The sequence below is a fragment of the Arthrobacter sp. RCC_34 genome (assembly GCF_041360795.1).
GTDB lineage: Bacteria > Actinomycetota > Actinomycetes > Actinomycetales > Micrococcaceae > Arthrobacter_E.
In genome coordinates, this window is sequence record NZ_JBFUPW010000002.1 from 1 (window position 1) to 56,937 (window position 56,937).

A 56,937-nucleotide genomic window follows, 5' to 3' on the forward strand; every position below is an offset into this window, starting at 1 on the left:
GCGGCGAATCAGTGATTACCAAAAAAACATTGGTATCAAAAAAACATGACACACTATTGAGTTCTCAAACAACAGACATCCAACCGTCTATCCCGGACACGAAGGTTCCAGGACGATGAGGAAGGTTGTTTGCCGCCTTCGGGCGGTTCCGGATCCTTCAGGACCCTTTCCGTCTCCGTCGCGGCGACTGGATCAACTATACGCACCTTCCGGCGTCTGCGCAAATTCAGCACCCTGGGGTGCCTTCGTGCCCGGAAGTTCCGCGGAATTCCGGGGATTTCACGGGTTCTCCGGCCCCGGATCGGGCCATCGTCCGCGGCAGCGAATTCTGTGAAGCCCGCCACATCAGCGCCACGTCAGCGCTCCAGAACGCTCCGGGTGACCCGGGAGGGACTGGACTCGGCCGTCCTCCCGGCAGATGCTGGAGTGGTCAGTGCCGGGATATGCCCGGCTCCTCCCGCGCACCAGGAGTACGCATGCTCATCGCTCTCGCCCAGATCCACAGCGGCCCCGATCTCACCGGCAACCTCGCGTCGGTACGTGAGTTCACCGCCCGGGCGGCCGAGGCCGGAGCGCGCCTGATCGTGTTCCCGGAAGCCACGATGCGGGCCTTCGGCAATCCGCTCCGGGACATCGCCGAACCGCTGGACGGCCCCTGGGCCCGCGAGGTGGAAGGAATCGCCCGCGAGTACGGCATCACCGTCGTCGCCGGCATGTTCACTCCGGGATGCGGGGCCGACGGCGATGACCGTGCCAAGGTCCGCAACACCCTGCTGGTGACGGGTCCTGAAGTCTCCGCCTCCTACACCAAGATCCATCTCTATGACGCGTTCGGCTTCGCGGAGTCGGACACCGTGGAGCCGGGCGATGTGCCCGTCACGTTCGAGCTCGACGGCGTGACGTTCGGCCTGACCACCTGTTACGACGTCCGGTTCCCTGCTTTGTTCACCGCCAACGCCCTGTCCGGCGCCACCGTGCAGATCGTCTGCGCCTCGTGGGGACCCGGACCAGGGAAGGTCGAACAATGGGAACTCCTCACCCGGGCCCGCGCGCTCGACTCCACGAGCTACCTGCTGGCCTGCGGTCAGGCCGATCCCGCGTCGGTCGGCGTGGAGAATCCGAAAGGTCATCCCACCGGCGTGGGGCACTCCGGCGTCGTGAATCCGTTCGGACAGGATGTGGCGCGCGCCGATGGCGCCGTGCAGCTGCTCTTCGCCGAACTCGACCCTGACATGGTCCGCCGGGCCAGGGAAGCCCTTCCGGTCCTCGCCAATCGTGTGGAGTTCTGAGCCCCACCGGAACCGACGACGGCCCGCCACTCCCCCGGCCCACCGTGAAGGTGAGCCGCCCGGGGAGGGCGGGCCGTCGTCGTACGCCCCGGAAAAGGCGGAAGGTCAGGCGACCGTGACGCTCGCGAGGTTCTTCTTGCCGCGGCGCAGCAGCAGGTACTTGCCGTGCAGCAGATCCTCGGCGGGCACCACGAAGTCGACATCCGTCACCTTGACGTTGTTGACGTAGGCGCCACCCTCGGTGATGGTGCGGCGGGCATCGGACTTGGACTTCACCAGCTCGGTCGCGAGCAGGAGATCCACCACGGCCAGGCCGTCGGCCGGCACGGTCGCGGAGGCCAGCTCCGACGACACCGCCAGAAGCGTCGCTTCATCCAGCACCGACAGATCGCCGTTGCCGAACACCGCCGCGGACGCCGCGATGACCTTCTCGGTCGCCTCGACGCCATGCACCAGGCCGGTGACCTCCCACGCCAGACGGCGCTGCGCCTCACGGGCGAACGGACGCTCGGCCACGGACACGGCCAGCTCCTCGATCTCCGCACGGCTCAGGAAGGTGAAGACCTTCAGGCGGTCCACCACGTCGGCATCGGCGGTGTTCAGCCAGAACTGGTAGAAGGTGTACGGCGAGCACATGTCACCGTCCAGCCAGATGGCGTTGCCTTCGCTCTTGCCGAACTTGGTGCCGTCCGAGTTGGTGATCAGCGGTGTGCCCAGCGCATGCACGCTGCGGCCCTCCACCTTGCGGATCAGCTCGGTGCCGCTGGTCAGGTTGCCCCACTGGTCGCTGCCGCCGGTCTGCAGGACGCAGCCGTAGGCGCGGTTCAGTTCGAGGTAGTCCATGCCCTGGAGGATCTGGTAGCTGAACTCGGTGTAGCTGATGCCCTCGTCGGAGTTCAGACGGCTCGCGACGATGTCCTTCTTGATCATCGTGCCCACGCGGAAGTGCTTGCCCACCTCGCGCAGGAAGTCGATCGCGGACAGCGGCGCGGTCCAGTCCAGATTGTTCACCAGGCGCGCGGTGTTCTCCCCTTCGAACGAGAGGAAGCGCGAGACCTGCGCCTGGAGCTTCTCCACCCACTCGGCCACGGTCTCCCGGGTGTTGAGCACCCGCTCGGCCGTCTGGCGCGGATCACCGATCAGCCCGGTGGAACCGCCCACCAGCGCCAGCGGCTTGTGGCCGGCCAGCTGGAGACGGCGCATCACCAGGAGCTGCACCAGGTTGCCGAGGTGCAGGGACGGCGCCGTGGGGTCGAAGCCGCAATAGTAGGTCACAGGCTCGCCGGCAAGGAGTTTCTCCAGTTCCGCCTCATCCGTGGACACGTGGATCAGGCCACGCCACTTCAGCTCCTGCCAGACGTTGGCAAAGGCGGAATCGTTCTTCTGCTTAGCGAGGGCGGGGCCCTCGATGGTTTCGCTCAGCTGTGACACCCCTCCAAATTAGCATTCCCCACGGGCTCAGACCTTCTCGATGCCCTCCGGGATGGGCCCGGAGGCGATCAGGCGGAGGCGCTGGGTGGGACGGGTCATGGCGACGTACAGATCACCCACGCGTCCGTCCGCCTCGTCCAGGAGTTCCTGGGGCTCGAGGATGACGACACCGTCGAATTCGAGGCCCTTCGCCTCCTGCGGACTGATCACCACGATGTCCTGGTCGTAGCTTCCCGATCCCGTGCCGACGCGGCCGCCGTACTCGGCGCGCAGGGCCGCCTCGGCCGCGGCGCGGTGGCGGGGGCCGCTGATGACGGCGAGCAGGCCGCCGTCGAGCATCTCGAGCTCTTCGGGGACGGCGCGCACCAGGTGGGGCACGACGTCGGACGCGGACACCCGGTCGATCTGCGGCGCCCAGCGGCCCTCCCGGACCGCCTTGGGGGCGGAGACGATCTGACCGGCGGCGTTCGCCATCCGGACCGCGGCCTCGGCGATCTGCGACGGGGTGCGGTAGTTGACCGTGAGTTCCTCCTGGCGCCAGTGATCACCGAACTCGGGGGTCAGCGCCGAGGCCCAGGACAGCGCACCCGCGGCGGAGCTGGTCTGAGCGATGTCACCCACGATCGTGAACGACTTGAGCGGGCAGCGGCGGGCCAGAAGGCGCCACTGCATGTGCGAGAGCTCCTGCGCCTCGTCCACCACCACGTGGCCGTAGGCCCAGTTGCGGTCTCCGCGCGCACGGTCCGCGGCACTCAGCCGGTGATGCTGCTCGGCGTTCCGCTCCGCGAGTTCCTCCGCGGTGAAGAGCGGGTCGATGCCCATGTGCTCCATGTTCCGCAGAGTCGCCTTGGCGTTCTCCACGTCCCGCTGACGCTCCTGCTCCGCGAGGGCGGCGTTGCGGCCGGCGTGGACGTCGTAGTCGCCCAGGAGTTCGGCCGCCTCGTCCAGGAGCGGCACATCCGCCTCCGTCCAGGGCGCGTCCGCCGGGCGGAGCAGGAGCTCACGCTCCGCCTCGGTGAACCCCGGAGTGCAGGCCTTCAGGATGTCCGGGCGGGAGAAGAGCTCGGACAGGAGTTTCTCCGGCGTCATCGGCATCCAGGCGAGGTTCAGCGCCACCCGGACGTCGGCGGAGGACCGGACGTCCTCCGCCAGGTACGAACGGTCTGCGCTGTTGCCCGGGTTGGCGGCCAGGACCTTCTCGGTGAGCTGCTCCGTGAGCTCGCGCAGCAGGATCTTGACGAACGTCCCGCGCGCCTCATTATGCGGCTTGCCGGACTGGCGGGCCTTCTCCCGGGCACGGGAGACCTGCTTGGGGCTCAGGGTCAGGCGGTAGCCCTCGACCTCGAGCGTCCGCGGCGAGCGGAAGGTGCGCTGGCGCTGCGCCACAGCGTTGGCCACGACGATCGCCATGGCGAGGCGTCCCTTGAGGGCTGCCACCCGCGGATCGGCTTCCGGGACGGCGTCGATGCCCGGCATGAGCTTGCCGAGACTGGCCATGACCACGCCGGTCTCACCCAGGGACGGCAGCACGCGCTCGATGTACTTCATGAAGGACGTGCTGGGGCCGACCAGCAGCACACCCGCGGACTTCAGCCGCTCACGGTGCGTGTACAGCAGGTACGCGGCGCGGTGCAGGGCCACGGCAGTCTTGCCCGTGCCGGGACCGCCCTGGACCACGAGTGCCCCGGACATGGAGCTGCGGATGATGCGGTCCTGCTCGGCCTGAATGGTGCTGACGATGTCGGACATCTGTCCGGTGCGCTTCGAGTTCAGGGCCGCGAGCAGGGCGCCTTCCCCCTGGTGGCCGGTCTGCTCACCCAGCATGCCCGGGTCCAGGACGTCGTCCTCCATGGCCTTGAGGTCGCGGCCGGACAGGATCAGGTGACGACGGCGGCGCACACCCTGCCGGTCGAACGCCGTGGCCTGGTAGAAATGACCCGCCTCGGGGGCGCGCCAGTCGACCATGAGCCGCTGCAGGTCCTCCGTGGACAGGCCGATGCGGCCGATGTACTGGGCCTCGCCGTCGTCCAGGTCCAGGCGCCCGAACACGAGCCGGTCCTCGACCGCGTCCAGCTGCGCCAGCCGGTCCTCATACAGCGCGGCGAACGCGTCCCGCTCGGACACGTTCTGCATGCTCCCCACGGGTCCGCCCCGGCGCACACGGGCGAGCTGCCCGCGCTTCTCTTCCCGGAGTTCATCCAGCCGGTGGTACAGGCCGTGGACATAGTCCCGTTCACGCGCCAGCTCAGCCTCGAGCATCAAGCAACTCCTCTTCGCCAAGGTTCCCCGCCATTGTCGATAACGGACCGTCCATTCTACAGCCATTCGGGTGAACGGAAGGGAACGTCCCGGCGGACCGGCGGAGGCGGCTGTCCGAGAGCACCGGGCGGGACCCGGCCTGCCCGTCGGAGCGCGCTGCGGGCACGCCCGCGGCTGCTCCATCAGAGCATCCGGAGTCAGACCTTCTGAAGGGCGTGCACGAGGTCCAGATCGATGCCGGCCGCGGCCAGGCGATCACGGCCCGGGAGGCCGTCGAGCTCCATGACGACGCCGATCCCCGTGACCTCCACGCCGGCGCGGGAGAAGAGTTCATGCGCGGCGGCGAGCGTGCCGCCGGTGGCGAGGACGTCGTCGAGCAGGAGGACGCGGGTGCCCGGCGCGAGGTCATCCCGGTGGATCTCCAGCGTGGCCGTGCCGTACTCGAGCACGTACTCCTGCGCGAAGGTCTCCCGCGGAAGCTTGCCGGCCTTGCGCACGGCCACCACGCCCTTGCCGGAGGCGTATGCCGCCGCGGCGGCGAGCAGGAAGCCGCGGGCCTCCACGCCTGCCACGACGTCGAAACGGCCCGCGTACGGCTCCACCAGAGCGTCCACCACGGTGCGGAAGCCCTCGCCGTCGGCGAAGACCGGGGTCAGGTCACGGAAGACGATGCCGGGTTCCGGATAATCCGGGATGACGGCGCAGAGCCGGTCGAGAAGGGCGATGGCGGATTCATGGGCTGTTTCAGGCACGCCCTCCAGGGTAATACGGGCAGGGCGCCTGACATGTCCACAGGAACCCTCACGCCCGCCCCTCCGACCGGGTTCTCAGGCGCCGGCCGGGACCACCTGGACCGCACGGAACACCATGTTTCCCCCGATCACCGTGCCGAGGACCGGATTCGCCGCCTGTTCTTCGGGGGTCAGGCTCACCGGGTTGGCGCCGAGGAGGGTGAAGTCGGCCACACGGCCCGGCTCCACCCTCCCGGCGGAGTCCCCTCGTCCGCCGGCAAGCGCGGCGACCGAGGTCATACCCCGGTATGCATGACGGACATCGACGGCCTGGTGCTCCTGCACCGGCCTGACGTCCGGGTCTTCGACCGGACGCCGGAGCTGGGCGTCGGCGAGCCCGACGCGGGGATCACCCGGCCCGATCGGCCAATCCGAGCCGAGCGCGACGGCGGCGCCGGCCGCCAGCAGATCCCGGGTGCGCCAGCCGTGGGCGGCGCGTTCACGACCGATCCGCCGGGACCAGTTGTCGCTGCCGTCCGCGGCGGTCATCCTCGCGCCGTGGCTCGGCTGCAGGCTCGCCACCACCCCCAGTTCCCCGAACCTCGGCAGCAGAGCATCAGGGATCGACTCGACGTGTTCGATCCGGTGCGGACCGCCCGCAGCCGTCCCCGCAGCCTGAATGGCATCCAGGGCGTGCCGCACCGCACGGTCGCCGATCGCGTGCGTGGCCGTGGGGATGCCCTGGGCGGTGAAGAACTCGACGGCGGCCGCATAGGCGTCAGGATCGCGCCAGAGGGCATCCTGATTCTCTCCGTGGCTGTCCGCGTGCTCGAACCACGCGGTCCCGTTGTCCGCAGTGCCGTCCAGCATGAATTTCACGCCCTCCACACTCCAGCGGCGGCCATGACGCCCGATGAGCGCCGCCGTCTCCGCCCACACCTCCGGGGTGGAATCCGCCGGGACCAGCGGTGAGCAGCGCACGCGCACCGGCAGTTCCCCGTGTTCCTCGATCCAGCGGTAGACCTCCTCCCCCGGTGCTGCGAAGTCCAGGGCATGGACGCCCGTCAGACCCCAGGAGGCGAACGCCTCCAGCTGCGCCAGCACGTATCCGGCGGACTCCTCGAGAGGCGCCTCCGGGTAGTGCGCGAAGACGAGATCCATGGCCTGCAGTTCGAGGACGTACCCACTCGGGGCGCCGTCCGCGGCCAGTTCCACGGATGATTTGTCATCGAACACCTCGGCGCCGGTCAGGCCCGCGATCGCCACCGCCGCCGGGCTGATCACCAGGCTGTGAGCATCGGCCGTCATGAGGGACACCGGGACGCCAGGGAAGCTCTCCCCCAGGAACCGCCCTTCCGGCACGGCGGGGAAGACATTGACATCCAAGCCGTAGCCCGTGACCCACGCTCCGTCCGGGCTCTCCCGGACCCGGTCCGCGAGCAGTTCCAGGACCTCCGCCAAGGTCACTGCAGGGGCCAGGTCCACTCCCTGTCCCTGTTCGATGGCGCCCCAGACCGGATGAGTATGAGGATCCACCAGCCCGGGGATCAGGGTGGCTCCCGGGAGATCGTGGACCTCGGTCCCCTCTCCGATCCACGCGGCCGGATCGGCGCCGACGGCGACCACGCAGCCGTCCCGCACCGCGACGAAGGCGCCCAGCGGGTCCGCCGCGCTGACAGGCGGGCGGTTGGTGGCGCCGTCGTCGAAGTTCTCGACCTCCGCCACCCGGTACACGGCGTCCGCAGGCTGCGGAGCGTGGCCGGTCATGCGGGGTTCCCACGGAAGAGGCCGGCGCGCGGCGAGCGGCCCACCAGCCAGTACACGAAGGCGGCCACCGTCATTCCGGCCGGAATGGACAGGCTGAGCCCTCCGACGGCGTCCGCCCCGGGGCCGGTCCAGAAGGTGGTTCCGACGAAGAGCGCCGCCGCCAGTCCGCCCAGCACCATGGCTGAGATCCCGGCCCAGTTGAATCCGGCGTCGTACCAGAAGGGGCCACCGCGGTCCTGATCCAGAAGCTGCTTTCCGTCGTAGTGGTTGCGGCGCATGACGATGTCCATCACGAACACCGCCATGGCCGGCCCGGTGAGAACGGTGACGAGTTCCAGCATGGTGCTGACACTCGTGAGGAAGTCGAATACCAGAATCGAGTACAGGGTCATCGCCGTGCCCAGGACGCCGATCACGAGCACCGCCCACACGCGGCTGATCCGCAGGCCGATGGATTGAAGGGTGAGGCCGGCACTGTAAGCGGTCAGTCCGTTGTTGCTGACGGTGTTCAGGACCACTGCCACCACGAAGACCGGCACGAACCAGCCCGGCATGATCCCTTCCAGCGCTTTCTCCGGGTCGCTCATGTCCAGGGAGGTCGCCGCGACGGCGCCCACCGCGGTGAACACGACGCTGGGCAGGAAAGCGCCCAGGAAAGTCCAGCCGGCGACGGCGGAAGCACGGGTCCTGCTGGGCAGGTACCGGGCCAGGTCGGGGCTGTTGCTGTACGAGAGCGGAGCGGACGCCACAATGGCGAAGCCTCCCGCGAGAGCGGCCCACAGGGACGCACCTTCCAGCGCCTCGGGCGGCTGGTAGGACCAGTCCGCACGCCCCAGGATGAAGGCGCTGACCACGATGAAAACCAAGGTGAGCAGGATGCTGAGCGGCCCGTAGAGACGCAGAATGGCGCCGTGTCCATAGACCGCCAGCGCGATGGTGGCGGCGGCGATGACGACGATCACCGTGGAACTGACGAGCGGTGAGACTTCCAGACCGAACCGACCCGCAAGACCGATGCCGGCCACGGAGGCTGCGGACCAGTTCAGGGCCAGGTAGGCGGCGGCGATGAGCCAGCCTGTGACCACCAGGACCACCTTGTTCCCCCGGATCCCGTACATGGCCCGCGAGATCACGGAGCCGGTGGTGCCCGCCGATGGCCCGCTGATCGAGATGAAGGCCGTGAACGCCCAGAAGAGGTTGCCCACCACGATCACCCAGAGGGCCTGCTCGAGGCTGAGTCCCATGAGGACGAGGGCGGCGCCGACCACGAGACTCAGGTAACTGACGTTCGGGGCGGCCCAGACGGAGAAGAGGCTGCGGGCCTTGCCGTGCCGTTCCCCTTCCGGAATGTGGTCTATGCCGTGGGCTTCGAGCCGGACGGCGGTCTCCGGGCCCGGGGCGCCGGTGCCCCAGGGTGCGGAGGCAGGGGCTTCTTCGCCGCTGCGCGTGGCGCCGTCCGCCTCGGAAGTGCTGTGCATGACAGCCATGGGAAATCCTTCGTGATCACAGTCTCCAGTTAGCATGAGTGCTATTGGTCACTTGTCCAATAATTGTGATCCATCTAATAGTGTGGAGGTCATGGTGTCAAGAGCCCCCACCCCGCGGATCCGGAAGAACCCCGCGGAACGACGCGATGAGATCCTCGACGCGGCGGCCCGGATCGCCCTGGCCGAAGGACTTGAAATCGTCACGGTCCGGCGCGTGGCGGAGGACCTCCAGGTGCGCCCCGGACTCATCAGCCACTACTTCCCGTCTGCGGAGGAGATGGTGAGCGAGGCCTTCGCCCGCGCCGCTCACGCCGAGCTGGAGACCCTTCTTCCGGCGGAGCCGACCACGGGCACACCGCTGGAACGCCTCCGGGATTTCTTCCTCCGCTCGGCCGGGGACGATTACCTGGCCCTCAGCCGCCTCTGGCTCAACGCCCGCCACACCAGCCGCTTCCGGCCGTCCTTGCAGGACGCCGTCCAGCAGCAGGAGGCGATCACGCGGGACCGGCTCATGGCGATCATCATCGAGGGGAGGGACCAGGATCTCTTCTCGTGCCCGGATCCCCTCGGCGCGACGCTCGAGATCCTGGTGGTGGTCGACGGTCTGGGTTCCTATGCCAATGACACGAGCGATTACTGGCACGCCAGCCTGGCCGATCTCAGCGCGAGGACGGCGGAACGGGTCCTGGGACTGTCCCCCGGCACGCTCGCCGGCTGACCCGGGGAGTGACCGTGCGGGCCGGCTCGTCAGAGGCAGTGCCGCCGAGGCGCCCGGCCGTGCGGCCGTGCGGCCGGGCGACGGTGCGGCCGTGCGACGGTCAGCGCGGCTTCGCCGGGCGGTACACGGAGACGCTCGGCTCGCCGTCGAACCAGAACCGCCACGGATACTCGAGGCTGCCGCCCGCTCCGGAGACGCCCACCCTCGGCCCCGAGAGCACGGTCCGGGCATCCGCGCTCAGGCCCGCGAGCGCGTTCCGCGGCACCTGGAGGTCCAGGGGCGGCGCGAGCAGGTCCGCGCCCGTGTCCGCCGTCGTGAGGGCCAGGCAGGTGGCCAGCCGGGCCGGGCCGCGGGCGAGTTCGCTCTCCTTGCGGGCGGCGGGCCTGCGGCTCCAGGCGAGGGCGGCGCCTTCGACGACGACGCCCGCCCGCAGGAGGATTCCCGAGGCCCGGCCTTCCGGACCGCACACCAGGTTGGCGCAGTAGTGCATCCCGTAGGTGAAGTAGCAGTAGAGGTGCGCGGGCGGGCCGAACATGGCGGCGTTCCGCGCCGTCTTGCCGCGGAAGCTGTGCGCTCCTGGATCGGGGAACTCGGAGTCCCGCTCACCGCGGTACGCCTCCAGCTCGGTCAGCTGGATCGCGACCGTGCCTTCCGGCGTGGTGTGGCTGATCACCGAGCCGAGCAGCCGGGGCGCCAGCTCCACGGGATCCCCGCTCAGCAGTTCGCGGACCTCTGCGGGGCTCAGGAAGTCCTCTTCACGTGTCACGTCAGCCGCCTCGATCATGGTTCTGACGCTAACACCGGGCCCAGACATGGCCCGCACACCGCCCTTCCACTGTCGTGTCCGAAAACCGCCAGTGAGCGTGTCTGAAAACTGCCAGAATGAAGCCATGGACTTCTGGCAGCGCTACAAGGCGATCGACACGAGGGACGCCCGTTTCGACGGGCAGTTCTACACGGCCGTCAAGAGCACGGGCATCTACTGCCGCCCCTCCTGCCCGGCCCGCACCCCCAAACCGGAGAACGTGGAGTTCTTCGAAACCTCGGCGGCCGCGCACGAATCCGGCTACCGCGCCTGCAAGCGCTGCCTCCCCGAAGCGGTCCCCGGCACCCCCGCCTGGAACATCCGCTCGGACGTCGCGGCGCGTGCCATGCGCCTGATCAATGACGGTCTGGTGGACGACGGCGGCGTCCCCGCCCTCGCCGGACGGCTCGGCTATTCGACGCGGCAGCTCGGCCGCATCCTGAGCCAGGAACTAGGCGCCGGCCCTCTGGCCCTGGCCCGCGCGGCCCGCGCCCAGACGGCCCGGCAGCTCCTCGTCTCGACCGGGATGAGCCTGGCTGATGTGGCGTTCGCCGCCGGTTTCAACAGCGTCCGGCAGTTCAACGAGACCATCTCCGCCGTGTTCGACAAGACGCCGGGCCAGCTCCGGGCCACCGCGAACGGACGCCGCGACCCGGTGGACGCGCCGGCCGGCACCCTGACCCTGCGCCTGCCGTACCGGGAACCGTTCGACCCCGGCGTGTTCCGTTTCCTGGAGGCCCGCGCGATCCCCGGGGTGGAAATCGCTGACGGGACGTCCTACGAGCGGACCCTCGCCCTGCCGCACGGCGTCGCGCATTTCCGGGTGTCGGCCACCGGCCAGGGATATCTGGAATTGCAGATCCATTCGGTGAACCTGAAGGATCTCCACCGGCTCATCACCCGGGTCCGGAGGCTCTTCGACCTCGACGCAGACCCACAAGCCATCGACGCGGCCCTCGCGGCGGACCCTCGCCTGGCGGCGTCGGTGGCGGAGGTCCCAGGGCTCAGGCTGCCGGGTGCCCTCGACCCGCAGGAGATGCTCGTGCGGGCCATGGTGGGTCAGCAGATCACCGTGTCCGCGGCCCGGACGGCCTTGGCGGGGCTCTCCGTCTGCGGGGAGCGGTTCGACGCTTCCGAGCCCGGGCCCGCCACGGCTGAGGCGCCCCCGCACCCGGAGGCACGGATCACGCGGCTGTTCCCGACGGCGTCGTCGCTGGCGGAGCATGTTCCGGAGCTGCTGCGCGGACCCGCCCGCCGGACGGCATCGCTGCAGGCGGCGGCCGCGGCCATGGCGTCCGGGGACCTGGATTTCGGCTTCGGCGACACCCCGGAGACGCTCGCGGCGGCGCTGCTGCCACAGGCGGGGATCGGGCCCTGGACCGTCGGGTACCTCTCCATGAGGATCCTCGGAGCCCCGGACGTCTTCCTGGCGGGCGACGCCGCGGTCCGCAACGGGATCCGCGCACTCGGCGGCGACGCCGGAGACCCCACGTTCACCGCCGCCTCCCCCTGGCGTTCATACGCCACCCTGCACCTTTGGCGCCTGGCAGCCCTGCCGCGCACCGCCACCACGTCAACGCCCGCGAACCCCGAGAGGAAAGCACCGCACCATGGCTGACTACACCACCCTCACCACGCCCGACGGCCCCTTCACCGTCATCGCCCTGGACGGCGCGGTCCTCGCTTCGGGCTGGACCGCCGACCTCGACGAGCTGCTCCCCCAGGTCCACGCGAGCATCCGGCCCGCAGAGCTGCACCAGGTGAAAACCCTCGGCACGCTGACGGAAGCGGTCACGGCGTACTACGACGGCGAGCTGACCGCGCCGATGTCGGTGCCCGTGCACCAGAAGTCCGGTCCGTTCCGCGAACACGCCTGGGACGTGCTGCGGGAGGTCGCGGCGGGCAGCCCCCTGACCTATGCCGGCTACGCCCTGGCCGCGGGGAACCCCAAAGCCGTGCGGGCTGCGGCCAGCGCCTGCGCGTTCAATGCGGCGGCGCTGTTCGTCCCGTGCCACCGGATCGTCCGCACCGACGGTTCGCTGGGCGGCTTCCGCTGGGGTCTTCCGGTCAAGGAGAGCCTGCTGGCCCGCGAGGCTGCGGCATCCTGACGAATGCGGGGTCGGATGCTGTCCCCCGGTCACTCCGGATGGGACATCATCCGACCCCGTGACGCTCTTTCGTGGCCGGGCCGCTACTTCGTGGGCGCGACGCCGGACGGCCAGGGCAGCAGCTCCGGCAGATCCACGTCGTCCGCGGCGGCCGAGGCGCGCAGCGACGACAGGCTCGGTTCCCGTCCCGCCAGCCACGCGGCGATGTCGGTGAGCATGCCGCTCACCACCACGCCGTCGCCCCCGTGGCCGAGCGTCCGGGGCGGCAGGCCGAGGGGCTGGAGCACGAGACGCCGGCCGTCCGGGACCCGGGCCGCGAGGAAGTCCAGCAGGTGCAGACAGAAGGCCTTGGACCAGGTCTCCGGACCGTAGTCCAGACCGAGGTCGGTGCCGTGGATGGTGAGCTCGCGCCAGAGCGCGAAGGCGCCGTCCCGCACCACGCCGTCCCGGTAGCTGATGGGGACGTCCCACTCCTCCGGTTCCAGGCTGCCGAGGGCGTCCAGTGCGCGGGTCGTCGCGGCCTGGACGTCTTCGCGGTGCTCCTCCGCCGTGTGACCCGCGGCGAGTTCGATGCGCGCCGTGCGGCCCTCGTAGCCGCCGTCGTACAGGTCGATCCGCTCGCCGCGCTTCGCGTGCTCGATCTGCCGCGCCATCGCCTCGCTGATGCCCATGACGTGGGCCAGGACGTGACCCCGGGTCCACCCGGGGAGGACCGACGGCGCCTTCACGGCCTCATCGTCCAGGGAGGCCGCCAGCTTGTTCACCAGGTCAGCGGCGGACCGGAGATCGTGGAGCAGGGTGTCATCGGCGGAGGCGTGTTCCGAAGACCCGGAAGTGATCTGGCTCATGCCGCCATCCTAGGCCAGGGACGACGGTTTCAGTGAGTGGCCATGAACCGGAATCCGTGCCGGACGCGCGAGAGGCCGGGTTCCGCAGGAGTGCGGAACCCGGCCTCTCGGGGCACGGCGATGACGGCTCAGGCCACGAACGACCGCGCCTCACTCAGCTCGGCTTCAAGCGCCTCAAGCTGACGTGCGACGGCGGACGGCGCGGTGCCGCCCTGAGCGCTGCGGCTGGCGAGCGAACCCTCGGTCGAGAGCACACTGCGGACCTCGGGAGTCAGCTGCGGGGAAATGGCCGCATACTCCTCATCCGTCAGGTCCCACAGCTCCACGCCGCGGCTCTCGGCCTGCTTGACGGCCGCGCCGGAGAGCTCGTGGGCCTCGCGGAACGGCACGCCCTGCCGGACCAGCCACTCGGCCACATCGGTGGCGAGCGCGAAGCCCTGCGGCGCGAGCGACTTCATGCGCTCGGTGTTGAAACCGAGCGTCGCGATCATGCCGGAGACCGCCGGGAGCAGCAGTTCCAGGGTGTCGGCCGCGTCGAAGACGGGCTCCTTGTCCTCCTGCAGATCCCGGTTGTACGCGAGGGGCAGGCCCTTGAGCGTGGCGAGCAGCCCGGTCAGATCGCCGATGAGGCGGCCGGCCTTGCCGCGCGCCAGCTCGGCGACGTCCGGGTTCTTCTTCTGCGGCATGATGGACGAGCCCGTGGAGTAGGCGTCATCCAGCGTGACGAAGGAGAACTCCTTGGTGGCCCAGAGGATGACCTCCTCCGAGATGCGGGAGATATCCACGCCGATCATGGCCGCGACCCAGGCGAACTCCGCGAAGACGTCACGGGATGCCGTGCCGTCGATCGAGTTGTGCACCGCCGAGAAGAAGCCGAGGTCGGCCGCGACGGCCTCCGGGTCCAGGCCCAGCGAGGAACCCGCCAGGGCGCCGGAGCCGTACGGCGAGACGCCCGCACGCTTGTCCCAGTCCTGGAGCCGCTGCACATCGCGCAGCAGGGCCCAGGCGTGGGCCAGGAGGTGGTGGCTGAGCAGGACCGGCTGCGCGTGCTGCAGGTGCGTGCGGCCAGGCATGGCGACCTCGGGGTGAGCCTTGGACTGCGCCACGAGGGCGTCCACTACGTCCAGCACGCGCGCGGCGATGATCCGGGCGTGATCCCGCAGGAACATGCGGCCCAGGGTGGCGATCTGGTCGTTGCGGGACCGGCCGGCGCGGAGCTTGCCGCCCAGGTGGGTGCCGGCACGCTCGAGCAGGCCGCGCTCCAGGGAGCCGTGCACGTCCTCGTCGCTCTCGGCGGCCACGTAGGCGCCGCTCGCGACGTCCTCATCCAGCTGCGTGAGGGCAGCCAGCATGCCTTCCAGCTCGGCGTCGTCGAGCAGGCCCGCCTTGTGGAGCACGCGGGCGTGCGCCTTGGAGCCGGCGATGTCGTACCGCGCCAGACGCCAGTCGAAGTGCGTGGACTTGCTCAGCGCGGCGAGCGCGTCCGCCGGGGCGCCGGCGAAGCGCGCACCCCAGAGGGCGCCCTCGTTCGTGCCGTGGGTCTCGGAGCTCATGCTCAGGCTCCCGCGACCCGCTGGTCGCGGGTGGAGGCGACCTTGGAGGACATGCCCCAGAGCTCGATGAAGCCCTTGGCCTGGGACTGGTCGAAGGTGTCACCGGTGTCGTAGGTGGCGAGCGAGAAGTCGTACAGGCCGGTGTCCGAACGGCGGCCGTTCACGATGGCCTGGCCGCCGTGCAGGGTCATGCGGATGTCGCCGGAGACGTACTTCTGGGTGTCCTCGATGAAGGCGTCCAGGGAGCGCTTGAGCGGGGAGAACCACTGGCCGTCGTAGACCAGCTCGGACCAGCGCTGGCCGACCGTGGCCTTGAAGCGGGCCTGCTCGCGCTCGATGGTGACGTCCTCGAGGTGCTTGTGGGCCGTGATGAGGGCCATGGCGCCGGGGGCCTCGTAGATCTCGCGGGACTTGATGCCGACGAGGCGGTCCTCGACGACGTCGATGCGGCCCACGCCCTGGGCGCCGGCGCGGCGGTTGAGCTCCTGGATGGCCTGCAGCGGAGTGACGGCCACGCCGTCGATCGCGACCGGGACGCCCTGGTGGAACGTCACGACGACCTCGTCCGGCGCCGGCGGGAACTCCGGGGTGGCGGTGTAGTCGTAGATGTCCTTGGTGGGGGCGTTCCAGATGTCCTCGAGGTAGCCGGTCTCCACGGCGCGGCCCCAGACGTTCTGGTCGATCGAGTACGGGTTCTTCTTGGTGGTCTCGATCGGCAGGCCCTTCTCCTCGGCGAAGGCGATGGCCTTGTCGCGGGTGAGGGCGAGGTCGCGGACCGGGGCGATGCACTTCAGGTCCGGGCCCAGGGTCTGGATGCCGACCTCGAAGCGGACCTGGTCGTTGCCCTTGCCGGTGCAGCCGTGGGCGACCGTGGTGGCGCCGAATTCACGGGCGGCCTTGACCAGGTGCTTGACGATCACGGGACGGGAGATCGCGGACACCAGCGGGTAGTGGCCCTGGTAGAGGGCGTTCGCCTTCAGGGTGGGCATGGCGTACTCGTTGGCGAACTCATCACGGGCGTCGGCGACGTAGGCCTCCACGGCGCCGCAGCCGAGGGCGCGCTGACGGATGGTCTCGAGGGACTCGCCGCCCTGTCCGACGTCGACCGCCACGGCGATCACTTCGGCGCCGGTGGCTTCGCCGATCCAGCCGATGGCCACAGACGTGTCAAGGCCGCCGGAGTAGGCCAGGACGATGCGCTCAGTCACGTGAGTATCTCCTTCAGGAAGTGGTGTATGTAAAACTATACATGACTATGAGTAAGTATTCATAGCCTGCTGGATCAATTCGGGTTGCTGTCCGCCATGGCCAGGAAGCGGGCGGCGAGAGCCTCCCCGCCCTGGGGGTCCCGGGCGACCAGGAGCACGGTGTCATCCCCCGCGATGGTGCCCAGCACGGACGGCATCACGGAGTGGTCGATGGCCAGGGCCAGGAAGTTCGCGGCGCCAGGCGGGGTCCGCAGCACCACGAGGTTTGCGGACGCCTCCGCCGTGACCAGCAGTTCACCGCAGAGCTTCTCCAGCCGGGCGTCCAGGATCTCCTGCGCCACGGCGCTCGTCGGCCCCCGGTCGCCACCCTCGCCGGGCACGGCGTAGACCAGACCGCCGTCGCTCCCCCTGACCCGGACCGCGCCGATCTCCACGAGATCCCGGGACAGTGTCGCCTGAGTGACCTGCACGCCGTCGTCGGCCAGGAGAGCGGCCAGCTCAGCCTGCGAGCGCACGCTCTCACCCCGCAGGATCGCGCTGATGCGCGCCTGACGGGCGGTCTTGGTGGCGGGGCTCGTGGCCCCGGGCTGCGAGGACGTCATCAGTCCAGACCCGGCACCACGGTCAGGCCGGAACGGTGCATGAGCCACGCCATCACGGCCTTCTGGGCGTGCAGACGGTTCTCGGCCTCGTCCCACACGACGGACTGCGGGCCGTCGATCACGTTTGCGGCGATCTCGTAGCCGCGGTACGCGGGCAGGCAGTGCAGCACGATGGCATCCGGTGCGGCCTGCGCCATGGCCTCCTCGGTGACGGAGTAGTCGCGGAAGAGCGTCATCCGGGACTCCTTCTCGGCTTCCTGCCCCATGGACACCCACGTGTCCGTGGCGACGACGTCCGCTCCGGCCAGGGCCTCGGCCGCGTCGCTCGTGACGAGGACGCTGCCGCCGGTCTGGGCGGCGCGCTCCTCACCCGCGGCGACGATCTCCGGCGCCGGCAGGTACCCCTCCGGGCCCGCGATGCGCACGTGCATGCCCGCGTTGACGGCGGCCAGGAGGTAGGAGTTCGCCATGTTGTTGGCGGCGTCGCCCAGGTAGGTCAGGGTGAGACCGGCCAGCGTGCCCTTGTGCTCCCGGATGGTGAGCAGATCGGCCAGCAGCTGGCACGGGTGGTAGTCGTCGCAGAGGGCGTTGATCACGGGCACTCGGGAGTTCTCCGCCATCTCCACCAGGCCCTGGTGCGCGCCGGTCCGCCACACGATCGTGGAGACCATGCGCTCGAGCACGCGGGCGGTGTCGGCCACCGACTCCTTGTGGCCGATCTGCGCCTCCCCGGGATTGATGATGAGGGGGCTGCCGCCGAGCTCGGACACCCCGGCGCTGAACGACACGCGGGTCCGGGTGGAGGTCTTGTCGAAGATGACCGCGACCGTCTTGCGGGCCCGGCCCTCGCCCGCGTACACGGCCAGGGAGTCCGGTTCGGCCTTGAGCCGCACCGCGAGGTCCAGGACCTCGTTCAGCTCGGCGGGGCTGAGGTCGGTGTCTTTGAGGAAGTGACGTACGGAAGTCATGGGTACCTACTCTGCCGCCGAGGCGGCCTTGGCCGTGGACAGGATGCCGGGGAACGCGCCGAGGAAGGCGTCCGCCTGGGCATCGCTCAGGATGAGGGGCGGCGCCAGGCGCAGCGTGTGCGGGCCCGGCGCGTTGAGGATGAAACCGGCGTCGAGCGCCGCGGTGACGAAGGCGGGCGCGACGTCGGCGTCCAGGTCGATCCCGATCAGCAGACCGCGCTGGCGGACCTCCGTCACGCCGGGAACCGCGGCCAGGCCGCGCGCCAGGCGCTCACCCGTGGCGCGGACCTGGGCCAGGATGCCCTGCTGCTCGATCACGTGCAGGGTGGCCAGGGCCGCGGCCGTGGCCACCGGGTTGCCGCCGAACGTGGTGCCGTGCTGGCCCGGGTTCAGCAGTGCGGAGACCTTCTCGCCGAACGTGACGAGCGCGCCGATGGGGAAACCGCCGCCGAGGCCCTTCGCCAGGGTCATGGCGTCCGGCAGCACGCCCCTCTCCTGGAACGCGAACCACTGGCCCGTGCGCCCCACCCCGGTCTGGACCTCGTCCAGGATGAGGAGGGCGCCGTGCTCGGTGCAGAGTTCGCGGGCGAGCCGCAGGTACTCGGGATCGAGAGGACGCACGCCGGCCTCACCTTGGATGGGCTCCAGCACCACGGCGGCGGTCTGGCCGTCGACGGCGTCGCGGAGAGCCTGCTGATCGTTGAACGGAAGGTGCACGACGCCGCCGGGCAGCGGCTCGAACGGTTCGCGGTACGCCTGCTTGGCGGTGAGGGCGAGCGCGCCCATGGTGCGGCCGTGGAACGCGCCCTCGAGCGCGATGATCTTCCGGCGCGGACCCTCGGAGCCGTCCGCGTTGCGACGCGCCAGCTTGAACGCCGCCTCATTGGCCTCGGTGCCTGAGTTCGAGAAGAACACCTTGGAGCCCGCCGGGGCGCCCGCGAGGTCCAGGAGCTTCTCCGCGAGCGCGATCTGCGCCGGCGAGGCGAAGAAGTTGGAGACGTGGCCGAGGGTGGCCAGCTGGCTCGAGATCACCGAGGTGACGAACGGGTGGGCGTGGCCCAGCGCGTTCACCGCGATCCCGCCCAGCAGATCCAGGTACTCCTTGCCGTCGGCGTCCCAGACCACGGCGCCCGCGCCGCGGACGAGCACGCGCTGCGGCGTGCCGAAGACGTTGAGCAGGGCTCCGGAGTAGCGCGAGAGCCACTCGGCGCCGCTCGCCGTGCGGGCGTCCAGGAGGCCTTCCTCCTGCGCGGGGGTGATGTCAGTGTGCTTCGCCATGCGCGTCACAGCCCTTCCGTGGTGAGGTCGGCGTCCGCGTCGCGGACCACCTGCGTGCCGATGCCCGCCGTCGTGAAGACCTCGAGCAGCATGGAGTGCGGGAGGCGGCCGTCCACGATGTGGGACTGCGGCACTCCCCCGTCCACCGCCTTGAGGCAGGCCTCCATCTTGGGGATCATGCCGGACTGCAGGCTCGGCAGCATGACCCGCAGCTGATCGGCGGTCAGGGTGGAGATGAGCGAGTCCTTGTCCGGCCAGTTCGCGTACAAGCCCTCGACGTCGGTCAGGATCACGAGCTTGCTGGCGCCCAGCGCTTCGGCCAGGGCGGCCGCGGCGGTGTCCGCGTTGACGTTCAGCACGTCCCCGGTCGGGGAACCGTCCGCCCCGATCTCGGGGGCGACCGTGGAGATGACCGGGATCCGGCCGGCTTCCAGGAGGTCGTGGATGGCGCGGGGGTTCACGCCCACCACCTCACCCACGAGGCCCAGGTCCACGGCCTCGCCGTCCACCTCGGTGCCCGTGCGGATCGCCTGCAGCAGCCCGCCGTCCTCACCCGAGAGGCCCACGGCATACGGGCCGTGGTTGTTGATGAGGCCCACCAGCTCACGGCCCACCTGGCCCGTGAGGACCATGCGCACGACGTCCATGGCCTCAGGCGTGGTGACGCGCAGTCCGCCCTTGAACTGGCTCTCGATGCCCAGCCGGGCCAGCATGGAGTTGATCTGCGGACCGCCGCCGTGCACGACGACGGGTCGGACGCCCACGTGGTGCAGGAAGACGATGTCCTCTGCGAAAGCCCGTCGCAGCTCCTCGTTGATCATGGCGTTGCCGCCGTACTTGATCACCATGGTGTTCCCGGCGAAGCGCTGGATCCAGGGCAGGGCTTCGATGAGGGTCTCGGCCTTGGACTGAGCCTGGCTGAGATCCCTCGTCATGCTGGAGGTCATGTCTCTCCTAAGGCGTGGGTGGTGCGCTACTCAGCTGGAGTAGGCGCTGTTTTCATGCACGTAGTCGTGAGTGAGGTCGTTGGTCCAGATGGTGGCCTCGTCCTCGCCGGCGTTCAGGTCGATCTCCACGAGCACCTCGCGGTCCTCCAGGCTGACCAGGGAACGGTCCTCGCCGATCCCGCCGTTGCGGCAGATCTGCACCCCGTTGATGGCCACATTCAGCCGGTCCGGGTCGAAGACGGCGTCCGTGGTGCCCACGGCCGAGAGCACGCGGCCCCAGTTCGGGTCCTTGCCGAAGATCGCGGTCTTGAAGAGGTTCGATCGCGCGACGGCGCGGCTCACCGTCTCGGCGTCGAGCTCGCTGGCGGCGTTGAAGGTGCGGATGGCGATGTCATGCGCGGCGCCCTCGGCGTCGCCGATGAGCTGGCGGGCGAGGTTCTTGCACACTTCCTGCAGCCCCTTGCCGAACTCTTCGCCGGTCGGGTAGGAGCCCGAGGCGCCGGAGGCGAGCAGCAGGACGGTGTCGTTGGTGGACATGCAGCCGTCCGAGTCGGCACGGTTGAAGCTCAGCCGCACGGCCTCGCGCAGCTCCGCGTCCAGGAGTTCCGGGCTGACGATCGCGTCCGTGGTGACGACCACGAGCATGGTGGCCAGGCCGGGGGCGAGCATCCCCGCGCCCTTGGCCATGCCGCCGATCGTGAATCCGGTGCCGAGCGGATCGAAACCGATGTAGCTGGCTTCCTTGCTCACGGTGTCCGTGGTCATGATGGCCTCGGCCGCGGCGGACCCGGCGTCCGGACCGGCGTTGTCCACGAGCAGCTCCAGACCCGGCAGGATCTTGTCCATGGGCAGCTGCTCACCGATGAGGCCCGTGGAGCAGACGGCCACGTCCCCGGCGGAGACGCCCAGCAGCGCGGCGAGCCGTTCCGCCGTCGCGTGCGTGTTCTGGAAACCCTGCGGGCCGGTGCAGGCGTTCGCGCCGCCCGAGTTCAGGACCACCGCGTCCACGCGGCCGTCCGCGAGGACCTGACGGGACCAGTGCACGGGAGCCGCGGCCACCCTGTTCGAGGTGAACACCCCGGCGGCGTGCTTGGTCGGCCCGTCATTGATGACCAGGGCCATGTCCGGCTTGCCGCTGGCTTTGAGGCCTGCGGTGATGCCTGCTGCACGGAAACCGAGGGGAAGGGTGACACTCACGGGGCGACTCCTAGCTGGGCGAGCCCCAGGGATTCGTCGAGACCCAGGGCGATGTTCATGGACTGCACGGCACCGCCTGCGGTGCCCTTGGTCAGGTTATCGATTGCCGCACTGACAATCACCCTTCCCGTGTGCGCGTCGTACGCCAGCTGGAGGACGGCGTGGTTGGAGCCCTGCACGGACTTGGTGGTCGGCCACTGTCCTTCGGGCAGGAGGTGGACGAAGGTCTCGTTCTCGTAGGCGTCCTGCCAGGCCGCGCGCAGCCCCTCCGCGCCGACGCCCGGCTTGACCCGCGCCGTCGCGGTCGTCAGGATGCCGCGGCTCATGGGGGCGAGCGTCGGGGTGAAGGAGACCGTGACGGGCTCCCCCGCGGCGTTGCCGAGTCCCTGCTCGATTTCGGGGGTGTGGCGGTGCCCGCCGCCCACGCCGTACGGCGACATGGAGCCCATGACTTCCGAGCCGAGCAGGTTGACCTTGGCGGCCTTGCCCGCGCCGGACGTGCCGGAGGCGGAGACGATCACGACGTCCTGCGGTTCGAGCAGGCCGGCCGCGAAGCCCGGGGTGAGGGCGAGAAGGGCCGACGTCGGGTAGCAGCCCGGCACGGCGATGCGCTTGCTGCCGCGGAGCTTCTCCCGCTGTCCGGGGAGCTCGGGCAGGCCGTACGGCCACGTGCCCGCGTGCGGTGAGCCGTAGAACTTCTCCCATGCCGCGGCATCCTCGAGGCGGTGGTCCGCGCCGGCGTCGATCACCAGGGTGCCTTCGGGCAGCTGCGCGGCGATCTCGGCCGAGGCGCCGTGCGGCAGCGCGAGGAACACCACGTCATGCCCGGCCAGATTCTCCACGCTGGTCTCTTCCAGGATGCGGTCGCCCAGAGTGTGGAGCTGCGGCTGAACGCTGCCCAGACGGGCCCCGGCGTTGCTGTGGGCGGTGATGGCGCCGATGGTCACTCCGGGGTGGGTGGCGAGCAGGCGCAGCACCTCTCCCCCTGCGTAACCACTGGCTCCGGAAACGGCGACGGATATGCTCATGCGCACACTCTACACCTCGAAGCAAGAATATGCATTGTTGTAAATATTTATGCATCGGCATGGCGCGGTGACCGGTTCGGAGCCACTGCATAAGATGTCCCTGACGGCAATCGAGAGGGACACGGGAGGCACACACCATGCACGCCATCATCGCCCGGGAGACCGGCGGACCAGAGGTGCTCGAGTACACCGAGACGGACGTCCCCCAGCCCGGGCCCGGGCAGCTCCGCTTCCGCGTGGCCGCCACCGGGGTCAACTTCATCGAGACCTATCAGCGGGAGGGCATCTATCCCCTGCCGTTCCCCTGGACCCCCGGGGCGGAGGCGTCCGGAGTGGTCGACGCCGTGGGTGAGGGAGTGACCGGCTTCGCGGTGGGCGACCGTATCGCCACCGCCGAGGCCTCCGAATGCTATGCGGAGTACGCGATCGTCGACGCGGACAAGGCCCTGCCCGTCCCCGACGGCCTGGACCTCGAGACTGCGGCGGCGCTTCCTCTGCAGGGCATGACCGCCCACTACCTGGCGACCTCCAGCTTCCCGGCCGGCGAGGGCACCACCGCCCTGGTGCACGCCGGGGCCGGCGGCGTGGGGCTGCTCCTCATCCAGCTTCTCAAGGCCCGCGGCGCACGGGTCATCACCACGGTGTCCACGCCGGAGAAGGCCGACCTCGCGCGCCTCGCGGGCGCCGATCTGGTGGTCGACTACTCGGACTTCGCCACCCAGGCGCGGCAGTTCACGGACGGCCGCGGCGTGGACGTGGTGTACGACGGCGTCGGCAAGGACACGTTCGACTCCTCCTTGCAGAGCCTCCGGATCCGCGGGACGCTCGTGCTCTTCGGCGCGGCCTCCGGGCCGGTCCCGCCCGTCGATCCCCAGCGGCTCAACCAGGGCGGCTCCCTGTTCCTCACCCGGCCGACGCTCGGACACCACCTCCAGGACGCCGAAGAACGGCGCTGGCGCTCGGGCGAGGTGTTCGGCGCGGCGGCCGACGGCGGCCTGTCGGTGCGCATCGGCGCCCGGTACCCGCTCTCCCGCGCCGCCGACGCCCACCGTGACCTCGCCGCGCGGCGGACCACGGGCAAGGTGTTGCTGATCCCCGATGGCGACTGACACGTCCGCGGCCCACGATGGGCCAGGATACGGTCTCCCGCGGACCGGACACCGGCGCCTTCAGCGGAACTTCATCAGTGGTTCACTCACGACAGAAAGGATGCTGGCGTGACCGAGCATCCCGAATCCTCCCCGCATGACCCTTCCCCCGCTCCGGAGGCCCCCGGCCCCGAGCCCGCGGTGAAGGCCGGCGGCGCGCCGTCGTCCACGGGGACCGTCTACGAACCTCAGATGCCGGGCGGCGTTCTCGCGCCCCCCGAGCGCACCCTGGTGGACATCTTCCTCGCCACGGTCGAGGCGTACCCCGAGGCCTCGGCTCTGGATGACGGGAAGAAGTCGCTCAGTTACGCCGAGCTGGCCGACGAGGTGCGTGGCTACGCCCGCAAGCTCCACCGGGCCGGGCTCGGCGCCGGGGACAAGATCGGCATCCGGATCCCCTCCGGCACCAATGAGCTCTACATCGCCATCCTGGCCATCCTGCTGGTGGGCGCCGCCTACGTGCCGGTGGACGCCGACGACCCGGACGAACGCGCCCGCCTCGTGTTCAGCGAAGCCAAGGTGGCCGGCATCCTCAAAGCCAAGGGCGAAATCGTGGTGGACAAGAAGCGCCCCAAGCCCTTCCCGGCTCCCCGCATGCCGTTGCCCGAGGACGATTCCTGGGTCATCTTCACCTCCGGCTCCACCGGAACTCCGAAGGGCGTCGCCGTGCGGCACCGCAATTCGGCCGCGTTCGTGGACGCCGAGGCGCGGCTCTTCCTCCAGGGTGAGCCCATCGGCACCGACGACCGCGTGCTCGCTGGGCTCTCGGTCGCCTTCGACGCCTCTTGCGAGGAGATGTGGCTCGCCTGGCGGCACGGCGCCTGCCTCGTCCCCGCACCGCGCGCCCTGGTCCGCACCGGCATGGACCTCGGGCCGTGGCTCATCAACCACGGCATCACCGTGGTCTCCACCGTCCCGACGCTCGCCGCGCTCTGGCCCGCCGAAGCGCTGGAGAACGTGCGCCTGCTGATCTTCGGCGGCGAAGCGTGCCCGCCCGAGCTGGCCGAGCGTCTCGCCGTGGACGAGCGCGAGGTCTGGAACACGTACGGGCCCACGGAGGCCACGGTCGTGGCCTGCGCCGCTCCCCTCGGCGGTCCCGGCCCCGTGCGCATCGGCCTGCCGCTGGACGGCTGGGACCTCGCCGTCGTCGACGCCGAGGGCGTGCCCGTGACGGAAGGCGAGATCGGCGAGCTGATCATCGGCGGTGTCGGCCTGGCGCGTTACCTGGATCCCGCGAAGGACGCGGAGAAGTACGCGCCGATGCCCAGCCTCGGCTGGGAACGCGCCTACCGCTCCGGCGACCTGGTCCGCTACGAGGCCGCGGGCCTCATCTTCCAGGGCCGTGCGGACGAACAGGTCAAGCTCGGCGGACGCCGTATCGAACTCGGCGAGGTCGACGCGGCCCTCCAGGCGCTTCCGGCCATCGCCGGTGCCGCGGCGGCCGTGCAGACGACGGCGGCCGGGAACCAGGTCCTGGTCGGCTACCTCGTGCCGGCCGGGGACGCCGAGCCGGACCTGGGCGGGCTGCGGGAGATTCTGGGCGAGTCCCTGCCCGCTCCGCTCATCCCTCTCCTGACCACCACCGACAGTCTGCCGACCAAGACGAGCGGCAAGGTGGACCGCAAGGCCCTGCCGTGGCCGCTGGCCGGAGGCTCTGCCGACGCCGCGGACGCCGCCCCGCTGAATCTTCCCGACGATGCCCAGTGGATCGTGGACACCTGGAGCGCCGTGCTGGGCGCCCCTGCCACGAGCCTCGACGCCGACTTCTTCGCCCACGGCGGCGGTTCCCTCGCCGCCGCGCAGCTGGTCTCCGCCCTGCGCCGCCGCTACCCGACCGTCACCGTGGCCGACATCTACGCCAACCCCCGTGTCGGAGCCCTCGTCGAAGCCTGCCGCGCCTCCGTCCCGGACGGCGAGGCCGTCGTGGCGAAGGAACGCCTGGTCCGCCGGACCGCCCGGAAGACCCAGGTGTTCCAGACCCTCATGGGCGTGCCGCTGTTCATCCTGGTGGGCATGCGCTGGCTGACGTATCTCATGGCCGTCAACAATCTGCTTTCCGCCTGGGGCGTCCTCCACGCGGCGCCCACCGTCTCCTGGTGGTGGGTCCTGCTGTCCTGGGCCGTCTTCGTCAGCCCTCTGGGCCGGATGGGTATCGCCGTGGTGGCCGCGCGGGTGCTCCTGCGAGGGGTCACCCCGGGCGTATACCCTCGTTCCGGCCGCGTGCACCTCAAGCTCTGGCTCGCGGAGCAGATCCAGGACGCCGCGAGCGCGGTCAGCCTGGCCAGCGCTCCGTGGGTCCCGTACTACGCCCGTGCCCTGGGCGCCAAGCTGGGCCGCGACGTGATCCTCCACTCCGTGCCGCCCGTCACCGGTCTGCTGACCGTCGGCCGCGGCGCGAACGTCGAGCCCGAGGTGGACCTCTCCGGCTGGTGGGTCGACGGCGACACGGTCCACATCGGCTCCGTCTCGATCGGTCCCGGCGCCACCATCGGCGCGCGCAGCACGCTCATGCCTGGGGCGAAGGTGGGCGCCGACGCGATCGTCGAGCCCGGCTCCGCCGTGACCGGCAAGGTCAAGGCGGGCACCGCCGTGGCCGGATCCCCGGCCGGCCGGACCGGCAAGGCCAAGCCGGCCTGGCCCGAGCAGGGTGGCGTCAGTGAGGGCGTCCGGGAGTTCAGCTGGTTCACCGCCTTCGCCGCGGCCTCCGGACTCCTGGCGTGCATCCCGTTCATCTCGGCCGCGGTGGCCGGGCTCGTGGTCGTGGGCGCCCTGCACGGTGCGGCCTCGCTCTCCGAGTCCCTCGGCGCGCTGGCCTGGTCCGTGCCGCTCGCCTCCGTGGTCTGGTTCCTCTGCAACGCGCTCCTGATCCTCGGGACGACGCGGGCGCTGGCGATCGGCCTCGTGGAAGGGCATCACCGCGTGCGCAGCCGGGTCGGCTGGCAGGTCTGGGCCACGGAGCGTGTTCTGGACATGGCCCGCGACCTCCTCTTCCCGATCTACGCCAGCCTCTTCACCCCGATCTGGCTCCGGCTGCTGGGCGCCACGATCGGCAAGAACGTGGAGGCCTCCACCGTCCTGCTGGTGCCGAGCATGACCACCGTGGGCGACGGCGCGTTCCTGGCCGACGACACGATGGTCGCCTCCTACGAGCTGGGCGGCGGCTGGCTCAAAGTCGCCCCGGCCAAGGTGGGCAAACGGGCCTTCCTCGGCAACTCCGGGATGACGGCGGCCGGCCGCAGCGTGCCGAAGAACTCCCTCGTGGCGGTCCTCTCCGCCACACCGCGCAAGGCCAAGTCGGGCAGCTCCTGGCTCGGCAGCCCCCCGGTCCGGCTGCGGCGCGTGGCGCAGAGCACCGACGCGAGCCGCACCTTTGAACCGCCCACCCGTCTCAAGGTGGCACGCGCCCTCTGGGAGCTGTGCCGCGTCTTCCCGGTCCTGCTGACGGGCTACCTGGCGGTGGGCGTCATGGTCCTTCTCGACGCCATCGCCCGCGGCACCGGCTACTGGCTGGCCGCGCTGCTGGGCGGCCTCGTGGTCCTGCTGGCCGGAGCGGTCGCGGCCACGAGCGCCGTCGTCGCCAAATGGGTCCTGGTGGGGCGGATCCGCGAAGGCGAGCACCCGCTCTGGAGCTCGTTCATCTGGCGGAACGAGGTGGTGGACACCTTCATCGAGATGGCCGCCGCGCCCTGGTTCGCGCGGGCCGCGGCGGGCACCCCGGCTCTGGTGTGGTGGCTCCGGGCGCTCGGCGCGAAGATCGGTCACGGCGTCTGGTGCGAGAGCTACTGGCTGCCGGAGGCGGACCTGGTGACCCTGGGCGACGGTTCGACCGTGAACCGCGGCTGCGTGGTGCAGACTCACCTCTTCCACGACCGCATCATGGCGATCGATACCGTAACGTTGGAGGCTGGTTCCACCATGGGACCGCACGGCGTGATCCTGCCCCAGGCCTCCCTGGGCAGCGGGGCCACGGTCGGTCCGGCGTCGCTCGTGATGCGGGGTGAAGCGGTCCCGGCGGGGAGTTACTGGATGGGCAATCCGGTCAGCCCCTGGCGCGGACCGTAGCAGCTCCCGCACCGTCCCCTTCCCTGTCCCCGACCCTGGATGACCCTCTCCCCCATGTCTGAGCACCACGGCAAGAAGCACCCGGCCTCCACGATCCCGGACCCGTACACCCCCGGGCACGGGAGCGCGGACTACAGTGTCCGGCACTACGATCTGGAGCTCGACTGCCGGCTGGCGAGCAACCGGCTGCAAGGGGTGGCGATCCTCCGGGGGCGCGCGAACGCGAAGCTCTCCCAGATCTCGCTGGATCTGGCCGGTCTCAAGCCCACCAAGATCCAGCTCAACGGCTCACGCGTGGCGAAGTTCGCTCAGCGCGGGGACAAGCTCGTCGTCAACGCCCCGCACAGCATCCCCAAGGGCGAGGACTTCCTTCTGGAGGTGCGCTACGAGGGCAATCCGCGGCCGCGCCGTGGCACCTGGGGTGAGGTCGGCTGGGAGGAGCTGCGCGACGGCGTGCTGGTCGCCGGACAGCCGGACGGCGCGCCGTCGTGGTTCCCGTGCAATGACCACCCGAGCCAGAAGGCCTCCTACCGCTTCACGGTGACCACCGACGCCGGCTACCGCGTGGTGTGCAACGGCCGCCTCGTCGAGCACCGCCGGAAGTCCAGCCGCGAGACCTGGGTGTTCGAGCAGACGGAGCCGATGGCCACCTACCTGGCGACGCTCCAGATCGGGCGGTACACCACGTTCGACGTCGACGGTGCCGCGAGCGCGGTCCCGATCCACGTCGCGGTGCCGCCGTCGCTCCGCGGTCAGGCCGAGACGGGGCTGGCCCGGCAGCGCGAGATGATGGACCTCTTCGAGGACCGCTTCGGCCCGTACCCCTTCGGCGAATACAGCGTCGTGGTCACGGAGGACGAGCTCGAGATCCCGCTCGAGGCGCAGGCCTTGTCGATCATCGGGCGCAACCACCTCGCCACCGAGTGGGAGGCCCAGCGCCTCGTCGCTCACGAACTGAGCCACCAGTGGTTCGGCAACTCCCTGACGGTCGGCAGCTGGAAGGACATCTGGCTGCACGAAGGGTTCGCCTGCTACGCCGAATGGCTGTGGAGCGAGGCCAGTGGGACACTCAGCACCCAGTTGCGGGTGCTCGCGGCCTGGCGCAAACTCGCGGATCAGGCCCAGGACCTGGTGATCGGCGATCCCGGCCCCCGGGACATGTTCGATGACCGCGTGTACAAGCGAGGCGCCCTGGCCCTCCACGTGCTGCGGACCGCCATGGGCGACGAGTCGTTCTTCACCCTCCTGCGGGAGTGGACCCGCAAACACCGCCACGCCGCGGTCACGCCGCAGGAACTCTTCACCCTCGCGGATTCACTGGCGCCGGGGCTCGACGCGGCCGGTCTGCTCCGGCCATGGCTGTACGAAAAGCACCTTCCGCCGCTGCCGGCACCGCTGCCGTGAGCACGTGCGGAGGCAACCCCTCCGCACGGGTCTCCAGCCATACCAGTCCTGGCGCATAGGCCGTCGCGCCGCCCGCGGGCGTTCGCCGGTGTCCAGCCGCGGCCAGGACCGGGATACCAGACGGATCCGTTCTCAGGCCGTGGCCGTCGCGCTTGGCCACGGCCTCTTTCGCGGCCCACAGCGCGGCCCGGGCGGCGTTCCTTTCCCCGGGTTCCTGTGTCCGGAGCCAGTCGCGTTCCGGCCCGCTGACGGCGACGTCGTCGAAGCCGTCGAAGATCTCGCGGTCCAGGGTGAGGTCCAGACCGATCCGGAAGCCCGGCCCCACCCCCGTCACGACGACGACGGCGCCCCACTCCCCCGCGCGACTGGCGGACAGTGCCACGCCGGTCAGGCTCTGTGGGCTGGGGTTCTGTGGAGCTGAGATCTGTGGGCTTGAGTTTTCCGGGCCCGCTGCCGTCAGCACATATCCCGGCCTGCCGTGTCCCGCACCCCGGCCGCAATCGGGGCATTCGTAGGCACTGACCAGTCGTCCCGGGTGGACGTCGAGGGTGTCCGCCAGGAGCTTCCGCTGGACCCGCCGCAAGGTGCCGAAGCGCGCTTGCGCGGTGCCCAAGGTGAAGGCTCGCGCCCGGGCCCGTTCGGCGTCGTCGAGGGGCGGAAGGCCGCCGTCGCGCGCGGCATCGTCGAGAGAGCCCAGCCAAGTGATCACGCGCATGGCTCCATTGTCCCCGGTCCGGCAGGTGTCCCCGCATCCCGTTCAACCGCCGTTCATCGGCCGCGTCTACGGTGACGCCATGAGCATCCTGAACCACTCGCTCACGGGGATCCAGCCGCCGCTCGGCTACTCCGTGCTGGACAACGATGATGACGATCCCGTCCTGCTGGACGCCCACGGCGTGCCCCTCGACACGTGGCGGGAGGGCTACCCCTACAGCGAACGTCTGGACCGGTCCCGGTATGAGCTGGAGAAGCGTCTCCTGCAGATCGAACTCCTGAAGCTGCAGAAGTGGGTCAAGGGGAACGGCCGTCGACTGCTCCTGGTGTTCGAGGGCCGGGACGCCGCCGGCAAGGGCGGCACCATCAAGCGCTTCACGGAGCACCTGAACCCTCGTGGCGCCCGGGTGGTGGCGCTCGAGAAGCCCAGCAGCACCGAGCAGAGCCAGTGGTATTTCCAGCGTTATGTGAAGCACCTGCCCGCGGCCGGCGACATGGTCCTCTTCGACCGCTCCTGGTACAACCGGGCCGGGGTCGAGCGGGTCATGGGATTCTGCACCGATGAGCAGTATCAGGTGTTCCTGCGCCAGGTGCCGCTGTTCGAGGAACTCCTGGTCCAGGACGGCATCGACGTGGTCAAGTTCTGGTTCTCGGTCTCCCGCTCGGAGCAGCTGACCCGTTTCACCATCCGCCAGGTGGACCCGGTGCGTCAGTGGAAGCTCTCCCCCATGGATCTTGCCTCCCTCGACAAATGGGATTCCTACACGCAGGCCAAGGAGGCGATGTTCCTGGCGACCGACACCGATCACGCCCCGTGGACCGTCGTCAAGAGCAACGACAAGAAGCGCGCCCGCCTCGAGGCCATGCGCCACGTGCTGAATCTCTTCGACTACGACGGCAAGGACCCCGACCTCGCCACCGCCCCGGACCCGCTGATCGTGGGCCCGGCCTCGCGCATCTTCGAAGACGGAGAACACCCGGCCGCTTAGTGTCGCCCGCACCCTCCCCCACCCTTCGCCCTTCCCCATCGGCTGCTCCTCAGTTGTCGTTTTGACCGTTCAAAACGACACCTGCGGAGCAGTCGATGGCTGGGGAGCCCGGCCAGGAAGAACGTCCCGCTCTAGACTTGCCGGATGAGCACGATCGACCCCACCTGGCCCATTTCCGAGTATGCGTTCCCGGGCCCTCTGCGGGATCGGCTCGTGGCCGCGCTGCTCGACGGGACGAAGACGTCCACGTCCTCGCTGCTTCTCGAGTACTCCCCAGCGGAGGCGCTGCCGCGCGCGGGCGACCGCGCCGTCGTCGTCGATTCAGCGGGTACGCCGGTCGCCGTGGAGACCGTGACCTCGGTCGAGGTGCGCCGTCTGGATGCCGTGACGTTGGAGCACGCCCTGGCCGAGGGCGAGGGCTTCGAGTCGATCGCGGAGTGGCGTGCCGCGCACGAGGACTTCTGGCACTCCGATGAGTTCCGCGATTCCATCGGGGACCCGGGCTTCCGGGTCACGGATGACACTCAGGTCGTCTGCGTGCGGATGAGCATCCAAACGCTTTAAACACATCGACTGCTCCGTACGATGCCGATTTCCCCGGAATTCCGCATATTTCGACATCGTACGGAGCAGTCGATGGCGGTGCGGGGGCGTCAGCGCTGGACGGCCCCGAAACGCTCCGCCGCGAGTGCGACGGCCGAGGCGCGCGCCTCGGAGGCCTCGTCGGCGGTCAGCGTGCGGTCATCCGCGCGGAACCGCAGACCGAAAGCCAGGGACTTCTTGCCCTCCGGGATGCCGGTGCCGACGTAGACGTCGAACAGCGCGACGTCCTCCAGCAGCTCTCCGGCGCCCTCGCGCAGGGTTTCCTGCACGGCGGCGGCCGGCTGGTCGCCGTCGACGATCAGTGCCACGTCCTGCGTCGCCACCGGGAAGGTGGAGATCGCCTTGGCCACCACGACGTCGGCCGCGGCCTCGAAGAGCACGTCGGCGTCGATCTCGAACGCGACCGTCCGGGCCGGCAGATCCTGCGACTTCACCAGCTTGGGGTGCAGCTCGCCCGCGTAGCCCACGAGCTCACCGGAGCGCAGACGCAGCACGGCGGTGCGGCCCGGATGGAAGGCCTGGTGCGCACCCTGCTCCACCACGATCTCGACGCCGAGCACGTCGGCCACGAGCCGGGCTGCGTCGACCGCGTCGGCCCAGTCCCACGCACGCGGCGTGTGACCCGGCGCGGCGGGGCTGTCCTTGCCCGTGAAGACGCCGGCGATGTGCTGCGGCTGCGCCGGGATCCCGCCGTACAGGCCGTCCAGCACCTCGTCCGAGGGCTTGGCACCCAGCGGAGGGATGCCGGGCGTGCCCAGCTCGCCGTCCGGCAGGAACACCAGACCGGCCTCGTACAGCGCCAGATCACGGAAGCCGCGCGAGATGTTGCGCTTGGCCGTCTCGAGCAGACCCGGCAGCACGGAGGTCCGCAGCCAGCCGAATTCCTCGCTCAGCGGGTTCGCCAGCTTGACCGCCTGCACGGTGGCGCCGGCCTCGGGCGTGCCGAACACGTCGTTGGAGGCCCTGGTCACGAACGGGTAGGCCAGCACCTCCACCAGACCGGAGTCGGCGAGCGCCTGCATCACCCGACGGCGCTGCTTCTGGACACGGCTCAGGCCACGTCCGGGAGGCGCCACCGGGAGAGTGGCCGGGATCTTGTCGTAGCCGACCAGGCGGGCGATCTCCTCGGAGAGGTCCTCCTTGGTCTCCAGATCGTTGCGCCAGCTCGGAGCCGTGACGGTCCAGCCGCCGTCGGTCCCGGTCACGGTCGCGCCCAGGTCCGTCAGGCTGCTCTCGATCTGCTCGGGCGTGTACTCCACGCCGATCCGTGCGGACACGAAGCCGGCCGGGAGGAAGATGTTCACCGTCTCCGGAGCCGTGCCCACATCGGTGCCCGCCTCGTCGGCTGTTCCGCCGGCGAGCTCCACGAGGAGGTCCACCACGCGCTGCGCGGCGAGAGGAGCCAGGTACCAGTCGACGCCACGCTCGAACCTCTTGGACGCTTCGCTCGGCAGCTTGTGGCGACGGCGGGCCCGCGCGATCGAGATCGTGTCGAAGTGGGCCGCCTCCACCAGGATGTCCTTGGTGTTCGCGGACACCTCCGTGCGGGCGCCGCCCATCACACCGGCGATCCCGATCGCTCCGGAGCCGTCCGCGATGACCAGGTCCTCGGCGTCGAGCGCCCGGTCCTTCTCATCCAGCGTGAGGATGCGCTCGCCCGGGAGGGCACGGCGGACCACGATGCCGCCGTCGAGGGTGTCCAGGTCGTAGCAGTGGTTCGGCTGACCGAGTTCCAGCATGACGTAGTTGGAGATGTCCACGGGCAGGCTGATGGAGCGGATGCCGGCGAGACGCAGCCGGGAGACCATCCATTGCGGCGTGGGACGGCTCGTGTCCACTCCGCGGACCACGCGGGCCACTAAGCGGTCGCAGCCGGGGACGCCGTAAATGGGCGCCTGATCGGACAGCGTCACCGGGTAGCCTTCGCCGAGGGCCGCCGGGACGGTGACCTGCGACGCCGGATCGGTGAACGCCGTGCCGGTGGCATGGGCGTATTCACGGGCGACGCCACGGATGCTGAAGGCGTAGCTCCGGTCCGGGGTCACGTTGATCTCGGCGGCCTCGTCCTTCAGGCCGAACAGCTCCAGGGCATCGGTGCCAAGCTCCGGATCCAGGCCGAGCGTGGACAGCACGATGATGCCGTCGTGCTCGTCGCCCAGCCCCAGCTCGCGGGCGGATGCGATCATGCCGGCGGAGACGTGACCGTACGTCTTCCGGGGCGAGATGTGGAAGTCACCGGGCAGGACGGCGCCCGGGAGGGTCACCACCACCTTGTCACCCTCCACGAAGTTGTGGGCGCCGCAGACGATTCCCTGGATGCCGGAGGGCTCGATGCCCTTGCCTTCCAGGGTCTGGTCCTGGCCTTCCGGAACCACGCGGACCTGGCACCAGTTGATGGTCTTGCCGTTGCTCTGCGGCTCCTTGACCAGGGACAGGACCTGGCCCACCACGACGGGGCCGGAGATCGTGTCGGCGGGACGGTGCACGTCCTCTTCTTCGAAGCCGACGCGGACCAGGTCCGCCATCAGGTCCTCGGAGGACGCGCCTGCAGGGAGCTCCGTGTACTCACGGAGCCAGGAAAGTGGAATGCGCACGCTTAGATCTCCATCCCGAAGTGCTCGCTGAAACGAATGTCGCCCTCGATCATGTCCCGCATGTCGGCAACCTCATTGCGGAACATGAGGGTGCGCTCGATGCCCATGCCGAACGCGAAGCCGGAATACTCCTCCGGGTCGATCCCCGCAGCGCGGAGCACGTTCGGGTTGACCATGCCGCAGCCGCCCCACTCGATCCACTGCGGGCCGCCCTTGGCGCCCGGGTGCCAGATGTCGAGTTCGGCGCTCGGCTCAGTGAAGGGGAAGTAGTTGGGGCGCAGCCGGATCTTGGCCTCCGCACCGAACATCTGGCGGGCGAAGTGCTCCAGCGTGCCGCGCAGATCGGCCATGGACAGGCCCTTGTCGATCGCCAGACCCTCGAACTGGTGGAACACGGGGGTGTGGGTGGCGTCCAGTTCGTCGGTGCGGAACACCTTGCCGGGGCACAGCACGTAGACCGGCAGTTCGCGCTCCAGCATGGAACGGACCTGGACGGGCGAGGTGTGGGTGCGCAGCAGGAGGTGGGCCTCCGGAGGCTCCACGAAGAAGGTGTCCTGCATCTCGCGGGCCGGGTGGTCCGGCTGGAAGTTCAGGGCGTCGAAGTTGAACCACTCGGACTCGAGCTCGGGTCCTTCGGCGATCTCCCAGCCCATGCCCACGAAGATGTCGCAGACCTGCTCCTGGAGCACGGAGAGAGGATGCCGGGCACCGGCACGACGACGGCGCGGAGCGGCCGTCACGTCGACCGTCTCCTCCAGGAGGATCCGCGCGTCGTTCTCCTCTTCCAGCACCACGGCTCGGGCGGCGAGCGCCTTGTTGACCTGGCCGCGGGCACCGCCGATGAGCTTGCCGGCGGCGCTCTTCTGGTCCTTGGGCAGATCACGGATGGCCGCGTTCGCCTGGCTCAGGGGCGATTTCTCACCGGTGTGCGCCAGCCGTGCCGTCTTGAGTTCCTCAAGATCGGCGGCCGCCTCAAAGGCTGCCAGGGCTTCTGCGACAGCATTCTGGAGAGCGGCCTCATCCAACGGGCTGGGGGCCATGACTTCCTTAGTGGTCTCTGACATGTACCGTGTTTTCGGGTCGAAGGAGTGGTGGTGGGCCAATCAAGGCCCTGCACAAGTCTAGTACGCGGGCCGTCGTAGGCTGGGCCCATGTCTGGCATGTGGAAAACCCGGGCGGCACTGAACTGGGTGAATCTGAGCACGCCCCTCGGCCTCGCCGTGGCGCGTGCCGCACGCTGCCCCGTCGACCGAGGCCCGCAAGGTCTCTGGCTGGCCCGCGACTACCCCTGGGCGTTCCCTGCCGGAGGCGCCTTCACCGTGGGATCCGTGATCCTCGCGCGGCCCGGCCTGTCCGTCGAGAGCGACCCGCGCCTGCTCGCTCACGAGGCTCGCCACGCCGCGCAGTACGCCGCCTGCCTGGGGCTGCCCTTCCTGCTGTTCTACGGTCTCTGCGCCGCCTACTCCGTCTGGCGGACGGGCAGTCCGGCTCTGGCGAACCCCTTCGAACGGGACGCGGGCCTTGAAGCGGGTGGCTATATTGGGCCGCAGGACCAGGATCGGTTCTGACCACTCCCTGCGGGGACACGGCGAGAGGAACGGCATGGAAACACCGACACGGACCATCTCCGTCACCGGGCACGCGAGCGCCCCTGCGGTGCCGGACATCGCGACGGCACACGTGAGCATCGAAACGCTGGCCTCTACCGTGGAGGAGGCGTTCGCCCAGTCCGGACGCACCCTCGACGCGCTGCGGGACGCCCTGCACGGCGCAGGCGTCGAGGCGCGCGACATCGCCACCACGGACCGTTCACTCCGCGCGGAGCGGAAATGGCGGGACGGGCACGACGACGGCCTGCTGGGCTACGTCGCCCGTGGCACGGTGCGCGTGACACTCCGTTCCCTCCCCGCAGCCGCGGGCGTCCTGCAGAGTGCCATCGCCGCCGGAGGGGAACAGGCCCGGCTCGAAGGTTTCTCGCTCGAAGTCTCCGACCCCACCTCGGTGCGGTCGCAGGCACGGGACGCCGCCTGGCAGGATGCCCTCGCCCGGGCGTCCCAGCTCGCAGCTTCGTCGGGAGTCACCCTGGGGAAGGTCCTCCGCATCGAGGAAGGCGCCGCCGGTGGCGGGCTTCCTCCCATCGCGTTCGCCCGGGTCGCCGCCGCACCGCAAGCGGACGGCGCCATCCAGGCAGGCGAGCAGGAGGTCCAGGTGTCGCTCGGCGTCACGTGGTCCGTCGCCTGAGGATTCCGGCCGGAGCCGCGCCCCACCGCGGTTTGACTGCGCCCCCTTGAACTCCGTTCGAACATATGTTCGAATACTTGCATGAGATGGGACGCACAGGCACTCCAGCCGGCACTGGTGGACACCGCCACTGCCCCGACGGCCGCCCCGCTGTTGCCGATGGCGGGCCTGCTGCGTTCCATCTCTACGCCCGAGTTCGCGGGGATCACCTTCCATGAGGTCACCGCGAAATCGGTGCTCAACAAGGTCCCGACTCAGTCGACCATGCCGTTCTCCTGGACCATCAACCCCTACCGGGGCTGCAGCCATGCGTGCGTGTATTGCTTCGCGAGGAAGAGCCACACCTATCTGGACTTCGACTCGGGCCTCGACTTCGATTCACAGGTGGTGGTCAAGGTCAACGCGGCGGAGGTGCTGCGGGCCGAACTCGCCCGTCCGTCCTGGAAGCACGACCACGTCGCACTCGGCACCAACACGGACCCGTACCAGCGGGCCGAGGGGCGGTATCAGCTGATGCCGGGCATCATCGAGGCCCTGGCCGAGTCGGGGACTCCATTCTCGATCCTGACCAAGGGGACACTCCTGTCCCGGGACATCCCCCTCCTCCGCGAAGCCGCACAGGCGGTGCCGATCGGGCTCGGGATCTCGCTGGCGATGATGGACGAGGAACTTCAGGCCGCCATCGAACCGGGCACCCCGGGTCCGCGGGCCCGCCTGCGCCTGGTGTCCCGGCTGCGCGAGGCCGGGCTGCCGTGTGGCGTCATGGCCATGCCGATCCTGCCCTATCTGAGCGATTCGGATGATGATCTGGACGCACTGTTCTCCTCACTCGCGGCGGCCGGAGCCACCGGAGTCACCGCCGGCGCGCTGTATCTGCGCCCGGGCACCCGGGAGTGGTTCATGTCCTGGCTGGCCCGCGAACACCCCGCCTTGGTCGGGAAGTACCGCCGCCTGTACGCCGGCCCGAAAGGCCAGGGCTCATACGCCGATCCCGGTTACCGGAAGTGGCTCGCCCAGCGGGTCGCCTTCTTCAAGAGGAAGCACGGCTTCCCGACGTCGAACGGCTTTGCGCATTCCGAACTGCAGCAGTCCGAAGGGCAGCAGGCTTCCTCTGCTTCGGGGCCTGCCGTGAACCGGGAGGTGCCTGCAGGACTCGGCGCGGCCCGCGGCACGGACGGCGCCGTCACGGAGTTCCATCCGGACCCACGGGTCGAGGAGGCCCGCTATCCCGAAGGCAGCATGGCGCCCCTGAAGAACTGGACCCCTCCGTCGCAGGTCAAGATGTCACAAAGCAGGTCGGCACAGATCAGGCCGTCGCAGTCCAGCACGGACGGCACGGGCCAGTCCCCCACCGGCGTCACGTCACGGTTCGCCGGGCCGCCCACGTGGCGCACCCGCTGGAACTCCGCTGGGACCGGCACGCAGGAGCCGTTGCCGGCCCCAGGGTCCGAAAGCGGTCACCGTCTCCCGGGACGGAGCCTGTCAGGAACCGGTCGCCCGGCGGAGGACGGCGTCCACGATCGGGAAGTCCGCCGGAATCCACGGCAGGGCGTGCAAGGCGCCCTCTTCTAGAAGGACCCAGCGCAGTTCGTCGTGATCTTCGAGAGCTTCCGGCTCACCCTCGCTGATCTCCGCGAGCCACACTCGCATGGTCGCCTTCTCGTTGAGCACCCAGCCGTGATCGGCGCCGGACAGGACCTCCGGTCCCAGCGTCACCGAGATCCCGAGTTCTTCACGGAGCTCCCGGTGCAGGGCGGCCTCCGGCTCCTCGCCCGGTTCGACTTTTCCGCCCGGGAACTCCCAGAGCCCTGCCAGGCTCTCGGGGGCGCTGCGCCGGGCGCAGAGCAGCGAACGGGGCTGGGTGAGGGAATCCAGGACGGCAGCGCCGACCACGAGGCGAGGTGCGATAGTCATCGCGGACCAGTCTAGATCCACCCCGTCACGGCACGCGGAGACCGAAAGAAATAGCGTCCAGGGCTTTCACGTTGCGACAATGGAAAGAATGGTCCCGACGTCGTGATCACAGACCAGCCCACCCCCTCAGTCAAGGACCCTCCGTGACCACCTCTCCCCCGGCCGGGACCATCGCACGTCCTCGCCTCTCCTCCGCCGCCCTCACCCGGGCGATCGTCGCCCTCGCCATGGGCGGATTCGCCATCGGCACCGTGGAATTCGCCATGATGGGCCTGCTCCGGGAGGTCGAGCATGGACTGCACCTGACCACTCCCCAGGCGGGAACGCTGATCTCCGCCTACGCTCTGGGCGTCTGCGTGGGTGCTCCCCTCCTGGCGGCCTTCGGCGCACGGCTTCCGAGGAAGCGCCTCGCCATCGGTCTCATGCTGTTCTACGCCGTCGCCAATGCGTCCAGCATGCTCGCGGACAGCTACGGCGCCATGGCCCTCTCCCGCTTCATCTCCGGCCTGCCCCACGGCGCCTATTTCGGCATCGCGGCGGTGATCGCGGCATCCCTGGTGCCCGCCACGAAGCGCGGCTGGGCCATCTCCATGGTGATGACCGGCCTGACCGTGGCTAACGTCATCGGTGTACCGTTCGCCACCTGGCTGGGCCAGAACTTCGGGTGGCAGCTGCTCTTCGCCCTCGTCTCGGTGATCGCCCTGCTCACGGCGGGGGCCATCGCGCTCTTCGTGCCGTTCGAAGCGAGCACCCCGGACGCCAGCATCCGGCGGGAGCTCGGTGCCCTCAAGCGCGTCCAGGTGTGGATGGCGCTGCTGATCGGCACCATCGGGTTCGGCGGATTCTTCGCCACCTACACATACATCTCGCACACCATGACCGAGGTGAGCCATCTGCCGGAGAGCCTCATCCCGCTGGTGGTCGCGATCTACGGTCTGGGCATGGTCATCGGCACCATCGTGGGTGGCCGGCTCGCGGACAAGTCCGTCATGGGTTCCATCTACCGTGCGCTCATCGCGATCGCCATCGCGCTCGTGCTCTACACCCTGGCAGCTCCGTGGGCGCCCGCAGCCCTCATCATGGTCTTCGTGGTCGGCGGCATCGGCTCGCTCCTCACCACTCCCCTGCAGACCCGCCTGCTGGACGCTTCCCCGGACGCGCCCAGCCTGGCCTCGTCGCTCAACCACGCCGCACTCAACCTGGCGAACGCCGCCGGCGCTTTCCTGGGCGGCGTGGTGATCGCCCTGGGCTACGGCTACACGGCACCCGCCCTCGTCGGCGCCGTTCTTGCCCTGCTCGGCCTCGGGGTGGCGCTCACGAGCGGGCGCCTGGAGCGCCGCTTCCCGGTGCAATCGGTGCACCACGACATCGAGCACTGAGCATCCCTCACTGACCACCGAACACCCGACAGCGGACGATCCGGCTGCGGATCCGCCTCCGGATACGGCGAAGGCCGGGCCACCAGGCCCGTCCTTCGCCGTATCCGCAGTTCCCCAGCCTCCGTCAGACGGAGGCGCGGTAGATGTCCGGTTCGAGATAGATGACCCGTGCCGTGGGGACGGCGGTGCGGATCCTGGTCTCGGCGTCGTCGATGGCCTGAGCGATCGCTGCGCCCGTGGCGCCTTCCGGGACGCTGAACTTCGCGGCCACGAGCAGTTCCTCGGGCCCGAGGTGCAGGGTCTTGAGGTGGATGATGCGGGTGCCGTCCTCCTGGATGGCGCGTTCGATCGCGGCGACATCGTTCGCGCTGGCGGACTCACCGATCAGCAGCGACTTCGTCTCGAGCGCGAGAACGATGGCGATGGCCACGAGCAGGAGACCGATCATCGCGGTGCCGAGAGCATCCCAGACCCCATTGCCCGTCACGAGCGTCATGGACACGCCGAACAGGGCGAACACCAGACCGATGAGCGCGCCGAAATCCTCCAGGAGGACCACCGGCAGCTCGGGCTGCTTGGCGTTGCGGACGAAGCGCACCCAGCCCTGACGGCCACGGATGTGGTTCGCTTCGCGGATCGCGGTGCGGAAGGAGAAGCCTTCGGCGATGATCGCGCCCACCAGCACGGCGAGCGGAACCCACCAGAACGGCCCCTCGATGCCGTGCGGATCGTGGAACTTCTCGTACGCCTCATACAGGGCGAATAGACCACCGACGCTGAACAGGACGATCGAGACGATGAACGCGTAGATGTACCGCTCGCGCCCGTACCCGAAGGGGTGTTCCGCATCGGCGGCGCGCTTGGCCCGCTTCCCGCCCAGCAGGAGCAGCAGCTGGTTGCCGGAGTCGGCCACCGAGTGGATCGCCTCCGCCAGCATCGAGCTGCTGAGAGTGAAGGCGTACGCCACGAACTTCATCGCGGCGATGGCGAGATTCGCGGACAGGGCGGCCACCACGGCCTTGTTTCCGCCACTTGCGGACATGGTTCCCCTTGAATGAGTTGGAGTGACAAATCATTCCAAGGCTAGTCGCACGCGACGGATCCCGGGGACGGAAGGAGTTCTTTGACGCTCCGTGGCGGGGAAACGGTGCGGCCGGAACCTCGGCTCAGCGGCGCTGGGCGCGGGCGCTGGCGTAGAGGAAGACCGTCGCCGCGGTGCCGAGGTTCAGGCTTTCCGCCGAACCGTAGACGGGGACCGCCACGCGGTGGTCGCTCAGGGCGAGCTCCTCGGGGGCGAGCCCTTGGGCTTCGTTGCCGAAGAACCAGGCAGTGGGCGAGGCCAGGTCGTACGACGGCGCCTGCTCACCGCCCAAGCCAGCGGAACCGGACGCCCCGAGCCGGCGAGCCGCGCTGGCGTCCTGCAGCACGTCGAGATCGAGCGTGCCGTACCCGTCAGCGGCGAGGATGCCGATCCCCCGCTCCGCACAGCGCGCCGCGAGATCCGCGACATCGACGCCGGTCACCACGGGCAGGTGGAAGAGCGAGCCGGCGGTGGACCGCACGGCCTTGGGGTTGTAGATGTCGACGCTGGAGCCGGAGTAGATCACGGCGTCCGCACCCGCGGCGTCCGCGGCCCGCAGCACCGTGCCGGCATTTCCGGGATCCCGCACCTGGCACAGCACCGCGAGAAGGCGCGGGCCGGCGTCGAGCACTTCGTCCAGAGGGCGGTGCAGGAAGCGGCAGACGGCCACGATGCCCTGGGGGTTGACGGTGTCGGCCATGGCGGCCAGCACCTCATCCGTGGCGATTCTGGTCCGGACCCCTTCGGCGCCTGCGGCGAGCTCCGGGTACCGGTCGAGACAGGCCTGGCTGGCGTACAGCTCGGTGACCAGGCCCTCCTCGCCGCGGGAGAGCCGTTCGCGATGGGCCACGAGGGCTTCGCGGACGGATTGCGGTCCTTCGGCGAGGAACAGACCCTGCCGGGAACGCGCCGAGCGCCCCGCAAGCCGGGCCACGTCTCTCACCCGGTCGGCCCGGGGATTGGACATGATGGCGGCTTGGGGGCGCTCGGAAAAGCTCACGCTGAGAAGGACTTACTTAGTTCTTCGGGGCGGAGGTGTCAGCCGGCAGGGCGTCCTTGGCGAGCTTCACCAGAGCGGCGAAGGTGGCGGCGTCGGACACGGCCAGCTCGGCGAGCATACGGCGGTCAACCTCGACCTCAGCGGCCTTGAGGCCCTGGATCAGACGGTTGTAGGTCAGGCCGTTGGCGCGGGAAGCAGCGTTGATGCGCTGGATCCACAGGCGGCGGAAGTCGCCCTTGCGCTTGCGGCGGTCGCCGTAGCTGTAAACGAACGAGTGGAGCAGCTGCTCCTTGGCCTTACGGTACAGGCGGGACCGCTGGCCGCGGTAACCCTTGGCGCGCTCAAGAACAACCCGACGCTTCTTGTGGGCGTTGACCGCCCGCTTCACACGTGCCACGTGCGTACTCCTTCAATCATTGGCCCGCTCGGCTCGCCCTCACGGGCGGCTCAGGGCCTTAAGTGGTTGGCCATCCGGCCGGGAAATGGAACTTAGAGGCCGAGCATCTTCTTGATGACCTTGGCATCGCCCTTGGCGACGATGCGGTCGCCGGCCAGGCGGCGGGTCAGGGTGCTGGGCTTGTGCTCCAGGTAGTGGCGGCGGTTGGCCTGCTGGCGCTTGAGCTTGCCGCTACCGGTCAGCTTGAAGCGCTTCTTGGCACCACTGTGGGTCTTCATCTTCGGCATGGGGACCGATCTCCTTACGTTGCCACAGGCCCTGGCGGGCCTGCGAATCACATTCCGGCATCCTGACGGACGCCGTTGGGCTTTCCGCCCTGAGCCCTCGTCATCGGAGGGCCGTCGGGCGAAGGACGGGTGTCTAGTTGGCCTTGCGGGCACCAGGCTTGGGAGTGCCCGGCTTCGGCATGGACGGCTTCGGCGCCGCTGCAGGCTTCGCAGCAGCAGGCTTCGCAGCCGGCTTCGGCATCGCGGCGGGCTTGGCAGCGGCAGGCTTCGCAGCCGGCTTCCGCTCCGCCACCGGGGCTTCCTTCACGGGCGCCTCTTCGACGACGGCTTCCTCAGCCGCAGCCTCCTCGGCGGGGGCTTCCTCCACGGGAGCCTCCACGACAGGAGCCTCCACGACGGGAGCCTCGTCGACTACGACCTCGTCAGCGACGACGTCGTCGAGCGGCGTCTCCACCGCTGCGGACTCGCTTGCCTTCAGCGCCTCGGCCAGCTGCTCGCCGAGGTTGTTGCTCAGCGGAGTGGCACTGTCCGTGTCCACACGGTCCGACTCGGCGAGAGCCTTGGCCTCGTTCTGAGCCTTGGCCTCGGCACGCTGTGCGGCGCGACGGGCTTCGGCCTTCGCCTCAGCCTTGTTCTTGAGCGGACCGATCACCATGACCATGTTGCGGCCGTCGATGCGCGGGGTCGACTCGATGACGCCGACCTCGGCCACGTCTTCGGCGAAGCGCTGGAGGAGGCGGATGCCCATCTCCGGACGCTGCTGCTCACGGCCACGGAACTGGATCATGGCCTTGACCTTGTCACCGGCGCCGAGGAACCGCAGTGCGTGACCGCGCTTGGTCTCGTAGTCGTGCTTGTCGATCTTCAGGCGGAACCGGATTTCCTTCAGGACCGTGTTGGTCTGGTTCTTCCGGGCCTCGCGCGCCTTCACTGCGGCTTCGTACTTGTACTTTCCGAAGTCCATCAGCTTGCAGACAGGCGGCTTGGCCTGAGGCGCAACCTCAACGAGATCAAGGTCTGCTTCTGCGGCCAGTCGGAGGGCGTCCTCGATGCGGACGATACCCACCTGCTCACCGGCTGGGCCGACCAACCGCACCTCGGGGACGCGGATACGCTCATTGATACGTGGATCGCTAATGTGTAGCTCCTGTTGCTCGTTGCCTTGTTCCACTGGCAATGAGAAAGGCCTCCTCTTGCCAGTGCAAGCGGAGGCCTCAGGAAACTGAGTCGGACAAAGATCACAGTGCCGGAACATCACCGGAGTGATGGCCCTGCACAGGACTGCCGTCCTATTCTGACCCGGCGACCTTCAGTGTCCTGTTCCGAGAGCCTGAGCTCCTGGCCGAACGGCGGTCGACGCGGGTGGGAGAAATCTCCACTTGCAAACTAGAAGTAAATCTTACACGACTCCGGCACACGAATGCGAACGGCGCGCCCACACAGTGTCCGCGTCGGGTAACGACTCCCAGTTGGTGTGTGCCAAGCTTATCAAATGAGCACTTTTGAACACGAAGACCACGGCGCCGCTGCGGGCGATCCCGCCGCCGGGCACACCCGCGACATCGCCGAAGTCCCCGCGGTCGAGGTCATCTCCACGGCGGCCGTCCACCTCATGAGCGCAGCCGCCGTGAAGCTCGGCCTCGCCGACGACCCGAACGCCGAGGACCTCAAGGACCTCGACGAGGCCCGCAAGCTGATCACCGCGCTGGCGGGCTTCATCACGGCGGCCGCCCCGGAGATCGGTTCCCAGCACGCCGGCCCGTTGCGCGACGGCCTGCGCACCCTGCAGCTCGCCTTCCGCGAAGCCTCCCTCATCAAGGATGAGCCCGGCAAGGGCCCCGGCGAGAAGTTCACCGGCCCCGTCAACTGACACGGCACACCCGGAACGACGACGGCGGGGCGCCACCTGGAGAAGGTGGCGCCCCGCCGTCGTCGTGTCCGCAAGCGGTGGAGGGCGGAGTGCCTCTCGTTCAGACCGAGGCGAGCCGTCGGCGGACGACGCGGGCCACCGTCGCCACGACGACCAGGAGCACTCCGGCCACGCCGATCGCCACGAATCCCGACCACGGCCCGATGCGGTCGATGAAGAGGCCGGTCATCGGCGAGCCCAGCGCGGTCCCGGCAGTGAGGAACGAGCCGTACCAGCCCATGGCCTCACCACGCCGATCCTCGTCCACCAGATCGGCCACGTACTCCGAGGCGGAGGAGAGCACCGGGGCGCAGAGCAGACCGGGCAGGTTGGAGAGCAGAGCCAGCGACCAGGTGTCCTGCGCGAAGCCCATCGGGATGGTCAGCACGGCCATCGCCAGGAGCAGCAGCATGGGCGAGACCTTGCGCTTCATGGCCCCGTAGAGGATGCCGCCCACCATCGAGGACGCGCACCAGAAGAAGAACACGATCCCCAGTTCGGCCTCGTTGCCGTGCTGACGCAGCAGGCCGACGATCGACACATCGGTGCCACTGAGCACGAGGCCCGCGCCGGCCGCCGTCAGGAACACGGCGACCAGGGTCCCGCTGATCCAGGAGAAGGACTTCACGAGCCGGCGTCGCGCGTTCTCGCGCTCCGCCACCGCGGGTCCCGGAGGGCGGGTGGCGACCTCCAGCAGTTCGCCCGCGGCGCCCTGGGGGTTGCCGGCGGCGGTGTCGGCCACCGCATGTTCGGCGGCCTCGCACTCGGCGGCGCGCTGCTCCTGCTCCTCGTCGGCCGTAGCGGCTCCCTCACGGCGCGTGGGCGGGTTCATCCAGACCAGGAACAGCCCGGCGAGAGCCGTCAGCCAGCCGACCAGGGTGAGCCCCCAGACGGTGGACCAGGTGGTGGCCAGCACCGCGGCGGCGGCCGGGCCGATCATGAAGACGAGTTCCGTGGCGATCGAGTCGAGCGCATAGGCGGTGCGCATCCGCTCGCCGTGCACCAGGACACCCAGCGACTGACGGATCACGCTGAAGATCGGCAGGCTGAACGCCCCGCCCACCAGGGCGAGCGGGAGGATCCACTCGTAGGACACGTGCGGGATGACGGTCCAGATGACGGCCTCCGAGATGATCGACGGGATCAGGGCGACGCGGAGCCCCGCGACGTCCACCCGGCGGCCGCGCCAGGGGGCGCCGACCGCGATGCCGATCGTGAACAGCGCCGCCGCGACCCCCGCCTCGGCGAAGCCCTTGCCGAGGGTCAGCACGATGTGCAGCGTGAGCAGGATGCCCGACGCCGAGTGCGGAATCCTCGCGATCATCCCCACCAGCAGCAGCCAGCGGACATCCCGTTCGGCCAGCAGCTCCTTGTACCGTGCGAAGTTCACGTCTCTTGAATTCCTTTGCGCGAGTCGTGATCACTCCGCGCTTCCCGGCACGGAGGATCAGGGTTGATGAAGGGTGACTTTGACCTCGATCGAATCAACACCCTCAGCAAGTGTTTCATTTCCCGCCCAGCTCTGCTGTAAAGCGGACACCACTGCACTGACCTGGGCCGATTCCAGTCCGGGCTTCAACGCCAGGATGACGCACAGCTCGGGACCGAGGCCGCCACCCGGGACCTCCTCCCCCCGCGCGTCCCGGGACGCGACGCCGGATCCCCGGCGCAGCTGGATGTCCCCCACCTCGGGGTGCCCGACGGCGCTGGTGCGGAACGCCTCGGCGACATCAGGGTCCAGGTAGGACGGCATCCACGGCTTCTGCTGGGCCAGCGCCCACAGCGGGGCCCGGCGCACCACGAAGGTGAAGTCGCTACCGGGGTCGAGCACGAGCAGCTGCGCCTTCTCCGAGACCGCCGACAGCGCCGCACGGGCGGCGTAGGCGGCCACGGGACGGGCCTCGGGGTGCCAGGCCTCGAGCGCGCGCACCGAGCTGAAGACGGGCATGGCGATCCGGCCGTCCGGGGCCTGCATGGTGACCATGGCCATGTCGGCCTGCTTGTCGGCGTGCAGGCCGTCGTGGCCCTCGCCCTCCTCAGCCAGCTGAGCCACGATCGGGATGAACACCCGGGAGGTCGCCAAGGCGTCGAGGACGCCTTCCTCTCCCCCGGTTCCGGCACGCAGTGCGTTCAGCGCCGCCGTCAAACCGGGGTTCGCCTCGCCGTCGTCGTTCTCGAAGTTGTGGATGTGGGAGTCCTCGTCGGCCAGCGAGCGGCCGGCCCAGGGGCGCCCGGCCGAATCGGTCGGGCCGCCGGCCCCGGCGAGTGCGGCGGCGATGTGGCCGGGAAGTTCGCGACGTTCCGTCATGCCGGCCTCAGCGTCGTCCGGCCACGTCGAGGGCTTCGGGCAGCGTGAAGGCGCCGGAGTACAGGGCCTTGCCGATGATCGCGCCTTCGACGCCGAGCGGGACCAGCGCACGCAGCGCCTCCAGATCGGCCAGGCTCGAGATGCCGCCCGAGGCCACGACTGGTTTGCCGGTCTTCTCCACCATCTGACGTAGAAGGTCGACGTTCGGGCCCTGGAGCGTGCCGTCCTTCGTCACATCGGTGACAACGTACCGTGCGCAGCCGGCATCTTCGAGGCGCGCGAGCACCTCCCAGAGGTCGCCGCCCTCCTTGGTCCAGCCGCGGCCGGCGAGCGTGGTGCCGCGGACATCCAGGCCGACGGCGATCCGATCACCGAACCGCTCGATCGCCCGGGCGGTCCATTCGGGATTCTCCAGTGCCGCGGTCCCGAGGTTCACGCGGGCCACACCCAGGTCGACCAGAGCGCGCTCCAGGCTGGCGTCATCCCGCAGCCCGCCGGACAGCTCGACCTTCAGATCGAGCGAGGTCACCACTTCACGGAGGATCTCCGCGTTGTCGCCGCGGTCGAAGGCGGCGTCCAGGTCCACGAGATGCACCCATTCGGCGCCGTTCTGCTGCCAGTTGAGCGCAGCCTCCAGCGGCGTGCCGTAGCTGGTCTCGCTGCCGGCCTCGCCCTGGACGAGGCGCACGGCCTGGCCGTTGACGACGTCGACGGCGGGCAGCAGCTCGAGAACAGGAAGCTGGGTCTGGGTCATGATGCCTCCGGGTGGCGCGCGGGGCGCCTATTTCGAGTCAAGGGTGAACAGGTAGGCGGCGGCCAAAGCCATGGCCGCCAGGACGAAGAAGGCGATACTGAGCCAACGGGGCTTCTTCTGCTGGATGAAGGAGATCCCCCCACCGATCAGCAGGCCGCCGAGTCCCATGAGCAGAATGGACCACATCAGGAATCAGCACCCGTTTCCGGGCTCGCTGCGGGCTCCGCGACGGACGCGTCACGCCCCCTGCGCAGGGAACCGACCCAGTTGCGGAGCAGCCGCGCTCCGGCCTCCCCGGACTTCTCCGGGTGGAACTGGGTGGCGCTCAGCGGGCCGTTCTCCACCGCCGCGATGAACGGGGCGCCGTGTTCGGACCAGGTGACCTTCGGCGGGGCCATGTGCGGCTGCGTGACGTCGAAGTCCCAGGTCTGCACGGCGTACGAGTGCACGAAGTAGAACCGTTCGTCCTCCACACCCTCGAAGAGAAGGCTTCCCTCAGGAGCCTTCACGGTGTTCCAGCCCATGTGCGGCACCACGGAGGCCGGGAGCAGCTCCACCGTGCCGGGCCATTCGCCCATGCCTTCGGCTTCCACGCCGTGCTCGACGCCCTTCTCGAAGAGGACCTGCAGGCCCACGCAGATGGCCAGCACCGGACGTCCGCCGGCCACGCGGCGGCCGATGAGGCGGATCGCGTCGACGTCCTTGAGTTCCTTCATGACCGTCGCGAAAGCGCCGACTCCGGGGACGACCAGGCCGTCGGCATTGAGGACGTCCTCGGGCCGCGCGCTCAGGGTCACCTGGGCGCCGGCCGCCTCGAGGGCGCGCACGGCGGACCGCACATTGCCGGAACCGTAGTCCAGCACGGTGACCGTCGGCTTGCCCTCCGGGCTCTCCGGCTTCCGGCCGGTGTGGGCATCACGGACCGCCCCGTCCTCGAGGGACTGGGCGGAACCCGTTGTCGTGTTCTCCTGCTCGCTCACAGTGCTCCCTTCGTGGAGGGGATGCCCTCGACCCGCGGGTCGGGTTCGATCGCCGCGCGCAGAGCACGGGCGAAGGCCTTGAACTGAGCCTCGACGATGTGGTGCGGGTCGCGGCCGCGCAGCACATCCATGTGGAGGCAGATCCCGGCGTGCAGCGTGATGGCTTCGAAGACGTGCCGGGTCAGCGAACCGGTGAAGTGCCCTCCGATCAGGTGGTACTCCTGACCGGCCGGCTCACCTTCGTGCACCAGGTACGGACGCCCGGACACGTCGACGACGGCGCGGGCCAACGCCTCATCGAGCGGCACCGTGGCGTCGCCGAAGCGGCGGATGCCGGCCTTGTCGCCGAGCGCCTTCTTGAGCACCTCGCCGAACGTGATGGCCACGTCCTCCACGGTGTGGTGAGCGTCAATGTGGGTGTCACCGGTGGCGCGGACCGTCAGGTCGATCAGGGAATGCTTGCACAGCGCATTGAGCATGTGGTCGTAGAACGGCACGGTGGTGCTGATCTCTGCCACACCGGTCCCGTCCAGATCGATGCTGACGAATACGCTCGACTCGCTCGTGCTGCGTTCCATGCTGGCGGTGCGGGACGTGCTCGCTGCGCTCATGCGGGAGACTCCTTCTGGTGACGTGCTGTGTGGATGTCGATGGACGGCGGTGCGTGCGGGACTTCTGCTAGGTCCTCCCCGCCGGAGCCGGTCGGCGGCCCGGCCGTCGGGCTCATCGCCCGAGCAGTTCCCGGAGCCGCGTGAGGAAGGCTGTGGTCTCCGCCTCCGTGCCGGCGGTGACCCGGAGATGCCCCGGGATCCCGACGTCGCGGATGAGGACTCCCGCGTCCAGGAGGCCCTGCCAGATGGCTGCCGGGTCCTCCATGCCGCCGAAGAAGACGTAGTTCGAGTCCGACGATGCCGGCTTCAGCCCCATCTCCCGGAGCTCCGTCACGATCCGATCGCGCTGGACCTTGATGTCCTCCACGTCCGCCATGAGCAGTTCCCGGTGGGACAGCGCGGCAAGGGCGGTGGCCTGGGTGATCGCGGAGAGGTGGTACGGCAGTCGGACCAGTCGGAGGGCGTCGGTGATCTCCGGCGCAGCGGCCAGATAGCCCAGGCGGGCGCCGGCCAGGGCGAAAGCCTTGCTCATGGTGCGGCTGACGATGAGCCGCTCCCGGCCCGGCAGCAGCGTGAGGGCGCTCGGCGTGCCTTCACGGGCGAACTCGTGGTAAGCCTCATCGACGATCACGATGGTCTGGCTGGCCTCGCCCGCCTCGTACACGGCGTCAACCACGTCGAGGCCGAGCTTAGTGCCGGTCGGGTTGTTCGGGGAGCAGAGGAACACGACGCTCGGGCCGAGTTCGCGCACCTGACGGGCGGCCGATTCGGCGGACAGCTCGAAGTCGGCGTCGCGGACGCCCTTCACATATTCGGTGTCGGTTCCGCTCGCCAGCAAGGGGTACATGGAGTATGTGGGAGGGAATCCCAGCGCCGTGCGGCCTGGACCGCCGAAGGCCTGGAGGATCTGCTGCAGCACTTCATTGGAGCCGTTCGCGGCCCAGATGTTCTCCGCGGTCAGGCCGTGGCCCAGGTAATCCGCCAGAGCGGTGCGCAGTTCGGTGAATTCGCGATCCGGGTACCGGTTGAGCGTGGTGGCGGCATGGGTGACGGCTTCTGTGATGGCCTGGACCACCGGAGCGGGAACGCCATGAGTGTTCTCGTTGACGTTCAGAAGCACGGGGACGTCGATCTGGGGGGCACCGTAGGGGCTGATCCCCCGGAGATTGTCTCGCAGGGGAAGCTTCGCCAAGCGCTGCATTTGTTCGCTCACCCGTACAGTCTAGTTTGCCCAGGTCCCCCGCCCTGAATTGTTGCTCACCCACAGAACGGGCCCGGAGCCCGAACAGGAGAACGGAGCGAGAGCGGATCAACCGCGCCAAGCGAACGGCGGGAGCCCGACCAGCAGTGGACGGGAGCAACGCCGCGTTGGATCAGCGCGCTGCAGGAACGAAGAGGTCCTGACCGGCGACGATCTCCGACGCCTTCAGGTCATTCAGTCGAGCGATCTCGCCGACGACCTCACGGGTGTCACGGCCGGGCGCGACCCGCTGGGCGATGTCCCAGACCGTGTCACCGGGCTGAACGACGACCGTCTGGGACGAGCCGACCGCATGGGTGTCGCTCGCGATGGCCGGAGTGAGCAAGGTGCCCAGCGCGAAGGTGATGATCGCGGCGAGCAAGAGCGCGGCCGGGAGGCCGAAGAAGACGAACCGCCCACGGCGGGTCAACCGCATCCGCGGAGCAGCCTGCGTTCGGGTGATCGCAACAGCCTGTGCTGACATTTCGATTCCTCGCTTCCATCACGCCGCTTGGCATCTACGTTCGATGGCAATACGCCGTACATCCAGCTCGGTTCGAACATGTATTCGAACCTCGTTACTACTATTTTTAGGACATAGCTACGAACACTGTCAAGACTCGCTAGAACAAATGTTTGATTCGGGCATCCTCCTGGCCTAGCGTTGGACGCAGGAAGAGTTCCTCTGGTGACCAGCACACCAGGGGGCACTGACAAAAATTTCGCCGGGTCCGGAATCAGGCCCGCGAAGCGACAGGCAGCACCCGCCCTCCCGGAGGACGGGGATCCCCCATACGAGATCCAGGGAGTGACAGATGGCCAGGAGTTCATCGAACGAAGCCGGCCCCAGCAGGGCGCCGGCCAATCGCGGCCTCACTCCCCGTCAGAAGAAGATCCTGGAAACCATCCAGCGCTCGGTCGAGGCGAAGGGCTACCCGCCGTCGATGCGGGAGATCGGTGACACCGTCGGGCTCGCCAGCCTCTCCAGCGTCACCCACCAGCTGAGCCAGCTGGAGCGCCTCGGCTACATCCGCCGGGATCCGAAGCGTCCCCGGGCGATGGAGATCCTCATCCCTCTGACCCTGGACACGAGGGAAGCGCCCCGCGTGACCTCGCTGCCTGAGCCCCGGTCCATCGTTGCGGAGCTCAGCACGTCCTCGGACGCCGCCATGGTGCCTCTGGTCGGGCGGATCGCGGCCGGTGGCCCGATCCTGGCGGATCAGCAAGTGGAGGACGTCATGCCGCTCCCCCGCCAGCTCGTGGGACACGGAGAACTCTTCATGCTGCAGGTCGCGGGAGATTCCATGATCGACGCGGCCATCTGCGACGGGGACTGGGTGGTCGTCCGGCGTCAGAACAACGCGGAGAACGGGGACATCGTCGCCGCCCTCCTCGACGACGAAGCCACGGTGAAGACGTTCCGGCAGCGTGACGGCCACACCTGGCTGCTGCCCCAGAACACGCGGTACGAGCCCATTCTGGGCGATCACGCCACCGTCATGGGCAAAGTGGTCTCGGTGCTGCGCTCTCTCTGAGGAACCCCACCGGCCGCCGCGGCGCGCGCCGGAAGACGAACGGCAGACGGCGAGGGCCTGAGCGGTGATCCGCTCAGGCCCTCGCCGTCTGCTGTCGTGGCCGCCGCCCGGCTCAGCTCTTCGCCGTCGCGGTCTGTTCCCGGCCGGAGAGCCGCTCGAGCGCCGCGAGGACGACCTGCCGGTCGGTGGTCGGCCAGAACGGCGGCAGCGTCGAACGGATGAACCCGCCATAGCGCTCCGTGGCAAGTCGGGAATCCAGGACCGCGACGACGCCCTTGTCGCCTGTCGAGCGGATGAGCCGGCCCGCGCCCTGGGCCATCTTGATCGCGGCGCTGCTGGCCGAGATCGCCATGAACCCGTTGCCGCCGTTCTGGGCGACGGCGCGGGACCGAGCGGTGTTGAGCGGGTCGTCCGGCCGCGGGAACGGGATCCGGTCCATGATGACCAGCCGGCAGGAGTCGCCCGGCACGTCCACACCCTGCCACAGGGTGAGTGTGCCGAAGAGGCACGTGTCCCGGTCGTCGGAGAACTCCTGGATGAGCGAGCTCATCGTCGCCTCTCCCTGGCACAGGATCGGGACGCCAACCCGCTCGCGGACGTAGTCCGCGGCCTCCTCCGCGGCCCTCCGGGACGAGAACAGGCCGAGGGCGCCGCCTCCAGAGGCCTTGATGAGATCCACCACCTCGTCGAGCGCTTCGGGTGAGATCCCACGGCCCGGTTTGGGCAGATGGCGCGCGACATACAGCATGCCCTGACGCGGGTAGTCGAACGGCGAGCCGACGTCGATGCCCACCCAGTCGGGGGCGCCAGGACCCTGCAGTCCCACATCGCCGGCGGCCTGTTCGAAGGCGGCTCCGATCGCGAGGGTCGCGGAGGTGAGGATCGCGGTGTGGCCGTCGAACAGTCCGTCGCGGAGCTTCATGGCCACGCTGAGAGGCGCGACGGTCACGGTGGCGGGGGCGTCGTCGTCGGCGGGGCGATACCCTGTGCCGGGCTCGAAGGTGCCGCTGCGCGTCACCCAGACGACCTCTTTCCGCTCGGCCGCCACGAGGAGACGTTCGCTGACCTCCAGGAGCTGCGTCAGCCGCGAGCGGGCCGCCTGCAACGCCCCGTCCGCGGGTTGCCCCTGCTCGGGTTTGGAGTCGGAGAGGGCCGCGCGGCAGGCCTCACGCACGGCGTCGATGGCCCGGCCGAGAGGTTCCTCGGGACCCCGCGGCAGCAGGCCGGTGGACAGCAGACCCAGTTCGGCCTCGAGTGCCCCGGCGGCAGCGTCGAGCGCTTCGACGTTGATGTGGGCATGACGGCGGGCGGCCCGGGCTGCGGCGGTGACCATCGCTTCGGACAGCTGGCCCGTGACGGCGCTCGTGACCCGGTCCTGTAGTTCATGGGCCTCGTCCACCACCACGACGTCGTACTCGGGCAGCACCGCGACGCCTTCGAAAGCGTTGATGGCGAGCATGGCGTGATTCGTGACGATGACGTCGGATTCGGCGGCGGTGGCCCGGGCCCGCTCGCTGAAACACTCCTCGGACATCGGGCACTTTGCCGGGCCGAGGCATTCCAGCGCCGTGACGGACACCTGCCGCCACGCCCGTTCGGAGACACCCGGGGTCAGGTCGTCCCGGTCCCCGGTGTCCGTCTCCTGCGCCCACTCGCGCAGCCGCAGGATCTCGCGTCCGAGCTGGGTGCCCGGACCATTGCCGAGGCTCGGCCCGTTGTTCGAACTGAACAGTGCGCCATCGGCCCCCACGCCGAAGAGCTGATCGTCCGACGCGTCTTCCTCCGGGAAGCCGCCGCCCACCTTGTGCAGGCACAAGTAGTTGGACCGGCCTTTCACGAGGGCGGTCTTCACCGGCCGGGGAAGCTCGGGCGTGACGGTCTCCAGCAGGCGCGGCAGATCCCGGCCCATGATCTGGGCCTGGAGCGCGAGCGTCGCTGTGGAGATCACCGCCCGGTGGCCGTTGCGCACCGCATCGTCGATCACGGGCACGAGATACCCGAGCGACTTGCCGGTGCCGGTGCCCGCCTGGACGAGCAGATGCCGCTGCTCCTCCAGCGAGGCGGCCACTTGCCGCACCATCTCGTGCTGGCCGGGACGGTTCTGGCCTCCGAGGCTTCCGACGGCGGTGTCCAGGAGGGACAGCGCCCGCCGGATGGCGGGGCTGTCCCCCTGGGTCTCCTCCTCCGGCTCCTGCGGGGCCGCGGGCGTCTCACTCATGGATGACGAACTGCTCCAATTCCGCTGCCAGGGATTCCCGGACGACGACGGTGACCCGCGTGCCTTCCCCGGTGTGCTCGAGGTTGAGGATCTCGGACTCCCCTTCGTGCAGCTTGTTCAGCAGATCGCCACGCTGGTACGGCACCAGCAGTTCCATCCGCACATCGGGGCGCGGGATGGAACGGCTGATCTCCGCCAGCAGTTCCGGGATGCCGGCGCCAGTGCGGGCCGACACTTCCAGGCAGCGCGGTTCCCGCTGCTTCAGGCGTTCCACCACGAACGGATCGGCGGCATCCACCTTGTTGAGCACGATGATCTCGGGGACCTTGCGCGCATCCACTTCGGTGAACACCTGACGGACCGCCGCGATCTGGCCCTCCGGATCCGGATGTGAGGCATCCACCACGTGCAGGATGAGGTCAGAATCGGCCACTTCCTCGAGCGTGGAACGGAAGGCCTCCACGAGCTGCGTCGGCAGGGACCGGACGAAGCCGACCGTGTCGGCCAGCGTGTAGGTGATCCCGTCCGGCGTCTGCGCTCTGCGCACCGTGGGGTCCAGAGTGGCGAACAGCGCGTTCTCCACCAGCACCCCGGCGTCGGTGAGCCGGTTCAGCAGCGAGGACTTGCCGGCGTTGGTGTAGCCGGCGATCGCCACCGAAGGAACCTCGTGGCGCTTGCGGTTGGCACGCTTGGCCTCACGGGCGGGCTTCATGCCGTCGATCTCACGACGAAGCTTGGCCATGCGAGTGCGGATCTTCCGGCGGTCCAGTTCGATCTTCGTCTCACCGGGACCACGGGATCCCATGCCGGCGCCGGCGCTGCCCACCTGGCCACCGGCCTGGCGGGACATGGATTCACCCCAGCCACGCAGACGCGGCAGCAGGTACTCGAGCTGTGCCAGTTCGACCTGCGCCTTGCCCTCCCGGCTCTTCGCGTGCTGCGCGAAGATGTCCAGGATGAGGCCGGTGCGGTCAATGACCTTCACCTTGACGATGTCCTCCAGGGACCGCCTCTGCGAAGGCGCCAGCTCGGAGTCGACCACCACTGTGTCGGCGCCGGTGGCCATGACGATGTCACGGAGCTCCAGCGCCTTCCCGGAGCCGAGGAACGTCCCGGGGTCCGGCTTGAGGCGCTTCTGGACCAGTCCGTCCAGCACCTCGGAACCGGCGGTCTCGGCCAGCGCGGCGAGCTCCCGCAGGGAGTTCTCCGCATCGGCGAGTGTGCCTTCGGTCCACAGCCCGGCCAGGACCACGCGCTCCAGGCGGAGCTGCCGGTACTCGACCTCGGTGACGTCCTCGAGCTCGGTGGACAGGCCCGCCACACGGCGCCGGGCGTGCCTTTCGGCGAGGTCTTCCTGCAAGCCGTCGAACTCGCTGTGTTCCTTGTCCAGCGTGGACAGGGCCTGGGCTTTGGAGCCCAGCACGGTGCCGCGGGGCGTGCCGGAGCCGGCCCCCGCTTCCGGTTCCACCGCGTCGGAATCGGTGGCGAGGATGCGGTCGATGACGGCCTGCATTTCCTCCGGGCTCAGTTCAGAACCAGAATGAGTCTGTTCAGTCATGGTCTCCCTCAAAGCGTTGAGTCCCATGCTAGCCGGAGGCTCCGACAACACGGGCAAGTGGTGAAAGGAGGTGCGGAAAGGAAAAACACGTCTTCCGGGATCTCGAATGATCAGTCTGGAAGGAATTCCTGTATTACCGCACCGCTGGGGTCAGGGTTACGGGGTCGACCGGTGCCACGCGTTGGCAGGCTTCACCCGGGATCAGCATGAACAGCGGATCGATCAGGGAAGCGGCGCGCGGGTCCGGGACTCATTACAGGAAAGACAGCATTGCACCATTCTACCAGCTCCCGCGCCTGCCCACGGCCCACTAAGGTTGCACGCATGGAGTCCGCACACTACTTCAGCAGCGAGCCTGCAGGCGAGTTCATCCGCAAGCCGCTCAGCGTCGTTCTGGACGGCCGGGAACGCTCCCTGCACACCTCCACGGGCATCTTCAGCCCCGACGCCATCGACAAGGGCACCAGGATCCTCCTGGACGAAGTGCCCGAACCGGCTCCGAACGGCTCGTTCCTCGACATCGGCTGCGGCTGGGGACCCATCGCCCTGACCTTGGCGCTCAAGTCTCCGGACGCGCACGTCACCGCCGTGGACGTCAACCAGCGCTGCATCGCGCTGACCACGGAGAATGCGGCCACGCTGGGGCTGGACAACCTGAGTGCCTCGCTCCCCCAGGACGTCGACCCGGACCTCGGTTTCGACCTCATCTGGTCCAACCCGCCCATCCGGATCGGCAAGGCGGAACTCCACGAGCTGCTGCTGCTCTGGCTTCCCCGGCTCAATCCCGGCGGTGAGGCCTTCCTGGTGGTCCAGAAGAACCTCGGCTCGGACTCCCTGCAGAAATGGCTCGCGGACACGCTGCCAGCCGGGTTCGCCGTCTCACGGTTCTCGACCGCCAAGTCGTTCCGCGTGCTGCGGGTCGTCCGCGAAGGCTGACGCCCTCCGCCGGGGACAGGCCGCCCCGGCGCACGACGACGCCGGCGCCACCCGCCGTCGTCGGCCGGCGGCATGAGCGTCCCCCCGCTCAGCCGCGGCCGGGCTCTCAGGCGAGGCGGCCGCGTGCCACGATCGTCGCGGGACCACTGAGGACCACGTGCTCCCCGTCGGCCGCGGCTGGCAGGAACTCGACGCCGACCACCCCGCCGGGTACCTGGACATCCCAGCGTGACGGTGCGCCCGCACCCGCCCAGTACCGGATCGCCGCGGCGGCCGCACAGGCACCGGTGCCGCACGACTGGGTCTCCCCGACGCCGCGCTCGTGCACCCGCATGGTCACGTGACCCTTGCCGTCCTGGACGAGCGGCTCCGCGGGCACCACGAATTCGACATTCGTGCCGTTCGGAGGAATCGGATGCACCGCGGGGATCTCGGTGAGCGGAAGAGCGGCGAGCTCATCCAGCCCGGCCAGCGCCAGCACCGTGTGCGGATTGCCCATCGTGATCGACAGTGCCGGACGTTCGCCGTCCAGACCACGCGCGGTGACGAGGGAATCGACGGCCCTCTCGGCCGCCTCCTCCGGGTGGATGAAGGCCCACGGCCCCATGTCCACCGCGTAGCCCTCGGGAACCAGGGTGACGACCTTGACGCCGGCCCGCGTGCCGATCTTGAGGAGGGAGTTGTCATCGAGACGTGCGAGCCCGGAGTCGAGCAGGAAGTGCACGAAGGCTCGGACGCCGTTGCCGCACATTTCGGCGATGGAGCCGTCGTTGTTGCGGTAGTCCATGAACCACTCTGCGTCCGGCTCGGAGGCGAGAATTTCCTGGCCCTCGGGAAGGAGACGTGAAGGG

50 protein-coding genes and 1 pseudogene (1 of these 51 only partly in view) are annotated in these 56,937 nt (G+C 69.3%); 16 read left to right on the plus strand and 35 right to left on the minus strand.

Annotated features, from left to right (window positions below; genetic code table 11):
- Nucleotides 1-476: 476 nt before the first annotated feature.
- Nucleotides 477-1,289: a carbon-nitrogen hydrolase family protein gene (locus AB6732_RS08785; RefSeq protein ID WP_370959626.1), complete on the plus strand. Its 813-nt coding sequence runs from the start codon at nt 477-479 to the stop codon at nt 1,287-1,289.
- Between the two features lie 105 nt (nt 1,290-1,394).
- Here AB6732_RS08785 and tyrS read toward each other — a convergent pair whose 3' ends face one another.
- The 5 genes from tyrS to AB6732_RS08810 all read right to left on the minus strand — a co-directional run bounded on the left by tyrS (nt 1,395) and on the right by AB6732_RS08810 (nt 8,964).
- Entirely contained in the window at nt 1,395-2,711 is a 1,317-nt protein-coding gene (tyrS, locus tag AB6732_RS08790; RefSeq protein ID WP_370960103.1) for a tyrosine--tRNA ligase, read from the minus strand.
- Nucleotides 2,712-2,747: 36 nt separating this feature from the next.
- A complete protein-coding gene (locus AB6732_RS08795; protein WP_370959627.1) occupies nt 2,748-4,979 on the minus strand; it encodes an AAA family ATPase in 2,232 nt (743 codons plus the stop codon).
- A gap of 197 nt (nt 4,980-5,176) precedes the next feature.
- Complete coding sequence (locus AB6732_RS08800; protein WP_370959628.1) at nt 5,177-5,731, minus strand: adenine phosphoribosyltransferase; 555 nt, start codon at nt 5,729-5,731, stop codon at nt 5,177-5,179.
- Nucleotides 5,732-5,806: 75 nt separating this feature from the next.
- Nucleotides 5,807-7,477 (minus strand): amidohydrolase, encoded by a 1,671-nt coding sequence (locus tag AB6732_RS08805; protein WP_370959629.1) that lies wholly within the window; start codon nt 7,475-7,477, stop codon nt 5,807-5,809.
- Complete coding sequence (locus tag AB6732_RS08810) at nt 7,474-8,964, minus strand: cytosine permease (protein WP_370959630.1); 1,491 nt, start codon at nt 8,962-8,964, stop codon at nt 7,474-7,476. Before AB6732_RS08810 ends, AB6732_RS08805 begins: the two co-directional genes overlap by 4 nt.
- Nucleotides 8,965-9,055: 91 nt before the next feature.
- On the opposite strand from AB6732_RS08810, the gene AB6732_RS08815 reads away from it, so the two are divergent.
- Complete coding sequence (locus AB6732_RS08815; protein WP_370959631.1) at nt 9,056-9,682, plus strand: TetR/AcrR family transcriptional regulator; 627 nt, start codon at nt 9,056-9,058, stop codon at nt 9,680-9,682.
- Nucleotides 9,683-9,782: 100 nt separating this feature from the next.
- Here AB6732_RS08815 and AB6732_RS08820 read toward each other — a convergent pair whose 3' ends face one another.
- Nucleotides 9,783-10,466 carry a DNA-3-methyladenine glycosylase gene (locus tag AB6732_RS08820; protein ID WP_370959632.1) on the minus strand — a complete coding sequence of 228 codons (684 nt, stop codon included), beginning with the start codon at nt 10,464-10,466 and terminating at the stop codon, nt 9,783-9,785.
- 106 nt (nt 10,467-10,572) lie between these two features.
- Here AB6732_RS08820 and AB6732_RS08825 point away from each other — a divergent pair, with 106 nt between their 5' ends.
- Together AB6732_RS08825 and AB6732_RS08830 are read left to right on the plus strand one after the other, a co-directional pair.
- Complete coding sequence (locus AB6732_RS08825; RefSeq protein WP_370959633.1) at nt 10,573-12,105, plus strand: AlkA N-terminal domain-containing protein; 1,533 nt, start codon at nt 10,573-10,575, stop codon at nt 12,103-12,105.
- Nucleotides 12,098-12,595: a methylated-DNA--[protein]-cysteine S-methyltransferase gene (locus tag AB6732_RS08830; protein ID WP_370959634.1), complete on the plus strand. Its 498-nt coding sequence runs from the start codon at nt 12,098-12,100 to the stop codon at nt 12,593-12,595. The genes AB6732_RS08825 and AB6732_RS08830 overlap by 8 nt, the downstream gene beginning before the upstream one ends.
- An 83-nt stretch (nt 12,596-12,678) precedes the next feature.
- On the opposite strand, the gene AB6732_RS08835 is transcribed toward AB6732_RS08830, so the two are convergent.
- The 9 genes from AB6732_RS08835 to argC all read right to left on the minus strand — a co-directional run bounded on the left by AB6732_RS08835 (nt 12,679) and on the right by argC (nt 22,224).
- Entirely contained in the window at nt 12,679-13,443 is a 765-nt protein-coding gene (locus AB6732_RS08835) for a maleylpyruvate isomerase family mycothiol-dependent enzyme (protein WP_370959635.1), read from the minus strand.
- A 128-nt stretch (nt 13,444-13,571) separates the two neighbouring features.
- Entirely contained in the window at nt 13,572-14,996 is a 1,425-nt protein-coding gene (argH, locus tag AB6732_RS08840) for an argininosuccinate lyase (protein WP_370959636.1), read from the minus strand.
- Nucleotides 14,997-14,998: 2 nt separating this feature from the next.
- Nucleotides 14,999-16,204, minus strand: coding sequence for an argininosuccinate synthase (locus tag AB6732_RS08845; protein ID WP_066217344.1), 1,206 nt, complete (start codon nt 16,202-16,204; stop codon nt 14,999-15,001).
- Between the two features lie 74 nt (nt 16,205-16,278).
- A complete protein-coding gene (locus tag AB6732_RS08850) occupies nt 16,279-16,806 on the minus strand; it encodes an arginine repressor (protein WP_307496509.1) in 528 nt (175 codons plus the stop codon).
- Nucleotides 16,806-17,774, minus strand: coding sequence for an ornithine carbamoyltransferase (gene argF, locus AB6732_RS08855; protein ID WP_370959637.1), 969 nt, complete (start codon nt 17,772-17,774; stop codon nt 16,806-16,808). Before argF ends, AB6732_RS08850 begins: the two co-directional genes overlap by 1 nt.
- A 6-nt stretch (nt 17,775-17,780) precedes the next feature.
- Nucleotides 17,781-19,052 (minus strand): acetylornithine transaminase, encoded by a 1,272-nt coding sequence (locus tag AB6732_RS08860; protein ID WP_370959638.1) that lies wholly within the window; start codon nt 19,050-19,052, stop codon nt 17,781-17,783.
- A gap of 5 nt (nt 19,053-19,057) precedes the next feature.
- A complete protein-coding gene (gene argB / locus AB6732_RS08865) occupies nt 19,058-19,999 on the minus strand; it encodes an acetylglutamate kinase (RefSeq protein ID WP_370959639.1) in 942 nt (313 codons plus the stop codon).
- A gap of 30 nt (nt 20,000-20,029) precedes the next feature.
- The gene (gene argJ / locus AB6732_RS08870) at nt 20,030-21,196 is read right to left on the minus strand and encodes a bifunctional glutamate N-acetyltransferase/amino-acid acetyltransferase ArgJ (protein WP_370959640.1); all 1,167 of its coding nucleotides are present in this window, start codon (nt 21,194-21,196) and stop codon (nt 20,030-20,032) included.
- The gene (argC, locus tag AB6732_RS08875) at nt 21,193-22,224 is read right to left on the minus strand and encodes an N-acetyl-gamma-glutamyl-phosphate reductase (RefSeq protein WP_370959641.1); all 1,032 of its coding nucleotides are present in this window, start codon (nt 22,222-22,224) and stop codon (nt 21,193-21,195) included. The genes argJ and argC overlap by 4 nt, the downstream gene beginning before the upstream one ends.
- A gap of 137 nt (nt 22,225-22,361) precedes the next feature.
- On the opposite strand from argC, the gene AB6732_RS08880 reads away from it, so the two are divergent.
- The 3 genes from AB6732_RS08880 (at nt 22,362) to AB6732_RS08890 (ending at nt 28,838) form a co-directional block, all read left to right on the plus strand.
- Complete coding sequence (locus AB6732_RS08880) at nt 22,362-23,333, plus strand: quinone oxidoreductase (protein WP_370959642.1); 972 nt, start codon at nt 22,362-22,364, stop codon at nt 23,331-23,333.
- Between the two features lie 231 nt (nt 23,334-23,564).
- On the plus strand, nt 23,565-27,434 hold the full coding sequence (locus tag AB6732_RS08885) for a Pls/PosA family non-ribosomal peptide synthetase (protein ID WP_370960104.1): 3,870 nt from the start codon (nt 23,565-23,567) through the stop codon (nt 27,432-27,434).
- Nucleotides 27,435-27,488: 54 nt separating this feature from the next.
- The gene (locus AB6732_RS08890; RefSeq protein WP_370959643.1) at nt 27,489-28,838 is read left to right on the plus strand and encodes a M1 family metallopeptidase; all 1,350 of its coding nucleotides are present in this window, start codon (nt 27,489-27,491) and stop codon (nt 28,836-28,838) included.
- Here AB6732_RS08890 and AB6732_RS08895 read toward each other — a convergent pair.
- Entirely contained in the window at nt 28,735-29,553 is an 819-nt protein-coding gene (locus AB6732_RS08895; RefSeq protein ID WP_370959644.1) for a 4'-phosphopantetheinyl transferase superfamily protein, read from the minus strand. The two genes, AB6732_RS08890 and AB6732_RS08895, sit on opposite strands and share 104 nt — an antisense overlap.
- Nucleotides 29,554-29,632: 79 nt before the next feature.
- On the opposite strand from AB6732_RS08895, the gene ppk2 reads away from it, so the two are divergent.
- Together ppk2 and AB6732_RS08905 are read left to right on the plus strand one after the other, a co-directional pair.
- On the plus strand, nt 29,633-30,541 hold the full coding sequence (gene ppk2 / locus AB6732_RS08900) for a polyphosphate kinase 2 (protein WP_370959645.1): 909 nt from the start codon (nt 29,633-29,635) through the stop codon (nt 30,539-30,541).
- 144 nt (nt 30,542-30,685) lie between these two features.
- Complete coding sequence (locus AB6732_RS08905; protein WP_370959646.1) at nt 30,686-31,105, plus strand: ASCH domain-containing protein; 420 nt, start codon at nt 30,686-30,688, stop codon at nt 31,103-31,105.
- An 89-nt stretch (nt 31,106-31,194) separates the two neighbouring features.
- On the opposite strand, the gene pheT is transcribed toward AB6732_RS08905, so the two are convergent.
- Nucleotides 31,195-33,738, minus strand: a complete 2,544-nt coding sequence (pheT, locus tag AB6732_RS08910) for a phenylalanine--tRNA ligase subunit beta (protein ID WP_370959647.1) — start codon at nt 33,736-33,738, stop codon at nt 31,195-31,197.
- A gap of 2 nt (nt 33,739-33,740) precedes the next feature.
- On the minus strand, nt 33,741-34,802 hold the full coding sequence (gene pheS / locus AB6732_RS08915; RefSeq protein WP_370959648.1) for a phenylalanine--tRNA ligase subunit alpha: 1,062 nt from the start codon (nt 34,800-34,802) through the stop codon (nt 33,741-33,743).
- Nucleotides 34,803-34,889: 87 nt separating this feature from the next.
- Here pheS and AB6732_RS08920 point away from each other — a divergent pair, with 87 nt between their 5' ends.
- The 3 genes and pseudogenes from AB6732_RS08920 to AB6732_RS08930 form a co-directional block, all read left to right on the plus strand.
- Nucleotides 34,890-35,306: a hypothetical protein gene (locus AB6732_RS08920; protein ID WP_370959649.1), complete on the plus strand. Its 417-nt coding sequence runs from the start codon at nt 34,890-34,892 to the stop codon at nt 35,304-35,306.
- 34 nt (nt 35,307-35,340) lie between these two features.
- Entirely contained in the window at nt 35,341-35,979 is a 639-nt protein-coding gene (locus AB6732_RS08925) for an SIMPL domain-containing protein (protein WP_370959650.1), read from the plus strand.
- Nucleotides 35,980-36,060: 81 nt separating this feature from the next.
- Nucleotides 36,061-37,140 (plus strand): annotated as a pseudogene (locus AB6732_RS08930) (Rv2578c family radical SAM protein); the annotation flags it as partial.
- A 321-nt stretch (nt 37,141-37,461) separates the two neighbouring features.
- Here AB6732_RS08930 and AB6732_RS08935 read toward each other — a convergent pair.
- Entirely contained in the window at nt 37,462-37,893 is a 432-nt protein-coding gene (locus AB6732_RS08935) for a (deoxy)nucleoside triphosphate pyrophosphohydrolase (RefSeq protein WP_370959651.1), read from the minus strand.
- A gap of 143 nt (nt 37,894-38,036) precedes the next feature.
- On the opposite strand from AB6732_RS08935, the gene AB6732_RS08940 reads away from it, so the two are divergent.
- Nucleotides 38,037-39,272, plus strand: coding sequence for an MFS transporter (locus AB6732_RS08940; protein WP_370959652.1), 1,236 nt, complete (start codon nt 38,037-38,039; stop codon nt 39,270-39,272).
- A 124-nt stretch (nt 39,273-39,396) separates the two neighbouring features.
- On the opposite strand, the gene AB6732_RS08945 is transcribed toward AB6732_RS08940, so the two are convergent.
- The 5 genes from AB6732_RS08945 to infC all read right to left on the minus strand — a co-directional run bounded on the left by AB6732_RS08945 (nt 39,397) and on the right by infC (nt 43,133).
- Nucleotides 39,397-40,314, minus strand: a complete 918-nt coding sequence (locus AB6732_RS08945; RefSeq protein WP_370959653.1) for a cation diffusion facilitator family transporter — start codon at nt 40,312-40,314, stop codon at nt 39,397-39,399.
- Nucleotides 40,315-40,438: 124 nt separating this feature from the next.
- On the minus strand, nt 40,439-41,353 hold the full coding sequence (locus AB6732_RS08950) for a TrmH family RNA methyltransferase (protein WP_370959654.1): 915 nt from the start codon (nt 41,351-41,353) through the stop codon (nt 40,439-40,441).
- A 16-nt stretch (nt 41,354-41,369) separates the two neighbouring features.
- A complete protein-coding gene (gene rplT, locus AB6732_RS08955; protein WP_066217310.1) occupies nt 41,370-41,750 on the minus strand; it encodes a 50S ribosomal protein L20 in 381 nt (126 codons plus the stop codon).
- A 92-nt stretch (nt 41,751-41,842) separates the two neighbouring features.
- Nucleotides 41,843-42,037, minus strand: a complete 195-nt coding sequence (gene rpmI, locus AB6732_RS08960) for a 50S ribosomal protein L35 (protein ID WP_066217308.1) — start codon at nt 42,035-42,037, stop codon at nt 41,843-41,845.
- A 133-nt stretch (nt 42,038-42,170) separates the two neighbouring features.
- The gene (gene infC, locus AB6732_RS08965) at nt 42,171-43,133 is read right to left on the minus strand and encodes a translation initiation factor IF-3 (RefSeq protein ID WP_370959655.1); all 963 of its coding nucleotides are present in this window, start codon (nt 43,131-43,133) and stop codon (nt 42,171-42,173) included.
- Nucleotides 43,134-43,529: 396 nt separating this feature from the next.
- Between infC and AB6732_RS08970 the strand changes: the two genes are divergently transcribed.
- Nucleotides 43,530-43,907: a DUF1844 domain-containing protein gene (locus tag AB6732_RS08970; RefSeq protein WP_370959656.1), complete on the plus strand. Its 378-nt coding sequence runs from the start codon at nt 43,530-43,532 to the stop codon at nt 43,905-43,907.
- A 100-nt stretch (nt 43,908-44,007) separates the two neighbouring features.
- On the opposite strand, the gene AB6732_RS08975 is transcribed toward AB6732_RS08970, so the two are convergent.
- The 8 genes from AB6732_RS08975 to AB6732_RS09010 form a co-directional block, all read right to left on the minus strand.
- Nucleotides 44,008-45,336 carry an MFS transporter gene (locus tag AB6732_RS08975; RefSeq protein WP_370959657.1) on the minus strand — a complete coding sequence of 443 codons (1,329 nt, stop codon included), beginning with the start codon at nt 45,334-45,336 and terminating at the stop codon, nt 44,008-44,010.
- Nucleotides 45,337-45,393: 57 nt separating this feature from the next.
- Nucleotides 45,394-46,254, minus strand: coding sequence for an SseB family protein (locus AB6732_RS08980; RefSeq protein ID WP_370959658.1), 861 nt, complete (start codon nt 46,252-46,254; stop codon nt 45,394-45,396).
- A 7-nt stretch (nt 46,255-46,261) separates the two neighbouring features.
- Nucleotides 46,262-47,008 carry a bifunctional 1-(5-phosphoribosyl)-5-((5-phosphoribosylamino)methylideneamino)imidazole-4-carboxamide isomerase/phosphoribosylanthranilate isomerase PriA gene (gene priA, locus AB6732_RS08985; RefSeq protein WP_370959659.1) on the minus strand — a complete coding sequence of 249 codons (747 nt, stop codon included), beginning with the start codon at nt 47,006-47,008 and terminating at the stop codon, nt 46,262-46,264.
- A 27-nt stretch (nt 47,009-47,035) separates the two neighbouring features.
- Complete coding sequence (locus tag AB6732_RS08990) at nt 47,036-47,194, minus strand: hypothetical protein (protein WP_169795526.1); 159 nt, start codon at nt 47,192-47,194, stop codon at nt 47,036-47,038.
- On the minus strand, nt 47,194-47,988 hold the full coding sequence (gene hisH / locus AB6732_RS08995) for an imidazole glycerol phosphate synthase subunit HisH (RefSeq protein ID WP_370959660.1): 795 nt from the start codon (nt 47,986-47,988) through the stop codon (nt 47,194-47,196). Before hisH ends, AB6732_RS08990 begins: the two co-directional genes overlap by 1 nt.
- Nucleotides 47,985-48,599, minus strand: coding sequence for an imidazoleglycerol-phosphate dehydratase HisB (hisB, locus tag AB6732_RS09000; RefSeq protein ID WP_370959661.1), 615 nt, complete (start codon nt 48,597-48,599; stop codon nt 47,985-47,987). Before hisB ends, hisH begins: the two co-directional genes overlap by 4 nt.
- A gap of 112 nt (nt 48,600-48,711) precedes the next feature.
- Nucleotides 48,712-49,812 carry a histidinol-phosphate transaminase gene (locus AB6732_RS09005; protein ID WP_370959662.1) on the minus strand — a complete coding sequence of 367 codons (1,101 nt, stop codon included), beginning with the start codon at nt 49,810-49,812 and terminating at the stop codon, nt 48,712-48,714.
- A 160-nt stretch (nt 49,813-49,972) separates the two neighbouring features.
- Complete coding sequence (locus tag AB6732_RS09010; RefSeq protein ID WP_208188495.1) at nt 49,973-50,323, minus strand: LysM peptidoglycan-binding domain-containing protein; 351 nt, start codon at nt 50,321-50,323, stop codon at nt 49,973-49,975.
- A 331-nt stretch (nt 50,324-50,654) separates the two neighbouring features.
- On the opposite strand from AB6732_RS09010, the gene lexA reads away from it, so the two are divergent.
- Nucleotides 50,655-51,374: a transcriptional repressor LexA gene (gene lexA / locus AB6732_RS09015; RefSeq protein ID WP_370959663.1), complete on the plus strand. Its 720-nt coding sequence runs from the start codon at nt 50,655-50,657 to the stop codon at nt 51,372-51,374.
- Nucleotides 51,375-51,486: 112 nt separating this feature from the next.
- Here lexA and AB6732_RS09020 read toward each other — a convergent pair whose 3' ends face one another.
- Nucleotides 51,487-53,592 (minus strand): ATP-dependent DNA helicase, encoded by a 2,106-nt coding sequence (locus tag AB6732_RS09020; RefSeq protein ID WP_370959664.1) that lies wholly within the window; start codon nt 53,590-53,592, stop codon nt 51,487-51,489.
- Nucleotides 53,585-55,150, minus strand: a complete 1,566-nt coding sequence (gene hflX, locus AB6732_RS09025; RefSeq protein ID WP_370959665.1) for a GTPase HflX — start codon at nt 55,148-55,150, stop codon at nt 53,585-53,587. Before hflX ends, AB6732_RS09020 begins: the two co-directional genes overlap by 8 nt.
- A 324-nt stretch (nt 55,151-55,474) precedes the next feature.
- Here hflX and AB6732_RS09030 point away from each other — a divergent pair, with 324 nt between their 5' ends.
- The gene (locus tag AB6732_RS09030; RefSeq protein ID WP_370959666.1) at nt 55,475-56,086 is read left to right on the plus strand and encodes a class I SAM-dependent methyltransferase; all 612 of its coding nucleotides are present in this window, start codon (nt 55,475-55,477) and stop codon (nt 56,084-56,086) included.
- Between the two features lie 106 nt (nt 56,087-56,192).
- On the opposite strand, the gene dapF is transcribed toward AB6732_RS09030, so the two are convergent.
- On the minus strand, nt 56,193-56,937 hold the 3' portion of the coding sequence (gene dapF, locus AB6732_RS09035) for a diaminopimelate epimerase (protein WP_370959667.1). It continues 200 nt past the right edge of the window; the window shows 745 of its 945 coding nt (coding positions 201-945); the start codon falls outside the window, past its right edge; the stop codon is at nt 56,193-56,195.

Coding starts and splice junctions, on each gene's coding strand:
- AB6732_RS08880 (WP_370959642.1), top strand. CDS start 22,362: ATGCACGCCATCATCGCCCGGGAGACCGGCGGACCAGAGGTGCTCGAG.
- AB6732_RS08825 (WP_370959633.1), top strand. CDS start 10,573: ATGGACTTCTGGCAGCGCTACAAGGCGATCGACACGAGGGACGCCCGT.
- AB6732_RS08835 (WP_370959635.1), bottom strand. CDS start 13,443: ATGAGCCAGATCACTTCCGGGTCTTCGGAACACGCCTCCGCCGATGAC.
- hflX (WP_370959665.1), bottom strand. CDS start 55,150: ATGACTGAACAGACTCATTCTGGTTCTGAACTGAGCCCGGAGGAAATG.
- argB (WP_370959639.1), bottom strand. CDS start 19,999: ATGACCTCCAGCATGACGAGGGATCTCAGCCAGGCTCAGTCCAAGGCC.
- AB6732_RS08885 (WP_370960104.1), top strand. CDS start 23,565: ATGCCGGGCGGCGTTCTCGCGCCCCCCGAGCGCACCCTGGTGGACATC.
- AB6732_RS08820 (WP_370959632.1), bottom strand. CDS start 10,466: ATGATCGAGGCGGCTGACGTGACACGTGAAGAGGACTTCCTGAGCCCC.
- AB6732_RS08905 (WP_370959646.1), top strand. CDS start 30,686: ATGAGCACGATCGACCCCACCTGGCCCATTTCCGAGTATGCGTTCCCG.
- AB6732_RS08925 (WP_370959650.1), top strand. CDS start 35,341: ATGGAAACACCGACACGGACCATCTCCGTCACCGGGCACGCGAGCGCC.
- AB6732_RS08850 (WP_307496509.1), bottom strand. CDS start 16,806: ATGACGTCCTCGCAGCCCGGGGCCACGAGCCCCGCCACCAAGACCGCC.
- argF (WP_370959637.1), bottom strand. CDS start 17,774: ATGACTTCCGTACGTCACTTCCTCAAAGACACCGACCTCAGCCCCGCC.
- AB6732_RS08935 (WP_370959651.1), bottom strand. CDS start 37,893: ATGACTATCGCACCTCGCCTCGTGGTCGGCGCTGCCGTCCTGGATTCC.
- hisB (WP_370959661.1), bottom strand. CDS start 48,599: ATGAGCGCAGCGAGCACGTCCCGCACCGCCAGCATGGAACGCAGCACG.
- AB6732_RS08970 (WP_370959656.1), top strand. CDS start 43,530: ATGAGCACTTTTGAACACGAAGACCACGGCGCCGCTGCGGGCGATCCC.
- pheS (WP_370959648.1), bottom strand. CDS start 34,802: ATGTCAGAGACCACTAAGGAAGTCATGGCCCCCAGCCCGTTGGATGAG.
- AB6732_RS08890 (WP_370959643.1), top strand. CDS start 27,489: ATGTCTGAGCACCACGGCAAGAAGCACCCGGCCTCCACGATCCCGGAC.
- AB6732_RS09030 (WP_370959666.1), top strand. CDS start 55,475: ATGGAGTCCGCACACTACTTCAGCAGCGAGCCTGCAGGCGAGTTCATC.
- AB6732_RS09010 (WP_208188495.1), bottom strand. CDS start 50,323: ATGTCAGCACAGGCTGTTGCGATCACCCGAACGCAGGCTGCTCCGCGG.
- AB6732_RS08795 (WP_370959627.1), bottom strand. CDS start 4,979: ATGCTCGAGGCTGAGCTGGCGCGTGAACGGGACTATGTCCACGGCCTG.
- argC (WP_370959641.1), bottom strand. CDS start 22,224: ATGAGCATATCCGTCGCCGTTTCCGGAGCCAGTGGTTACGCAGGGGGA.
- ppk2 (WP_370959645.1), top strand. CDS start 29,633: ATGAGCATCCTGAACCACTCGCTCACGGGGATCCAGCCGCCGCTCGGC.
- rpmI (WP_066217308.1), bottom strand. CDS start 42,037: ATGCCGAAGATGAAGACCCACAGTGGTGCCAAGAAGCGCTTCAAGCTG.
- AB6732_RS08895 (WP_370959644.1), bottom strand. CDS start 29,553: ATGCGCGTGATCACTTGGCTGGGCTCTCTCGACGATGCCGCGCGCGAC.
- AB6732_RS08805 (WP_370959629.1), bottom strand. CDS start 7,477: ATGACCGGCCACGCTCCGCAGCCTGCGGACGCCGTGTACCGGGTGGCG.
- AB6732_RS08945 (WP_370959653.1), bottom strand. CDS start 40,314: ATGTCCGCAAGTGGCGGAAACAAGGCCGTGGTGGCCGCCCTGTCCGCG.
- AB6732_RS08810 (WP_370959630.1), bottom strand. CDS start 8,964: ATGGCTGTCATGCACAGCACTTCCGAGGCGGACGGCGCCACGCGCAGC.
- priA (WP_370959659.1), bottom strand. CDS start 47,008: ATGACCCAGACCCAGCTTCCTGTTCTCGAGCTGCTGCCCGCCGTCGAC.
- AB6732_RS08980 (WP_370959658.1), bottom strand. CDS start 46,254: ATGACGGAACGTCGCGAACTTCCCGGCCACATCGCCGCCGCACTCGCC.
- AB6732_RS08990 (WP_169795526.1), bottom strand. CDS start 47,194: ATGTGGTCCATTCTGCTCATGGGACTCGGCGGCCTGCTGATCGGTGGG.
- AB6732_RS09020 (WP_370959664.1), bottom strand. CDS start 53,592: ATGAGTGAGACGCCCGCGGCCCCGCAGGAGCCGGAGGAGGAGACCCAG.
- AB6732_RS08785 (WP_370959626.1), top strand. CDS start 477: ATGCTCATCGCTCTCGCCCAGATCCACAGCGGCCCCGATCTCACCGGC.
- AB6732_RS08920 (WP_370959649.1), top strand. CDS start 34,890: ATGTCTGGCATGTGGAAAACCCGGGCGGCACTGAACTGGGTGAATCTG.
- AB6732_RS08830 (WP_370959634.1), top strand. CDS start 12,098: ATGGCTGACTACACCACCCTCACCACGCCCGACGGCCCCTTCACCGTC.
- AB6732_RS08860 (WP_370959638.1), bottom strand. CDS start 19,052: ATGGCGAAGCACACTGACATCACCCCCGCGCAGGAGGAAGGCCTCCTG.
- lexA (WP_370959663.1), top strand. CDS start 50,655: ATGGCCAGGAGTTCATCGAACGAAGCCGGCCCCAGCAGGGCGCCGGCC.
- argH (WP_370959636.1), bottom strand. CDS start 14,996: ATGAGCTCCGAGACCCACGGCACGAACGAGGGCGCCCTCTGGGGTGCG.
- AB6732_RS08815 (WP_370959631.1), top strand. CDS start 9,056: ATGGTGTCAAGAGCCCCCACCCCGCGGATCCGGAAGAACCCCGCGGAA.